At 57.4% G+C, this 46920-nt stretch carries 40 protein-coding genes and 2 tRNA genes (1 of these 42 running past the window's edge); 16 read left to right on the top strand and 26 right to left on the bottom strand.

Going from position 1 to position 46920, the window contains the following annotated elements; genetic code table 11:
• Nucleotides 1-178 precede the first annotated feature (178 nt).
• The 9 genes from msrQ to mrcB form a co-directional block, all read right to left on the bottom strand.
• Nucleotides 179-793, bottom strand: a complete 615-nt coding sequence (gene msrQ / locus GHO25_RS08655; protein WP_153327514.1) for a protein-methionine-sulfoxide reductase heme-binding subunit MsrQ — start codon at nt 791-793, stop codon at nt 179-181.
• On the bottom strand, nt 793-1806 hold the full coding sequence (gene msrP / locus GHO25_RS08650) for a protein-methionine-sulfoxide reductase catalytic subunit MsrP (RefSeq protein WP_048391514.1): 1014 nt from the start codon (nt 1804-1806) through the stop codon (nt 793-795). The genes msrQ and msrP overlap by 1 nt, the downstream gene beginning before the upstream one ends.
• Before the next feature lie 63 nt (nt 1807-1869).
• Nucleotides 1870-2727: a CDP-diacylglycerol--serine O-phosphatidyltransferase gene (pssA, locus tag GHO25_RS08645; protein WP_048373337.1), complete on the bottom strand. Its 858-nt coding sequence runs from the start codon at nt 2725-2727 to the stop codon at nt 1870-1872.
• A 145-nt stretch (nt 2728-2872) separates the two neighbouring features.
• On the bottom strand, nt 2873-3889 hold the full coding sequence (gene ilvC / locus GHO25_RS08640) for a ketol-acid reductoisomerase (RefSeq protein WP_048373335.1): 1017 nt from the start codon (nt 3887-3889) through the stop codon (nt 2873-2875).
• A gap of 50 nt (nt 3890-3939) precedes the next feature.
• Nucleotides 3940-4431, bottom strand: coding sequence for an acetolactate synthase small subunit (gene ilvN, locus GHO25_RS08635; protein WP_153390589.1), 492 nt, complete (start codon nt 4429-4431; stop codon nt 3940-3942).
• Between the two features lie 2 nt (nt 4432-4433).
• On the bottom strand, nt 4434-6158 hold the full coding sequence (locus GHO25_RS08630; protein ID WP_048373343.1) for an acetolactate synthase 3 large subunit: 1725 nt from the start codon (nt 6156-6158) through the stop codon (nt 4434-4436).
• 431 nt (nt 6159-6589) lie between these two features.
• Nucleotides 6590-6919, bottom strand: a complete 330-nt coding sequence (locus tag GHO25_RS08625) for a YqcC family protein (RefSeq protein ID WP_048373331.1) — start codon at nt 6917-6919, stop codon at nt 6590-6592.
• A 7-nt stretch (nt 6920-6926) separates the two neighbouring features.
• The gene (locus tag GHO25_RS08620; protein ID WP_048373329.1) at nt 6927-7652 is read right to left on the bottom strand and encodes a M48 family metallopeptidase; all 726 of its coding nucleotides are present in this window, start codon (nt 7650-7652) and stop codon (nt 6927-6929) included.
• A 16-nt stretch (nt 7653-7668) separates the two neighbouring features.
• Nucleotides 7669-9993 carry a penicillin-binding protein 1B gene (gene mrcB / locus GHO25_RS08615; RefSeq protein ID WP_048373327.1) on the bottom strand — a complete coding sequence of 775 codons (2325 nt, stop codon included), beginning with the start codon at nt 9991-9993 and terminating at the stop codon, nt 7669-7671.
• 116 nt (nt 9994-10109) lie between these two features.
• Here mrcB and GHO25_RS08610 point away from each other — a divergent pair, with 116 nt between their 5' ends.
• The 3 genes from GHO25_RS08610 (at nt 10110) to GHO25_RS08600 (ending at nt 12618) form a co-directional block, all read left to right on the top strand.
• A complete protein-coding gene (locus GHO25_RS08610) occupies nt 10110-11666 on the top strand; it encodes a bifunctional aminoglycoside phosphotransferase/ATP-binding protein (RefSeq protein ID WP_048373324.1) in 1557 nt (518 codons plus the stop codon).
• Nucleotides 11667-11756: 90 nt separating this feature from the next.
• Nucleotides 11757-12098 (top strand): pentapeptide repeat-containing protein, encoded by a 342-nt coding sequence (locus GHO25_RS08605; protein ID WP_048373322.1) that lies wholly within the window; start codon nt 11757-11759, stop codon nt 12096-12098.
• A gap of 247 nt (nt 12099-12345) precedes the next feature.
• On the top strand, nt 12346-12618 hold the full coding sequence (locus GHO25_RS08600; protein WP_048373320.1) for a TfoX/Sxy family protein: 273 nt from the start codon (nt 12346-12348) through the stop codon (nt 12616-12618).
• A 329-nt stretch (nt 12619-12947) separates the two neighbouring features.
• On the opposite strand, the gene GHO25_RS08595 is transcribed toward GHO25_RS08600, so the two are convergent.
• Genes GHO25_RS08595 through GHO25_RS08585 form a run of 3 tightly spaced genes read right to left on the bottom strand, consistent with a single transcriptional unit; the run spans nt 12948 to nt 15624 of the window.
• A complete protein-coding gene (locus GHO25_RS08595) occupies nt 12948-13715 on the bottom strand; it encodes a heme ABC transporter ATP-binding protein (protein ID WP_153327509.1) in 768 nt (255 codons plus the stop codon).
• The gene (locus tag GHO25_RS08590) at nt 13715-14698 is read right to left on the bottom strand and encodes an iron ABC transporter permease (protein WP_178110034.1); all 984 of its coding nucleotides are present in this window, start codon (nt 14696-14698) and stop codon (nt 13715-13717) included. Before GHO25_RS08590 ends, GHO25_RS08595 begins: the two co-directional genes overlap by 1 nt.
• 50 nt (nt 14699-14748) lie before the next feature.
• The gene (locus tag GHO25_RS08585; RefSeq protein ID WP_153327506.1) at nt 14749-15624 is read right to left on the bottom strand and encodes a hemin ABC transporter substrate-binding protein; all 876 of its coding nucleotides are present in this window, start codon (nt 15622-15624) and stop codon (nt 14749-14751) included.
• A gap of 173 nt (nt 15625-15797) precedes the next feature.
• Here GHO25_RS08585 and GHO25_RS08580 point away from each other — a divergent pair, with 173 nt between their 5' ends.
• On the top strand, nt 15798-16136 hold the full coding sequence (locus GHO25_RS08580) for a Rieske 2Fe-2S domain-containing protein (RefSeq protein ID WP_153350513.1): 339 nt from the start codon (nt 15798-15800) through the stop codon (nt 16134-16136).
• Here the strand turns inward: GHO25_RS08580 and sfsA are convergent.
• Both sfsA and GHO25_RS08570 read right to left on the bottom strand, forming a co-directional pair.
• The gene (gene sfsA, locus GHO25_RS08575) at nt 16119-16826 is read right to left on the bottom strand and encodes a DNA/RNA nuclease SfsA (protein WP_048373309.1); all 708 of its coding nucleotides are present in this window, start codon (nt 16824-16826) and stop codon (nt 16119-16121) included. The two genes, GHO25_RS08580 and sfsA, sit on opposite strands and share 18 nt — an antisense overlap.
• Complete coding sequence (locus GHO25_RS08570) at nt 16826-17998, bottom strand: pyridoxal phosphate-dependent aminotransferase (RefSeq protein WP_153390587.1); 1173 nt, start codon at nt 17996-17998, stop codon at nt 16826-16828. Before GHO25_RS08570 ends, sfsA begins: the two co-directional genes overlap by 1 nt.
• A 320-nt stretch (nt 17999-18318) precedes the next feature.
• Between GHO25_RS08570 and dksA the strand changes: the two genes are divergently transcribed.
• From dksA to GHO25_RS08505, 12 genes are all read left to right on the top strand, one after another.
• On the top strand, nt 18319-18762 hold the full coding sequence (dksA, locus tag GHO25_RS08565; protein ID WP_048373305.1) for an RNA polymerase-binding protein DksA: 444 nt from the start codon (nt 18319-18321) through the stop codon (nt 18760-18762).
• Nucleotides 18763-18938: 176 nt separating this feature from the next.
• Nucleotides 18939-19835: a tRNA glutamyl-Q(34) synthetase GluQRS gene (gene gluQRS / locus GHO25_RS08560; protein ID WP_048373303.1), complete on the top strand. Its 897-nt coding sequence runs from the start codon at nt 18939-18941 to the stop codon at nt 19833-19835.
• A 239-nt stretch (nt 19836-20074) separates the two neighbouring features.
• A complete protein-coding gene (locus GHO25_RS08550; protein WP_162208453.1) occupies nt 20075-23029 on the top strand; it encodes a sensor histidine kinase in 2955 nt (984 codons plus the stop codon).
• Between the two features lie 22 nt (nt 23030-23051).
• On the top strand, nt 23052-24491 hold the full coding sequence (locus tag GHO25_RS08545; protein ID WP_048385642.1) for a sigma-54 dependent transcriptional regulator: 1440 nt from the start codon (nt 23052-23054) through the stop codon (nt 24489-24491).
• A gap of 755 nt (nt 24492-25246) precedes the next feature.
• Nucleotides 25247-26638: a polynucleotide adenylyltransferase PcnB gene (locus GHO25_RS08540; protein ID WP_048385644.1), complete on the top strand. Its 1392-nt coding sequence runs from the start codon at nt 25247-25249 to the stop codon at nt 26636-26638.
• 3 nt (nt 26639-26641) lie between these two features.
• Nucleotides 26642-27142, top strand: a complete 501-nt coding sequence (folK, locus tag GHO25_RS08535) for a 2-amino-4-hydroxy-6-hydroxymethyldihydropteridine diphosphokinase (protein WP_153390585.1) — start codon at nt 26642-26644, stop codon at nt 27140-27142.
• Between the two features lie 206 nt (nt 27143-27348).
• Entirely contained in the window at nt 27349-28149 is an 801-nt protein-coding gene (gene panB, locus GHO25_RS08530) for a 3-methyl-2-oxobutanoate hydroxymethyltransferase (RefSeq protein ID WP_153390583.1), read from the top strand.
• Nucleotides 28146-29006, top strand: a complete 861-nt coding sequence (panC, locus tag GHO25_RS08525; RefSeq protein ID WP_048385648.1) for a pantoate--beta-alanine ligase — start codon at nt 28146-28148, stop codon at nt 29004-29006. Before panB ends, panC begins: the two co-directional genes overlap by 4 nt.
• A gap of 267 nt (nt 29007-29273) precedes the next feature.
• Nucleotides 29274-30938, top strand: a complete 1665-nt coding sequence (gene pgi, locus GHO25_RS08520) for a glucose-6-phosphate isomerase (protein WP_048373288.1) — start codon at nt 29274-29276, stop codon at nt 30936-30938.
• A 47-nt stretch (nt 30939-30985) separates the two neighbouring features.
• Entirely contained in the window at nt 30986-31855 is an 870-nt protein-coding gene (locus tag GHO25_RS08515) for an oxygenase MpaB family protein (RefSeq protein WP_048373286.1), read from the top strand.
• Nucleotides 31856-31929: 74 nt separating this feature from the next.
• Nucleotides 31930-32943, top strand: a complete 1014-nt coding sequence (locus tag GHO25_RS08510) for a class I SAM-dependent rRNA methyltransferase (protein ID WP_153390581.1) — start codon at nt 31930-31932, stop codon at nt 32941-32943.
• A 108-nt stretch (nt 32944-33051) separates the two neighbouring features.
• On the top strand, nt 33052-35976 hold the full coding sequence (locus GHO25_RS08505) for a DUF748 domain-containing protein (RefSeq protein ID WP_153390579.1): 2925 nt from the start codon (nt 33052-33054) through the stop codon (nt 35974-35976).
• A 417-nt stretch (nt 35977-36393) separates the two neighbouring features.
• Here the strand turns inward: GHO25_RS08505 and GHO25_RS08500 are convergent, their stop codons facing one another.
• The 12 genes from GHO25_RS08500 to tpiA all read right to left on the bottom strand — a co-directional run.
• Nucleotides 36394-36747, bottom strand: a complete 354-nt coding sequence (locus GHO25_RS08500) for a BON domain-containing protein (RefSeq protein WP_048373282.1) — start codon at nt 36745-36747, stop codon at nt 36394-36396.
• A 280-nt stretch (nt 36748-37027) separates the two neighbouring features.
• Nucleotides 37028-39133: a polyribonucleotide nucleotidyltransferase gene (pnp, locus tag GHO25_RS08495; protein ID WP_178110033.1), complete on the bottom strand. Its 2106-nt coding sequence runs from the start codon at nt 39131-39133 to the stop codon at nt 37028-37030.
• Nucleotides 39134-39358: 225 nt separating this feature from the next.
• On the bottom strand, nt 39359-39628 hold the full coding sequence (rpsO, locus tag GHO25_RS08490) for a 30S ribosomal protein S15 (RefSeq protein WP_048373279.1): 270 nt from the start codon (nt 39626-39628) through the stop codon (nt 39359-39361).
• Nucleotides 39629-39790: 162 nt separating this feature from the next.
• Nucleotides 39791-40708: a tRNA pseudouridine(55) synthase TruB gene (gene truB / locus GHO25_RS08485; RefSeq protein WP_048385660.1), complete on the bottom strand. Its 918-nt coding sequence runs from the start codon at nt 40706-40708 to the stop codon at nt 39791-39793.
• A gap of 3 nt (nt 40709-40711) precedes the next feature.
• On the bottom strand, nt 40712-41110 hold the full coding sequence (rbfA, locus tag GHO25_RS08480) for a 30S ribosome-binding factor RbfA (RefSeq protein WP_048373275.1): 399 nt from the start codon (nt 41108-41110) through the stop codon (nt 40712-40714).
• A gap of 158 nt (nt 41111-41268) precedes the next feature.
• The gene (gene infB, locus GHO25_RS08475; RefSeq protein WP_048385662.1) at nt 41269-43782 is read right to left on the bottom strand and encodes a translation initiation factor IF-2; all 2514 of its coding nucleotides are present in this window, start codon (nt 43780-43782) and stop codon (nt 41269-41271) included.
• A 27-nt stretch (nt 43783-43809) separates the two neighbouring features.
• A complete protein-coding gene (gene nusA, locus GHO25_RS08470; protein WP_153334004.1) occupies nt 43810-45291 on the bottom strand; it encodes a transcription termination factor NusA in 1482 nt (493 codons plus the stop codon).
• Between the two features lie 47 nt (nt 45292-45338).
• Nucleotides 45339-45797 (bottom strand): ribosome maturation factor RimP, encoded by a 459-nt coding sequence (gene rimP / locus GHO25_RS08465; protein ID WP_048385666.1) that lies wholly within the window; start codon nt 45795-45797, stop codon nt 45339-45341.
• A gap of 142 nt (nt 45798-45939) precedes the next feature.
• Nucleotides 45940-46016: transfer RNA gene (locus GHO25_RS08460), tRNA-Met, on the bottom strand.
• 97 nt (nt 46017-46113) lie between these two features.
• Nucleotides 46114-46199 (bottom strand) — tRNA-Leu (locus GHO25_RS08455).
• 29 nt (nt 46200-46228) lie between these two features.
• On the bottom strand, nt 46229-46612 hold the full coding sequence (gene secG, locus GHO25_RS08450) for a preprotein translocase subunit SecG (RefSeq protein ID WP_048373267.1): 384 nt from the start codon (nt 46610-46612) through the stop codon (nt 46229-46231).
• 4 nt (nt 46613-46616) lie between these two features.
• Nucleotides 46617-46920, bottom strand: partial view of a triose-phosphate isomerase gene (gene tpiA / locus GHO25_RS08445; RefSeq protein ID WP_153390577.1) — the 3' end only. It continues 452 nt past the right edge of the window; only the last 304 of its 756 coding nucleotides appear in the window; the start codon falls outside the window, past its right edge — the gene reads right to left on this strand; it ends in the stop codon at nt 46617-46619.

Below are 46920 nucleotides of genomic sequence, written 5' to 3'. Positions count from 1 at the left end.
GCGAATTCTACAGCGTTACACGCTGCTGTCAACACCTCATTTCCTGCTTCGATGAATTGAAGCTGGCACCGTCAAAATCATCCAACTCATTGATATTCAAGGAGTTTTCCGTTTCGACTGCGCCGGAAGTGGTGCGAATTATAGGCCGCTAGAATTCTGAGTCAAGCCTTAATTTGAATTAAGTAGCCACTACTGGTTTCTTCTTATATAGACGAGGGATCCGACGCATCACCGGCGGGATGCGCAGCAGTAAAAGGCACGCCCCTATAAAGGCATAGATCGACCACTCTTTCAGGTCTGCACGCACAATCCACAACATATGCAAAAGACCCAACCCTACAACCACGTATACCAAGCGATGCAACTTCTTCCAGCTCGCTCCCATCCGCCTTTGACTGTAACGATTGGAGGTCACCGCCAGCGCCAACAAACATAGAGCGCCCAAGCTGCCGACAATAATGTAAGGCCGCTTGCTGAGCTCAACACCCAACTGGGACCAGTCGAGCCCAAGTACAAAGAACAAGTAGGCGCACAGGTGCAACACCACATAGGCAAAACACCACAACCCGATCTGACGGCGGACCGCAATCCACCCCGGCCAGCCCGTCAGTTTTTGCATGGGCGTCATGCATAAGGTCACCAGCAACAGAACCAGAGTCCCGAGCCCCAGCCGATCAACCAACACCTTTCCGGGATCCGGCCCCAAGGCAAAGCTCCACGCCTCATAGAGCCAATACAAAGGCCAGATGGCAGCCGCTATAAATACGCCGATACGCCACAGTGCAAACTTCATCAGTAATTCTTCCGCAGATCCAGGCCGGTATATAAAGAAGCGACTTCATCCGCATAGCCATTGAACATTTGCGTATCCCGCACATTAGGGCTAAACAAACTGCTCGGCAGGCGTCGCTCCCTCGCTTGCGTCCAGCGAGGGTGATCGACTTGCGGGTTCACATTGGCATAGAAGCCATATTCATTGGCCGCAATACTCTGCCAGGTGGTTTTCGGCTGCTCCTCAACCAGGCTGATTCGCACAATCGACTTCACACTCTTGAAGCCATACTTCCACGGCACAACCAAACGAAGTGGCGCGCCGTTCTGATTAGGCAACTCGCGGCCATACATCCCCACCGCCAATATGGCCAACGGGTTCATCGCCTCATCCAGACGCAAGCCTTCTACATAGGGCCAATCAATCAACGCAAAGTCAGAGCGCTGGCCCGGCATGACTTTCGGGTCCTTCAAGGTTTCAAAGCGTATGAACTTAGCTTTCGAAGTGGGCTCAACCTGCTTAAGCAACGCTGACAGGGGGAATCCCATCCAGGGAATGACCATTGACCACGCTTCTACACAGCGCAACCGATAGATCCGCTCCTCCAACTGGTAAGGCTTCATGAAGTCCTCAAGGGCATAACGCCCAGGCTTACCCACCTCGCCATCCACGACCACCGTCCATGGCTCGGTTTTCAAAGCACCCGCGTATTGCGCCGGATCGCCTTTGTCAGTACCAAACTCATAGAAGTTGTTGTAGTGAGTAGCGTCTTTGAAAGGCGTAATGGCCTCCCCTTTGACTGTCACTGCCTGCCACTGGGTCTGCGGGAGTTTCTCGGCAAACCAGCCCGGCGCCTTGCCCGGTTCAACATCAGCGTAGCGCGAAGCATCAGTGGCATTTGCCCAACGCGGCAGTGCGCTCACGGCTAATCCTGCAAGCGAGCTACCCAGCAATGCACGGCGAGATAAATAGAAGGACTCAGGGGTTACGTCCGACTCTTTGCAGTCGGACGCTTTAGGCAACTTGATTAGCATGACAACTCCGCAGTATTGGAGGGCTGATGCACCAATAGACTACGGAGTTTGGGGGAAATTACATCACTCGCCGGTTTTGTTACGGCGCAGATGCAATAAATATTGAATCGGGCCCGAAGCGGCATACACCAGGAAAGCCAGCAGCAGAATACGCGGCGGATCGCTGAACACCACAGCGAACACCAACACCACCGCCAGGATCGCCACAAACGGCACGCGCCCTTTCAAATCCAGCTGCTTGAAGCTGTTGTATTTGATGTTGCTGACCATCAGCATGCCCGCCGCAGCCACCAACAAGGCCACCAGGAAGGACATTTTCGATCCCTGGATCCCGTAATCGCTGAACGCCCAAACAATACCGGCTACGACACCTGCCGCAGCCGGGCTGGCCAGACCGATGAAATAACGCTTGTCTGCTGTACCGACCTGCGTATTGAAGCGAGCCAGACGCAACGCCGCGCCTGCTACATAAATGAAGGCCACCATCCAGCCGACCTTGCCCATGTCGCCCAGCGCCCAACCAAACGCCAGCAGCGCTGGCGCCACGCCAAAAGCAACCATGTCAGACAAGGAATCATACTCGGCGCCAAAGGCACTTTCGGTATGAGTCATACGAGCGACCCGGCCATCAAGGCCGTCCAGCACCATGGCGACAAAAATCGCGATGGCGGCAAATGCAAAATACTTGCTTGCGCCCGCAGCATCACCAGCGCTCATTGCGCTTTGCGCACTCATTGAACTGATGATGGAGTAGAAACCGGCAAACAGGTTTGCCGTTGTAAAAAGATTGGGCAGCAGATAGATACCACGATGCCGGACCTTACGGCCTTCAGCGTCATGCCCTTCTTCGACATGCTCATCGATAGGCAGCAGGCTATCGGCGTCAGAAGCCTGTTTTGGCTCTTCGGGACGTTCGCTCATGGACATTACCTTGCAACGATATGGAAAGTTTCAATAGAAGCTTGCAGACCAACTTTCACCCGCAAACGTTCCTGCTTTATACCAGAAGCTGCCGCTTAAACGAAAAAACGCGGCCAGGGCCGCGTTTTTTCAAGATCGTACTGACTTAGTTTTTAGCTTTGTCGACGATTTTGTTAGCACCGATCCAAGGCATCATCGAGCGCAGTTGCTCGCCGATCACTTCGATACCGTGTGCAGCGTTGTTACGACGCTTGGCAGTCATCGAAGGGTAGCCAGTAGCGCCTTCGCTGATGAACATCTTCGCGTATTCACCGTCTTGAATGCGCTTCAGAGCGTTACGCATTGCTTGACGGGATTCAGCGTTGATCACTTCTGGGCCGGTCACGTACTCGCCGTATTCAGCGTTGTTGGAGATCGAGTAGTTCATGTTGGCGATACCGCCTTCGTACATGAGGTCAACGATCAACTTCAGCTCGTGCAAGCACTCGAAGTAAGCCATTTCTGGCGCGTAGCCTGCTTCAACCAGTGTTTCGAAGCCGGCTTTAACCAGTTCAACAGTACCGCCACACAGAACGGCTTGTTCGCCGAACAGGTCGGTTTCGGTTTCGTCTTTGAACGTGGTTTCGATGATACCGGTACGACCACCGCCCACGCCCGAAGCGTAAGACAGTGCAACGTTTTTGGCGTTGCCCGAAGCGTCCTGGTAGATCGCGATCAGGTCAGGAATACCGCCGCCACGAACGAATTCGGAACGTACAGTGTGGCCCGGCGCTTTTGGCGCGATCATGATGACGTCGAGGTCAGCACGCGGAACAACCTGGTTGTAGTGAATCGCAAAACCGTGGGAGAAGGCCAGGGTAGCGCCCTTCTTGATGTTCGGCTCGATTTCGTTCTTGTACAGAGACGACTGGAACTCGTCCGGGGTCAGAATCATGACCAGGTCAGCAGCGGCAACAGCGCTGGCAACGTCAGTTACTTTCAGACCATGAGCTTCAGCTTTAGCGACAGTGGCCGAACCTTTGCGCAGACCAACAGTAACGTCTACACCGGAGTCTTTCAGGTTGCACGCTTGAGCGTGACCCTGGGAGCCGTAACCGATAATGGCTACTTTTTTGCCCTGGATGATCGAAAGGTCGCAGTCTTTGTCGTAATAAACTTTCATGATTTTCCTTTATGTATCCAGGCCATTCAGGCCGTTAGCACTTGTAAGTTTTAGATGCTGAGTACTTTGTCGCCACGGGCAATACCCGTCACGCCACTGCGAACTGTTTCCAGGATCGAGGCGGTACCAATCGACTGGATGAAACTGTCGAGCTTATCGCTAGTGCCCGCCAACTGTACGGTATAAACGCTGCTACTGACGTCGACAATTTGCCCACGAAATATGTCTGTAGTGCGTTTGATTTCTGCCCGCTGGGCACCGGTTGCCTTGACTTTGACCAGCATCAGCTCACGCTCGATGTGAGCGCTCTCTGACAGATCCACCAGCTTGACCACTTCGATCAGCTTGTTCAGGTTCTTGGTGATCTGCTCAATCACTTCGTCGTGGCCCACCGTGGTCAGCGTCAGACGCGACAAAGTCGGGTCTTCCGTTGGTGCCACCGTCAGGCTTTCGATGTTGTAGTTACGTTGCGAGAAAAGCCCAACAACGCGAGACAGAGCACCGGGTTCGTTTTCAAGAAGCAAAGAAATAATGTGCCGCATGATTAAGTACGCTCCGTCTTGCTCAGCCACATGTCGCGCATGGAGCCATCTTTGATCTGCATCGGGTAAACGTGCTCACTGGTATCCACCTGAATATCCAGGAATACCAAGCGATCTTTCATGGCAAAGGCTTCTTCCATTTTCGGCTTCAAGTCTTTGAGATCGGTAATCCGGATACCCACATGCCCATAGGCCTCAGCCAGCTTGACGAAGTCAGGCAGCGATTCCATATAAGAGTGCGAGTGACGGCTGCCGTAGTTCATGTCCTGCCACTGACGAACCATCCCCAGAACACCGTTGTTCAAGTTGATGATTTTGACCGGCAGACCGTACTGCAGGCACGTCGACAATTCCTGAATGTTCATCTGGATGCTGCCCTCGCCTGTTACACACGCGACGTCATCATCAGGGAAACTCAGTTTCACACCCATTGCTGCCGGGAAACCGAAGCCCATCGTGCCCAGACCGCCAGAGTTGATCCAGCGATTAGGCTTGTTGAAGCGATAGTACTGAGCCGCAAACATCTGATGCTGGCCCACGTCGGACGTGACATACGCATCGCCCTTGGTCACTTCGCAGAGCATTTCGATCACAGCTTGTGGCTTGATCTTGCTGCCGTCGCCCTTGTCGTAAGGGAACAATCCGCGATCGCCGCGCCACTCATCAATCTGCTTCCACCAGGTGGCAACCGCTTCAGGGTTTGGCTTCTCGCCAATGTCCTTGAGGATCGCAACCATTTCGGTCAGCACGCTGTCGACCGGGCCGACAATTGGCACGTCTGCCTTGATGGTTTTGGAGATGGACGCCGGGTCGATATCAACATGGATGATCTTGGCGTTAGGGCAGAACTTGGAAGCACCGTTGATAACACGGTCATCAAAGCGCGCACCCACCGCCAGAATCACGTCCGCGTTGTGCATGGTCATGTTGGCAGTGAAGCTGCCGTGCATGCCGAGCATGCCAATGAACTGACGGTCTGTGCCAGGGTAGGCACCCAAGCCCATCAGCGTATTGGTCACGGGGACGTTGAGCATTTTCGCCAGTTCGGTCAACGGTGCAGCACCGCCACCCAAAATAACGCCGCCGCCTGCGTAAAGAACCGGACGCTTGGCCGCCAAGAGCATTTCTACTGCTTTGCGGATTTGCCCCGAGTGCCCACGTACAGCCGGGCTGTAAGAACGCAGTTTGGCTTTTTTAGGGAAAACGTATTCGAACTTTTCAGCCGGGTTGGTCATGTCTTTCGGGATATCGACCACGACCGGACCAGGACGACCGGATTGCGCGAGGTAGAACGCCTTTTTCATGACTTCCGGGATTTCCGACGCGTGCTTGATCATGAAGCTGTGCTTCACGATAGGACGCGAGATACCGATCATGTCGGTTTCCTGGAAGGCATCGGTCCCGACCATAGTGCTAGGCACCTGGCCAGAAATGATCACCATCGGAATGGAGTCCATGTAGGCAGTAGCAATACCGGTGATAGCGTTGGTAGCACCCGGCCCGGAAGTCACCAGTACCACACCGGCTTTACCGGTGGCACGGGCGTAACCGTCAGCCATATGGGTAGCAGCTTGTTCGTGACGAACCAGGATGTGGGTAACTTCCGGTTCTTTGAACAGTGCGTCGTAGACATGCAGGAGAGCACCACCAGGGTACCCGTAGATATAGTTGACACCTTCGTCGCGCAAAAAGCGGACGAGCATCTCACCGCCAGATAAAAGCTCCACGTTGTTCACCTCTAAAACGCCAGAATTCCGCTCACAAAATACGAACGGGTCTTAATAGGTTTACTTCTCAGCAGAGCATGAGCGACGGTGGTCGCCGACTACGTCAGCACTGACTGAGCAAGTATTGGGAGCGCCCCAAATATTGCGGGGTTTTCCCACCCAGCGCGAGGTAACGCGTTGCGGGTGTAACAGGTCGGCGCGGGTATGCGCCTCATGATCTGCTGAGAGGGTCTGCTTCTGGCAGTCCCTGTACAGCGGTGTCTGGATTCTTGTGTTTCAGCCCCTCCAAGTCAAGCAATAATTGCGCTTTTCTCCAACTAAGCGCATGTGAACGTAGAAGAAAGGGGCTTGAGAAGGGATAAAACTCGCCTAGATGGCGCAAAGCGGTAGAAATATGCGCAAGACTGCCGGAAAAACCGGCAGCCAGGCAATTAACCAGCGTCAGTGATCAGTTGGTCGAACTTTTTCAGCTCAGCCCGCAACCCAAGGCTCTCTTGAGGGCGCTCGGCATACACCATCTCGGCCATCTCCAGAATGCCCGAGACCTTGGGCAGAGGAAGATCCTGTTCAAGGATCTGCTTCATCCGCACCAGGAAAATCCATTGCAGCCACTGGTGAAAGTCCAGCGTGTCGACCGAAAAAGGCTCAACACTGCTCAGCGCCTCAGCACTGGGAGACACATCGTCCCACCAGCCCTGTACGCGCAGTTCACGTTCAATCAGCAATAATTGTTCGGCAATCGCCGCAAAACGAGCATCCATCAGAAACTTACCTGGCTTTTTGACGGGCCAATGCAGCGCCAGCCGCATCACCTTGTTTATCACGCGCTTGAGCAATCAAGCCCCACAAGCTCGCCTGCAAGTCCGGACGACCGCTCGCGAAGGTCAAACCACGGCGGGCAAACTGCTCAGCCTGAGCCGCATCCCCTTGCGCCATACGCACTTCTGCCAGACGGTAGAGCACTTGCGGCTCGCGTGGTGCCACGCGCTGTGCCCGCTCAAGGCTCGACGAGGCGCCATTCAGGTCGCCACTCGCCTGCTGCTGTTGAGCAGTGGTCAGCAGCGCCAACACCGGCCCATCCAGTTGCTCATCTGCTGCCAAGCCGCCACTGCTGGACGGAATGCCACTCGGCGTAATCGGCGCCGGCGCGGTGTAAGTCGTTGTCGGCGCATAGCTGCCGGTGCTGATCGGCGCCGCCGGGCCAGGGGTAATCGGCCCCGGCGTGATCGGCTGGGTCTGAATCGGCGTCGAAACCGCCGCTCCACCACCCGGCACCATCACCACCACACCTGAATCCTGAGGGATTGCCTGAGTCTGAGCAGCACGCGGCGCAGTGGCCTGTGGATAATTACGGGTCGTACGCTGCGCCGAAACACGCTCGCTGTTCGACACCCGAACACCGGAGTCGACAACAGGGATCGAGCCCTGCGGTACGCTCGCACAACCATTGAGCAAAGCCAGGGCTGAAACAGCCGGAATCCACCACTTGTTCACGTCACACCCTCTTTGCTTAATTCAACCAGCCCTTGACCCAATCCATCACCGCTTCACCTGTCGCGGGTGCTTGCGCACCACAACCGGCTCCAGCAGGCGGTTCACTGCCGCGAATATACGGCATCTGCACAGCGCCCGGGCAGCTCGCATCAGACCCTTGCCCGGTATGCGGATCAATCCAGGCTTTAACAATGTTGTCCGGCTGCGGCATATCCAGCGGCAATGGATCGGCTTTACTCATAAAGCTGGTCCACACCTGCAAGGCGCCGCTCGCACCGGTAAACGGGGTTTTACCGTTGTCATCACGCCCCAGCCACACCACCGCCAGCAGATCCTGGCTGAAGCCTGCGAACCAGCTATCACGCGAGTCGTTACTGGTACCGGTTTTACCCGCCAGCGTGAGGCTTTTCGGCAATACGTTATAGACCGAACGCCCAGTACCTTCGCGCATCACATGCTGCATTGCCGTCTGGATCAGGTAAATGGAGGCCGGATCGAAGCGCTGCTGGATCTGGAACGGGTAACGTTTCAGCGGCTCGCCTTCAGCCGTCAGCACACTGCGAATGCCGCGCATCGGTGTATTGAAGCCGCCATTGGCCAGCGTCTGATACATCGTTGCCACTTCCATCGGGCTCAGCGCACCAGCGCCCAGCAACATGGACGGGAAGGCCGGAAATTCACGCTCTACCCCCAACCGCGCCAGCGTCTTGAGCACGTTAGGCACGCCGACCTGCTGCCCGAGCCGCACAGTCCCCAGGTTGAAAGAGTTCATCATCGACTGATAAAGGAAAATCGTGCCGTGAGAGCGACGGTCATAGTTCTGCGGCGTCCAGACCTGGCCATCTGCCCCTTTGATCGATATCGGCTCATCCGACAACCAACTGGTCAGCGTGAACTGGCTTGGGCGCTCAAGTGCGGTCAAATACACCGCAGGCTTGACCAGGGAACCAATCGGGCGCACCGCATCCAGCGCACGGTTAAAGCCTGCATAGCCCGGCAGACGGCTGCCAATCAACGCCTGAACCTCACCGGTTTCAGGGTTGGTAACCACCATCGCCGCTTCAACTTCGTCTGCGCCTTTGCGTCCAGCCAGACGCTTGAAGGTGTCACCCACCGCCGCTTCAGACTTCATCTGCAAGATCGGGTCGAAACTGGTGAAGATCCGCAGCCCCTCTTCGGTCAAGTCTTCGTCGCGATAGTCTTCACGCAATTGACGTTTAACCAGATCCAGGAAGCCCGGGAATGAGCTGTCTGCAAGGCTGCCTCGCTTGGTCACGCCCAGCGGCATCTTTTTAGCCGCAGCGACTTGCTCGGCCGTCGCCACGCCTTGCTGCTCCAGCAAATCGAGCACCAGGTTACGCCGCTCAAGCGCACGCTCAGGGTAACGACGCGGGTTATACGCCGACGGCCCTTTAACCATGCCCACCAGCAACGCCACCTGATGCAGCTTGAGCTCGGACAACGGCTGGCTAAAGAAGAACTGACTGGCCAAACCAAAGCCATGCACCGCACGCTGGCCGTCCTGCCCCACAAACACTTCGTTGAGGTAAGCCTCAAGGATCTCGCGCTTGTCGTAATGCATTTCAAGCAGCAGCGCCATCATCGCTTCAGTCAGCTTGCGGCTGAGGCTGCGCTCGTTGGTCAGGAAGAAGTTCTTGACCAATTGTTGAGTCAACGTACTGCCGCCCTGACGCATTTGCCCGGACGAGGTATTGACCCACAGGGCACGGACGATCGACTTGGGCGATACGCCAAAGTGATGATAAAAATCGCGGTCTTCTACCGTTACCAGCGTATCGAGCAGGTACGGCGGTACCTGATCAATGTTGATCAGAATCCGGTCTTCGAGGTTTTTCGGATAAAGGCCGCCAATCAGCAACGGCTCAAGCCGCACCACGGGCAACTTGGCGCCGTTGGTCGAGGTCAGTTCCGACACATAATCGCCAGAAAAACGTACCCGTACTGGCTGCGCTTTCTCAGCACCTTCATAAAACTGGAAACCACGGGTGTTCAGGTCAACCGTGTTGCCATTCACCGAGGCTGCACCGGGGCCATTGGCCACACTTTCGCGGCGATAGCCGAGTGCATCGAGTTCAGTCAAAAAGTCGTTCTTGCTGAGTTTCTGGCCGACGAACAGCTCCAGCGGCCGGGCATACACCTTGGCCGGGATAGTCCAGCGCTTGCCAGAAAACTTCTCTTGCACGATGGCATCGAGGTAAACAGCAAAACCTGCCAGCACCACCAGGCCGACGAGGCTGAGCTTAAGGGCCCAACCCAGCCAGGGCCGCAGGCCACCAGAAGGACGTTTGGAACGGGAGCGGGGGGATCGAGTTCGAGTCATGGCGCGGGATTATACGCACTTTGCTCATGTTCATCATGCGCGTCCGGCGGTTTGCACGACCGCTGTCAACAGCCATAATGGCGCATTGAATTTTCCCGCCTTTAGAAGGACCGACCGTGAGCCAGAACCTGATTACCGCGCTACAAAATCCGAGCTTATACCCGCATGAAGTCGACGGGTTTCAGGTTATCGAGACCCACATTTCCTGGGTTATCCTCACCGGGCCCTACGCCTACAAAATCAAAAAACCGGTTAACTTCGGCTTTCTTGATTTCACCGAACTCAGTGGCCGCGAATTCTTCTGCAATGAAGAACTGCGCCTCAACCAGCGCCTGACCGAAGGCCTGTACCTGGACGTACTGCCGATCACCGGCAGTGCCGACGCGCCTCAACTCGGCGGCGAAGGCCCGGCTATCGAGTACGTGCTGAAAATGCGCCAATTCCCGCAAAGCCAGCTGCTGAGCACGCTGCAGGCCAATGGCGAACTGACTGCTGCGCACATCGACGAAATGGCCCAGCAAATTGCCCATTTCCACACACACGCCCCGCATGTCCCGCTGGAACATCACCAAGGCACCCCTGAAGCCGTCATGGAGCCCGTGCGTCAGAACTTCGAGCAGATCCGCCCTTTCCTGTCCGACAAGGCTGACCTGCTGCAACTCGATGCCCTTCAAGCCTGGGCCGAAGCCAGCTTCACCCGTCTCCAGCCACTGCTCGAACAACGCAAGGCCCAAGGGTTTATCCGCGAATGCCATGGTGACATCCACCTGGGCAACGCCACCATGATCGACGGCAAAGTGGTGATTTTCGACTGCATCGAATTCAACGAGCCGTTCCGTTTTACCGACGTGTACGCCGACACCGCCTTTCTGGCCATGGACCTTGAAGATCGCGGCCTCAAGTGCCTGGCGCGCCGCTTTGTCAGCCAGTACCTGGAGTTGACCGGCGACTATCAAGGGCTTGAGCTGCTCAACTTCTACAAAGCCTATCGCGCCCTGGTTCGTGCCAAAGTCAGCCTGTTCAGCATGCCGGCAGAAGCCAGCGCAGTGCAACGCGCGGCCACCCTGCGCCAGTACCGCAACTACGCCAACCTGGCCGAAAGCTACAGCACCATCCCTTCACGCTTCCTGACCATCACCCACGGCGTTTCAGCCGTCGGTAAAAGCTCTGTTGCGATGCGTTTGGTTGAGTCCCTGGGTGCCATTCGTTTGCGCTCCGATGTCGTTCGCAAGCAATTGTTTGGCGAGCAAACCGGCGACAACACCGTTGGCCATGGCATTTATAGCGCTGACGCCAGTGCCGCGACCTACGACAAACTGCATGAACTGGCCGGCATCGTGCTGCGCGCGGGCTTCCCGGTGGTCATTGATGCCACCTACCTCAAACGCGAACAACGCGACGCTGCCGCCAAAGTTGCCGAAGCAACGGGCGTACCGTGCCTGATCCTCGACTGCACCGCACCCGACGCCGTAATCGAAGGCTGGCTGGCTCATCGCAATAGCCTTGGCAACGACCCGTCTGACGCGACCATGGACGTTGTCCGAGCGCAACAAGCCAGCCGGGAGCCACTCGGGGCAGATGAAGTCCTGCGCAGCAAACCGGTTGAAACCAACAACAGCAAAAGCCTGGACACCCTGATCAGCGATATCCGTCAACGCCTGCCAGGGCTGTAAGTGCTTGCCCGTGCCGCGAAACTGCAAGGGTTTCGCGGCACGCCAATAGTGGCACTATAATATTGGTGTACATCCATCAGGAGACGCCCCATGAGCCGCCCAGCCTTGCTTCAATCGGCGCTCTACACGTTACTGCATGAAGACAACATCAGCGGGTTTAACCAACAGCGTCCATCCGGACACATTGATATGCGAGGCGGCGACTTTCGCGGGCTGGATTTGCGTGAGTTAAATGCGGACAGCGTGGACTTTACCGACGCCTATTTCCGTTCTGCCGATCTACGTGGCCTGGACTTGCGTAACGCCTGTATCGAAGGCGCCAGCCTGGCCCATGCGCAAATTTCAGGCGCCTACTTTCCGGTCGAACTGACCGCGGATGAAATCCTGATGTCGGTCAACTTCGGCACACGCTTGCGCTACCGCACCAAATAAACCAAATACGACATTCGCCCCAACGCCCGCCCGGCGTTGGCGACTGTTGCCTGCAATTTGAGGCAAGCGCTCTGGCTCGGGCCTTTGCATCAATCCCTCTAACAGCCCTAACGCCATCTCCTGCACTTTTTGCGGCTGCTTGTTCCAAAAACGACTAACGGACGGCGGCTTTCTTATCAGCCGCTACACTTCAGCTCACCTGTCTTGACTCATAAGCGCTGAGCTCACGCCGTCGCAAGGAGAGCTGATGCAAGATGAACTCCAGCATCTAAAAAACCTTGGGAAAACCTCGGCGCAATGGTTGCACGCTGTCGGTATCCACAGCGCTTCGGATTTAAGGCGCCGCGGGGCGGTCGAGGCTTACCGGGCCGTCAAGGCCAGAGGCTTTCGGGCCTCCAAAGTGCTGCTTTATGCCATTGAGGGCGCGCTGCTGGACGTTCACTGGAACGACATCCCCCCGCACAGAAAGGCGTTTTTGAATGAGCAAGTAGAAGATTTGTTCAAGCTGAAAAAAGGCTAACCCGCACCGTTTATCGGTGGCGCAAAAAAAGCTGAAAAACAGCTGTTGACATGAAAATGAGAATTGTTATTATTACGCCATCTGGTCGCGAGGCCAGTCGATCTTCTGGAAGGCCCTTGGTTCGGACTCTCAGAAAATCTCCTCATCAGGCTAATCACGGTTATTTGACCCGGCTCTTGCCGGGTCTTTTTTTGCCTGTAAAAAACCCGATTACTCCGCCGCCTCCTGTAGGAGCTGCCGAAGGCTGCGATCTTTTGACTTTCACGATCAAAAGATCGCAGCCTTCGGCAGCTCCTACTCGGCGATATCTCGTCAGCCCGCTTAAGTTGTTAGCGCGCAATAATTACCGGGTGCCCTAATTCCGGATGTGGCTGCACCAACACATCCAGCCCGAACACGTCTTTGAGCGACTGCGGCTGCAACACCACTTGCGGGCTGTCCAAGGCGCGCGGGTAGCCGTCTTCAAGCAACAACAGACGATCGCAGTAACGCGCGGCGAGGTTCAGGTCATGCAGGATGATCAATACCGCAGCACCACGATCAGCAAAGGCACGAATGGCTTTCAAGGTTGTGTGCTGATGCAAAGGGTCAAGCATCGAGGTCGGTTCATCGAGCAGCAACGTCTGCCCATTTTGCCCCGGCCACAACTGCGCCAGCACCCGTGCCAGGTGAACCCGCTGTCGCTCGCCGCCGGACAACGCCAGGTAACTGCGCCCCGCCAAATGCCCGACATCAGCCGCCTCCAGCGCCGCACAGATAATCTCGGCATCGCGCACGGTGCCGGTCTGATGGGGCAAACGCCCCATACCGACCACCTCTTCAACACGAAAGGCAAAATCGAGGGTCGATGTCTGTGGCAACACGGCAAGACGCTGCGCCCGCTCAGCGCCCTTCCACTGGCTCAATGCATCCTCATCCAGCAAGACTTGCCCTTCGGTTGGCGCCAACTCCCCGCACAGCGCCGCCAGCAAGGTGCTTTTACCGGCACCGTTGGGCCCCAGAACTCCCAGCACTTCACCCGGCCGCACCTCAAGGGTAATGTCAGTCAGCACCCTTTTAGGGCCACGACGAATCTGCAGGTTTTCTGTACGCAGCATCAGTGGCGGCCTCGCAACAGCAAGTAAAGGAAGAATGGCGCGCCCAAAAATGCGGTCACGATACCAATCGGCATTTCAGCAGGAGCCAAGGCCAAGCGCGCAATCAGGTCGGCAAACAGCAGCAAAGCAGCGCCCGCCAGTACCGACGCGGGCAACAACACCCGATGATCCGGCCCGGCCAGCAGCCGCACCAAATGCGGCACCACCAAACCGACGAAGCCGATCATGCCCGCCGCAGCCACTGCCGCCCCAACGCCCAGCGCGGTGCAGAACACCAACTCGCGCTTGAGCCCTTCTACATTGATGCCCAGGTGATTAGCTTCGGACTCGCCCAGCAACAAAGCGTTAAGCGCGCTGGCCCGGCGTGGCAACCATAGGGATACCGCCACGGTCACAAACAGCAGAGGCCACAATCGGGCATAACTGGCGCCGTTCAAGCTGCCCAGGTTCCAGAACGTCAGGGTGCGCAACGTCGCGTCATCGGCCAGGTACGTGAACAACCCCACCGTCGAGCCGGCCAGCGCCGTGAGGGCGATACCCGCCAGCAGCATCACTGCCACGCTGGTTTGCCCGTTACGGCGGCCAAGCCGGTAAACCAGTGCCGTCACCCCCAACCCACCGAGAAACGCACAGATCGACAGTAAATAAGGGCCAAACGCGTCGGGCAAACCGCCAAAGGCTGAGCCGCCGACAATCGCAATCGCCGCGCCCAGTGACGCACCACTGGACACCCCCACCAGGCCGGGGTCAGCCAGAGGGTTACGAAACAAGCCCTGCATAGCCACACCGGACAACGCCAGTACACCGCCCACGGCCAAACCGAGTAACGTGCGGGGCAAGCGAATCTGCCCCAAGATCAACTCAGCCTGTTCCAGCCCGTCGCCATTTATCGGCACGCCGATCAAGCGCAAGGCCGCACGCAAGGTGTCGAGCAACGGCAAACTCACCGGCCCCAACGCCAACGACAACCAGATGGCTATCAGACACAGCGCACTCAGCCCGATAAACAACGGGCGAGGCTTAACCAATGTCCTCATGGGTTAGCCGGAGCCGCTGGGTAAAATTCAGCCGTCAGTTGCTTCAAGCTATCCGGCAAGCGCGGGCCCAGGCCGCCTACCAGTAGCGTTGGGTCCAGCTCATAAATACGCCCGTCTTTGGCCGCCTTGAGCGAGGCCAGAATCGGGTTTTCCTTCATCAGTGCTTTGCGCGCCTCGTCGCCAGTCAGGCTACGGTCTGCAAACACCAGCACGTCAGGGTTCAAACCTGCCAGCGCTTCTACGGAAAAGGTTTTATAGCCCGTGTGCGTGGCCAGGTTGTGACCACCGGCCTGTGTCAGCAACCAGTCTGCCGCCGTGTCTTTGCCCGCAACCAGTGGCTTGCCGCCTGCATGCCCCAACAGCAGCAGCACGCCCGGCGATGTGTGCTGGGCTTGTGCCTGTTTGACCTGCTGTTGCAGCGCTTCCAGTTGCTGCTGATACGCCTTGAACACTTGCGCCGCTTTAGCCTCATCCCCCAGCAGGCGCCCCAAGTGCGCGAGAGTACCCTCAAGGGTGGGCAGATCAGCTTCGGCCGAGAACATTTCAACCGGCACACCGGCGTTACGAATCTGCGCCAGCACCGGCGGTGGCCCCATTTCCTCGGTGCCGATCAAGACATCCGGCTTGAGGCTCAAAATCCCCTCTGCCGACAGTTGCCGCTGATACCCGATGCTGGGCAGCGACTTAAGTGATTCTGGATGTTGGCTGGTGGTATCGACCCCAACCAATTTAGACTCCGCGCCTAAAGCGCTGACCCACTCCGAAAGCGCGCCCCCGGCACTGACCCAGCGTTGGGGCAACTCGTCAGCCAGGCTGACATGACTGATCATAAAGCCTGCACAAAGCATTATCAGGCGGGTACTCAGGCGCATACGGGGGCGTTCCTTGATAAGTGGGCTCAACGGAGCAACGGCAGTGCCGCCAGTCAAAACAGCACATCACAGAGCAGCCCGCCATTTGATAATTGTTTGCATTTGCACGTCAACCTCTTAACGTGCGCCATCACGCGGATCGATTCATACATCAGGGTAGGTTAAGGATTGTAATGAAATATGTGTGCCCCTCAGCGTCACTGACCGAAGGTGCCAGCCTGGGCTTTGAACAGGACGGTATCCGCCTGTTTGTCGTGCGCCGGGCCGGTCAGGTCTACGCCTATAAAAATCGCTGCCCGCATCGCGGTGTGCCGCTGGAATGGCAGCCCAACCAATTCCTCGACCCCAGCGCCAGCCTGATCCAGTGCGCGACCCACGCTGCGTTGTTTTTGATTGAGAGCGGGGAATGCGTTGCCGGGCCTTGCGCCGGGCAATTTTTGACCGCCCTTGGCTGCCATGAAGACAACCAAGGGATCTGGCTGACACACGATGAGTCAGAGGATGACGTCTAACCGGCGATCAACCACCACCGCGTCAGACGTCAGGCTGACACCATAGGCCAGTACTTGCACACCTGCCGCCACCGCTTCACGCAAAGCCGCCGCGTAGCCCGGATCGATTTCTTGCGCCGGGCGTACCGCGTCGATCCCGGTCAGGTTGACGCAATACAATTGCACCGCCCGCACGCCTTCACGGGCCAGGCTGGCCAGCTCACGCAAATGCTTGGCGCCGCGCTGAGTGACCGCATCCGGAAACGCCGCCACACGGGTGTCGTCAAAACCCAAGGTGACACTTTTGACTTCGACAAAGGCAAAGCCCTCCGGGTACTCCAGGCGGAAATCAATCCGGCTGTTTTCCTGCCCGTAAGCCACTTCACGCTTGAGCGCGGTAAAACCATTGAGCTCGGTGATCACCCCGGCCAACAGCGCTTCTTCGACCAAACGATTGGCACGCCCGGTGTTCACACACGCCAGCCGCCCTTGCGGAGTTTCGCTGATCTCCCAGGTGCCCGGCAGTTTGCGCTTGGGGTCATTGGAGCGGCTGAACCAGACTTGCCCGCCTTCGACCATGCAATTAAGCATCGAACCGGTATTGGGACAGTGAATGGTTAGCAGCTCGCCGGTGACGGTTTCGATGTCGGCCAAAAAACGCTTGTAACGCTTTATCAGGCGCCCTTCTTCTAAGGCTGGAGAGAACTGCATCAGTTTTTCCAGCTCTGCAGGCCACGGGCAATTCGCTCAACCGCTTCCTGTAGGCGCGGCAAACTCTGGGTGTAGGCAAAGCGCACGTGATGCCCGGCCTGATGACGTCCAAAATCCAGGCCCGGCGTAAAGGCAACGTGCTCGGTTTCGAGGAAGTGACGGCAAAAAGCGAAGGCATCATCGCCGAACGCGCTGATATCGGCGTACAAATAAAACGCACCTTCAGGCTCCACGGCAATGCCGAATCCCAACGCTCGCAACGCGGGCAGCAAAAAGTCGCGACGGCGTCCAAACTCGGCGCGGCGCTCTTCCAAAATGGCCAGCGTTTGTGGCTCAAAACACGCCAGCGCCGCATATTGGGCCATGCTCGGAGCGCTGATGTAGAGGTTCTGCGCGAGCTTTTCCAGGTCAGCGACGGCCTCCGGCGGCGCCACCAGCCAGCCCAAGCGCCAGCCGGTCATGCCGAAATACTTGGAGAAGCTGTTGAGCACAAAGGCGCTGTCGTCCACCTCAAGCACGCTGGCAGCCTCACAGCCGTAAGTAAGGCCGTGATAGATCTCGTCCACCACCAAATGCCCACCACGCGCCTTGACCGCGGCCGACAAGGCGGCCAGCTCATCACGGCTCAAGAGTGTCCCGGTCGGGTTCGCCGGGGACGCGACCAGCGCGCCCACACTGTCTTGATCCCAGTGGCGTTCAACCAGGTCGGCCGTCAACTGGTAGCGAACATCAGGGCCGACCGGCACCAACTGCGCGGCCCCTTCAACCAAGCGTAAGAAATGCCGGTTACAGGGGTAGCCCGGATCTGCAAGCAACCAGTGTTTTCCCGGATCAACCAGCAGGCTGCTGGCTAAAAGCAAAGCACCAGAGCCGCCTGGGGTGATCAGAATGCGCGAAGGGTCGATGCTCAAGCCGTAACGCTGTTGATAAAACCCGGAAATCGCTTCACGCAACTCCGGCAAGCCGCGGGCTGCGGTGTAACGGGTTTTACCCGCGGCCAGGGCAGCCTGGCCCGCCGCGATAATCGGCTCGGCCGTGGTGAAATCGGGCTCGCCAATCTCCAGGTGAATCACATCGTGCCCCGCCGCCTGCAACTCGTTGGCACGCGCCAACAACGCCATGACGTGGAATGGTTCGATCGCGCGGCTGCGCGCACTGTAAGACTGAGCCATGAGCCTGCCTTCCTGGGTAAGCAAAAGTCCGATTCTACCCAAGCACTGTCACAAGGGAGAGCGAAATAGAGTCTTAGACTGCCCGTGCGTAGAACCAAACGGCGCAAGCCCCGGTCATAGCTCGGCTAAAATATTAATTTGCCACTAATCTTAAGTACGACAGGCTTTGTACACGATCGCTGACAACAGGCTAGACAACCGGGAGTAGCGCGGCCCGAATTGATCTGGTAAGTTCGCCCGCTTGCAGCCGCAGGGCCGGCAGGTGTCGGTGATGTTGCAATCCTGCGCAATGGATTAGAAGAACAGAGGCGGTCCATTTCATGCCCACACAAGCACAGCAACAGAATACTCAATCGCTTAGCGGCTTCGAGCCCTACGTTGAAAAGCCGGGTGAAGAGTACATGGGCGAGCCTATGCGCAAGCACTTCACCAAGATTCTGCAAAAGTGGAAACAGGACTTGATGCAGGAAGTCGACCGCACCGTTGATCATATGAAAGACGAAGCGGCCAACTTTCCTGACCCAGCTGATCGCGCCAGCCAGGAAGAAGAATTCAGCCTGGAACTGCGAGCCCGCGACCGTGAGCGCAAGCTCATCAAGAAAATTGACAAGACCCTGCAACTGATCGAAGACGAAGAGTACGGTTGGTGCGAGTCTTGCGGCGTCGAAATCGGTATTCGCCGACTCGAAGCCCGCCCGACGGCGGACATGTGCGTAGACTGCAAAACCTTGGCTGAAATCAAGGAAAAACAAGTCGGCAAGTAATCGCCGGCCTGACCAAATGGGGCGTGCGAACGCCCCATTTTTGTTTCTGGATTTACACATTGACGTGGCCCCCTGTGGGAGCGGGCTTGCTCGCGATGCAGACGCCATGACAGGCCTGAATGACCGCGCCGAAACCCTCGCGAGCAAGCCCGCTCCCACAAAAAATGCATGCCCCCATGACAGCCTCTCCAAACCCCTCCTATATCGGGCGCTTCGCCCCGACGCCCAGCGGTCATTTGCACTTCGGCTCGCTGGTGGCCGCCCTCGCCTCGTACCTTGACGCACGCTCCGTAGGCGGGCGCTGGTTGTTGCGTATGGAAGATCTCGACCCACCACGTGAAATGCCCGGCGCTCAAGCCGCCATACTCGACGCTCTACAACGCTATGGGTTTGAGTGGGACGGTGAACTGGTCCGCCAAAGCGAGCGCCATGACGCCTACGCACAGGTTGTGGACCGCTTGTTTAGCCAGGGTCTGGCCTATGCCTGTACCTGCTCGCGCAAACAACTCGAAGGCTATAACGGGATTTACCCCGGGCTGTGCCGTAACGCTGGCCATTCAATGGAAAACGCCGCCATTCGCCTGCGCGTGCCTGAACTTGAATACGCCGTTGAAGACCGCGTACAAGGCACCTTCCGCCAGCATTTGGGCCGTGACGCAGGGGACTTTGTCATCCGCCGCCGCGATGGCCTGTACGCCTACCAACTGGCGGTGGTGCTCGATGATGCCTGGCAAGGGGTCACCGATATCGTGCGCGGCGCCGACCTGCTCGACTCCACACCGCGTCAGCTATACCTACAAGAGTTGCTCGGGTTATCACAGCCTCGCTACCTGCACGTGCCGCTGATCGTTCAACCCGACGGCCACAAGCTGGGCAAATCGTACCGCTCGCCGCCGCTGACACCCGATCAAGCCTCGCCCCTGCTGCTTCGCGCCCTGCGAGCACTGGGCCAGGCTCCGGACGAAAGCCTTGATGGCGCCAGCCCGCGTGAGATCCTCGATTGGGGCATTGCGCACTGGAATGCCGGGCTGATCCCGCGCACGCTCACCCTGGCCGAAGCGCAATTACGCTGACAGCCCTTGCAGGTTGCCAGCCATCCGTTACCATCGCCGCACGTTTTTAGGGCATGCGGCCAGCAAAAGTGAGGGCAGGATGTATATCTATCGATTGGTCCTGTTGCTGGTTGTCGGGATCTACCTGTTTTCCCCCGCCATCATGGATTGGTGGATTGACGCGACGGGGGCCTGGTACAGGCCGTATCTGCTTTGGCTGATTCTGATCGTTGTGACCTTTATTCTTCAGAGCCAAAAAGATGCCGATGAGCTTTAGCCTGACCCAGATGGTGCTGGTCAGCGCCGCGTATTTGCTGGTGCTGTTTGCGGTGGCGTGGATCAGTGAGCGCGGCATGATCCCGCGCGCGATCATCCGCCACCCGCTGACTTACACCTTGTCACTGGGTGTTTACGCCAGCGCCTGGGCGTTCTACGGCACCGTGGGCCTGGCGTACGAATACGGTTACGGCTTTTTATCCAGCTACCTCGGGGTGTCCGGCGCGTTCTTACTGGCGCCCGTGTTGCTCTACCCCATCTTAAAAATCACCCGCACCTACCAGTTATCTTCACTGGCAGACCTTTTTGCGTTTCGCTTTCGCAGTTCATGGGCGGGCGCGCTGACCACGATTTTCATGCTGATCGGCGTGTTACCGCTGCTGGCCCTGCAAATTCAGGCCGTGGCCGACTCCATCAGCATCCTGACCCGAGAACCGGTGCAACACCGCGTAGCCCTGAGTTTCTGCGCGATGATTACCCTGTTCACGATTTTCTTCGGTTCACGGCACATCGCCACGCGTGAGAAGCACGAAGGGCTGGTGTTCGCCATTGCCTTTGAATCGGTGATCAAGCTGGTCGCCATCGGCGGTGTTGGCCTTTATGCGCTGTACGGCGTGTTTGGTGGCCCGCAGCAACTGGAAGTCTGGCTGCTGCAAAACCAGACCGCCCTCGCCGCCCTGCACACCCCGCTGCAAGAAGGCCCTTGGCGCACCTTGCTGCTGGTGTTTTTTGCTTCGGCCATTGTGATGCCGCACATGTATCACATGACCTTCACCGAAAACCTCAACCCGCGCGGGCTAGTCAGCGCCAGCTGGGGTTTGCCCCTGTTCCTGCTGCTGATGAGCCTGGCCGTGCCGCTGATTCTCTGGGCCGGGCTCAAGCTGGGCGTCACCACCAACCCCGAGTACTTCACCCTAGGGATTGGCATCACAGCCAACAGCAAAGCCCTGGCGTTACTGGCCTATGTCGGCGGGCTTTCGGCGTCCAGCGGGTTGATCATCGTCACCACCCTGGCGCTGTCGGGCATGGCGCTCAACCACCTGGTGCTGCCGCTGTATCAACCGCCCGCAGAAGGCAATATCTACCGCTGGCTGAAGTGGACCCGCCGCGCACTGATTGTGGCCATCATCATGGCCGGCTACGGGTTTTACCTGCTGCTGGGCGCCGAGCAAGACCTCGCCAACCTGGGTATCGTCGCCTTTGTCGCCACCTTGCAGTTCCTGCCGGGCGTGCTCTCGGTCCTATACTGGCCAACGGCAAACCGACGCGGCTTTATCGCCGGGCTACTGGCCGGGATCGTGGTGTGGATGGGCAGCATGCTGTTCCCTCTGATCGGTAACTTCCAGGGCTTCTACATCCCGTGGCTCGACATGATCTACGTGCTGGACGATACCAGCTGGCACATGGCAGCCATCGCCTCGCTCGCCGCCAACGTTCTGATGTTCACCCTGATCTCCTTGTTCACCAACGCCAGCCCCGAAGAAGCCAGCGCCGCCGAAGCCTGTGCGGTAGACAACGTGCGTCGCCCGCAACGTCGCGAACTGCATGCCGCCTCCCCGCAAGAATTTGCTACCCAACTGGCCAAACCTCTGGGCGCCAAGGCCGCGCAAAAGGAAGTCGAGCAAGCCTTGCGCGACCTGTACTTGCCCTTCGACGAGCGGCGGCCGTACGCCTTGCGGCGCTTGCGTGACCGGATCGAAGCCAACCTGTCGGGCCTGATGGGCCCCAGCGTTGCCCAAGACATGGTTGAAACCTTTCTGCCTTACAAATCAGGCGGCGAGAACTACGTCACCGAAGACATTCACTTCATCGAAAGTCGGCTTGAGGACTACCACTCGCGCCTGACCGGCCTGGCCGCCGAACTCGATGCCTTGCGCCGCTATCACCGCCAAACGTTGCAAGAGCTGCCCATGGGCGTGTGCTCGCTGGCCAAGGACCAAGAGATCCTGATGTGGAACAAAGCCATGGAAGAACTGACCAGCATTCCCGCCCAGCGGGTGGTCGGTTCACGCCTGAACACCCTGGGCAACCCGTGGCGCGAATTGCTGCAGGGCTTTATCGACCTGCCCGACGAGCACTTGCACAAACAGCATCTGGCCCTCGACGGCCAAACTCGCTGGTTGAACCTGCACAAAGCGGCCATTGATGAACCGCTGGCACCGGGTAACAGTGGCCTGGTGTTACTGGTCGAAGACTTGACCGAAACACAGATGCTCGAAGACAAACTGGTGCACTCCGAGCGGCTGGCCAGCATTGGGCGACTGGCCGCGGGCGTAGCCCATGAAATCGGTAACCCGGTAACCGGCATCGCTTGCCTGGCGCAAAACCTGCGCGAAGAGCGCGAGGACGACGGCGAACTGACCGAAATCAGCAGCCAGATCCTTGAGCAGACCAAGCGCATCTCGCGCATTGTGCAGTCGCTGATGAGTTTCGCCCACGCGGGTAGCCATCAGCACAATGACGAGCCCGTCTGTCTGGCCGAAGTGGCGCAGGATGCCATTGGTCTGCTGGCCTTGAACCGGCGCAACTTTGAGGTGCAGTTTTACAACCTGTGCGACCCCGATCACTGGGTCGACGGTGACCCGCAGCGCTTGGCGCAAGTGTTGATCAACCTGCTCTCAAACGCCCGCGACGCCTCGCCTGCCGGCAGCGCCGTGCGGGTCAAGAGCGAAGCCAGCGAGCACACGGTCGACCTGATCGTTGAAGACGAAGGCAGCGGAATTCCGAAGAACATCATGGACCGATTGTTCGAACCTTTCTTCACCACCAAGGACCCTGGCGAAGGCACCGGCTTGGGCCTTGCACTGGTCTATTCCATCGTTGAAGAGCATTATGGACAAATCACCATCGACAGCCCGGCTGACATTCAGAGCCAACGCGGAACCCGTATTCGGGTGACACTACCGCGTCATGTCGAAGCGACGTCCGCTGTGAACTGAGACCGTCGAGAGAACTGAATCAATGCCGCATATTTTGATCGTCGAAGACGAAACAATCATCCGCTCCGCGTTGCGCCGCCTGTTAGAGCGTAATCAGTACCAGGTCAGCGAAGCTGGCTCGGTACAGGAAGCGCAAGAGCGTTTCAGCATTCCCTCGTTCGACTTGATAGTCAGCGACTTGCGTCTGCCCGGTGCGCCCGGCACCGAGCTGATCAAGCTGGGCCAAGGCAAGCCGGTACTGATCATGACCAGCTACGCCAGCCTGCGCTCAGCCGTCGACTCAATGAAAATGGGCGCGGTTGACTACATCGCCAAGCCGTTTGATCACGACGAAATGCTCCAGGCTGTGGCGCGCATCCTGCGCGATCGGCAAAACAGCCAGACGGTGGCCGCCGCTGACCGCCCGGCCGCCAAGCCCGGTAACACCGACAAAAACACGGTGGACAACAGCAACGGTGAAATCGGCATCATTGGCTCATGCCCACCGATGCTCGACATGTACAGCAAGATCCGCAAAGTCGCGCCCACAGATTCCAATGTGCTGATTCAAGGTGAGTCGGGCACGGGTAAAGAACTGGTTGCCCGCGCCCTGCACAACCTGTCCAAACGCGCCAAGGCCCCGATGATCTCGGTCAACTGTGCGGCCATTCCTGAATCCCTGATCGAATCCGAACTGTTCGGCCACGAAAAAGGCGCGTTTACCGGCGCCAGCGCCGGGCGTGCCGGGCTGGTCGAAGCCGCCGACGGCGGCACACTGTTCCTCGACGAAATCGGTGAGCTGCCCCTGGAAGCCCAGGCGCGCTTGCTGCGCGTGCTGCAAGAAGGCGAGATCCGCCGCGTGGGCTCGGTGCAGTCGCAAAAAGTCGATGTGCGCCTGATCGCTGCGACCCACAGAGACCTCAAGAACCTGGCCAAGGTTGGCCAGTTCCGTGAAGACTTGTACTACCGCTTGCACGTTATCGCGCTCAAATTGCCGCCTTTACGCGAACGCGGCGCTGACGTTATCGAAATCGCCCGCGCTTTCCTCGCCCGTCAAAGCGCCCGTATTGGCCGTACCGACCTCAAGTTCGCCCCTGACGCAGAGCGCGCCATCAGCCATTATTCATGGCCGGGTAACGTTCGCGAGCTGGAGAACGCCGTAGAGCGCGCCGTGATCCTGTGCGAAAGCCCGGAAATCTCGGCCGACCTGCTGGGTATCGACATCGAACTGAGCGACTTGCAAGACGACGATTTTATCGGCCTGGCCCCGCAACAGAGCATCAGCAGCGGTAACACCAGCCTGGACCCGACCGAAGACCTGTCACTGGAAGACTACTTCCAGCACTTCGTTCTGGAGCATCAAGACCACATGACCGAGACCGAACTGGCCCGCAAGCTGGGGGTGAGTCGTAAATGCCTGTGGGAACGTCGCCAACGCCTGGGCATTCCGCGCAGAAAAACCGGTGTCGCCAGCGAAAACTGAAACGGGTAACGCTGCAGGTAACACCTCACACCGAGAGAAAACTGTTACCGCTGATTAATCACGTAACAAAAGCCGGGGTTTACGGTAACGAAACCCCGGCTTTTTTTGGCCTGCCAAAAAGTGAAAAGCCAGAAAACCCCTTATTTTGCTGGCCCGCGCAAAAGTTGGCACGACCCCTGCTATATGTATTCGTACAAGAACAATAAGAATCACAGCAACACACAATAAAAATAAGACGTATCGGCTCACGCATAACAAAAACAACACGGCGGAGGCGCAGCTAACTGATTGTTTTGGAGAGGCGTTGTACATGGGGCTTGCCCCACGGCTAGGCAGAGAACAACAAAAACTGCACTTAAAGCAGAGCCTGAACTAGTTGGATCATTGATCACATCAACACAGCGACCAAAGCAATCCGTTTGCTCTTATCTCTCAATTTGAGAGGGTTACACAGGCTAAAACCTGGTAACCAGGGCACTTAACAAAAACAAAAAGCCCGAAACTCATAATAAAAATAGAGCATGCAACTAATTCTGGGGGAGCTTCGGCTCCCCTTGTGCTTGCTGCGATTCAGAAAAAATCGCTTACCGGCTCTAACTCAAGCCTCTGGTAGCTATTTATAGCGTGCCGTTTGTAGCTTCGCGCGCAAGAGCGGCTCAGCTTCCTACACCATCCCCTGACTAAATGCTAGAATCCCCGCCCATCATGCGGTCATTCTTCGTTTTGGCCGAACATTCCTTCAAACAGTGCATCCCATGCTGAAGAAGCTGTTCCAGTCACTCCGTACTCCCAAGCGTCGCACGCAACAACTGCGTAGCACCCCAGAAGTGCTCAACAGCGGCCAACACTCGCTGCAACGCGCTCAATTCAGCCGTTACGCCGTCAACATCGTCGAACGTCTGCAGAACGCCGGTTATGAGGCCTATCTGGTCGGCGGTTGTGTGCGCGACATGCTGCTCAACATCACGCCAAAAGACTTCGACGTTGCCACCAGCGCCACCCCTGAACAGGTGCGTGCAGAGTTTCGCAATGCGCGGATCATTGGCCGCCGGTTCAAGTTGGTTCACATCCACTTTGGCCGTGAAATCATCGAAGTCGCGACCTTCCGCGCCAACCACCCGCAAAATGACGAAGAGGAAGACAGCAACCAGTCCTCGCGTAACGAAAGCGGGCGCATTTTGCGTGACAACGTTTACGGCACCCTTGAAGAAGACGCCCAGCGTCGTGACTTCACGATCAACGCCCTGTACTACGACCCGGTCAGCGAGCGCATTCTCGATTACGCCAATGGCGTACACGACATCCGCAATCACCTGATTCGCCTCATCGGCGACCCTCAGCAGCGCTACCAGGAAGACCCGGTACGCATGCTGCGTGCGGTGCGCTTCGCGGCCAAGCTCGACTTCGGTATCGAAAAACACACCGCCGCACCGATCCAGGCCCTGGCACCGATGCTGCGCGAGATCCCGTCTGCGCGGTTGTTCGAAGAAGTTCTCAAGCTGTTCCTGTCGGGCAACGCGGCAGACACCTTCGAGATGCTGGTTGACCTGCAGTTGTTCGATCAACTGTTCCCGGCCAGTGCCGAAGCTCTTGAGCACAACCCGACGTACACCCACACCCTGATCAGCGAAGCCTTGCGCAACACTGACCTGCGGATCAAACAAGGCAAACCGGTCACCCCGGCGTTCCTCTTTGCCGCCTTGTTGTGGCCAGCCCTGCCGACACGGGTCATGCAATTGCAAGACCGTGGCATGCCCGCCATCCCGGCCATGCAGGAAGCAGCGCATGACCTGATCGCAGAACAATGCACGCGCATTGCCATCCCCAAGCGTTTCACGCTGCCGATCCGCGAGATCTGGGACATGCAAGAACGCCTGCCGCGCCGCAGTGGCAAACGCGCCGATGCATTACTGGATAACCCGCGCTTCCGTGCCGGCTATGACTTTTTGCTGTTGCGTGAAAGCGCTGGCGAACAGACCCACGGCCTGGGCGAGTGGTGGACCGACTACCAGGACGCCAACGACAGCGGTCGCCGCGAGATGATCCGCGAACTTAGCAATGCCAAGGATGATGGCACCGGCCCTGCCCCGCGCAAACGTCGCCGTACCAGCAGTAGCAAGCGTAAACGTGCAGGCGCAGACGAGTAAGTGATGGAACGTATCTACATCGGCATGGGCAGCAATCTGGCTGAGCCCACAGAGCAATTGCGCAGCGCTGTCCAGGCGCTGGCGCAACTGCCGCAGTCAACTCTGGCCGGTGTTTCGGCGTTCTATCAAAGCGACTCGTTACTGCCCGGCCAGCCGCGCTACACCAATGCTGTGGCGGCCATCGACAGCACCTTGGCACCGCTGGAACTGCTGGATGCCCTGCAAGCCATCGAGCTTGATCAGGGCCGCGAGCGTCACGAACGCTGGGGTCCGCGCACGCTGGATCTGGACATCCTGCTCTTCGGCGATCGCCTGATCGACGAACCTCGCCTTAAAGTCCCGCACTACCATATGCACGCCCGCCCTTTCGTGCTGTACCCGCTGACTGAACTGGCGCCCGCAGCGCTGGTACTCGCTGACGGCCGCCGTCTTGAGCAATTGCTTTCAGACTGCCCATTCGTCGGCCTTGAGCGTATGGCGCCATTCGCTGAAACGAATCAATAACTGCGGTAACACCCACGCGGTAACACCTCTAATTGACTTCCAGTGTCCCCGTCACGACTATAGGCATCCCGCTGCCGTCCATTCGACGGCGCAATGTGAAAAGCAGGCGTTATAAGCACCGTTACTAAAAGGTGTGCCTGCTTCTACGATGAATCACATGCGTGACACGCAGTGGTTATCACACTGCCTGACGAGGATCCTTTTTCATGCCGGCTATTACCCTGACCACCCTGCAAAGCCTTAAGCAAAAAGGTGAAAAAATCACCATGCTGACGTGCTATGACGCCACCTTTTCCCACGTCTGTAATCAGGCGGGTGTGGAAGTGTTACTGGTGGGCGACTCCCTGGGCATGGTTCTGCAAGGGCATGACAGCACTCTGCCAGTTACTACCCGCGACATGGCGTACCACGTGGCCAGCGTCAAACGCGGCAACCAGGACGCACTGATCCTCGCCGACCTGCCCTTCATGGCCAACGCGACCACCGAACAAACCCTGAACAACAGTGCCCAACTGATGCAGGCGGGTGCGCACATGGTCAAAGTGGAAGGTGCCGTGTGGCTTGCCGAGTCGATCCGCTTGCTGGCCGAGCGCGGTATTCCGGTGTGCGCCCACATGGGCCTTACACCGCAAACCGTCAACGTTCTGGGCGGTTATAAAGTCCAGGGCCGCAACGAAAATCAGGCCCGCCAGATGCGCGCCGATGCCATTGCCCTGGAGCAAGCCGGTGCAGCCATGTTGCTGCTCGAATGCGTCCCCAGTGAATTGGCCAAGGAAATCACCCACGCGGTGAAAATCCCGGTGATCGGTATTGGCGCTGGCAGTGACACCGACGGCCAGGTGCTGGTCCTGCACGACATGCTCGGCCTGTCACTGACCGGACGCGTTCCCAAGTTCGTGAAGAACTTCATGACGGGTCAACCCGACATCCAGTCCGCAATCAGCGCTTACGTGGCTGAAGTTAAAGCCGTCAGCTTTCCTGGCACCGAACACGGATTCTCTGCATGAACACAGTCAAAACCGTTCGCGAGTTGCGCGCAGCCGTCGCACGCGCTCGCAGCGAAGGCAAACAAATCGGCCTGGTGCCCACCATGGGCAACCTGCACAGCGGCCATGCGGCTTTGGTCACCACCGCTGCTCAGCAAGCCGATTTCGTGGTGGCGAGCATTTTCGTCAACCCGCTGCAGTTCGGTGCCAATGAAGACCTCGACACCTACCCGCGTACGCTCGCGGCCGACCAGGAAACGCTCCTGCAAGCGGGCTGCAACCTGCTGTTCGCGCCGACCGTAGAAGAAATGTACCCCAACGGCATGACGGGCCTGACCCGCGTGACCGCAGCCCAACTGAGCAATGAACTGTGCGGCAGCCGCCGTCCGGGGCATTTCGACGGCGTCACCACTGTCGTCAGCAAGCTGTTCAATATGGTTCAGCCCGACTTGGCCATTTTTGGCCAAAAGGACTTCCAGCAACTGGCCGTTATCCGCGCCATGGTCCTTGACCTGAACATCCCGGTGCAGATTATTGGCGAGCCGACTGTGCGTGCTGAAGACGGCCTGGCGTTGTCTTCGCGCAATGGCTATTTGACCGAAGAACAGCGCCAGCTCGCGCCAGCGCTGTATCGCCATCTGAACGAAATCGCCCAGGCCATCAAGGCCGGTGAGCGTGATTATGCCGGGCTGGTTCGCCACCACCTGGCGCTGATCGAAGCCAAAGGGTTTCGCCCCGACTACCTGGAGATCCGCCAGGCACAAACTCTGCTGCCAGCCACCGCCGATGATCGCGATCTGGTGATTCTGGTTGCGGCGTTCCTGGGGGCAACACGCCTGATCGACAACATTCACCTGAACCTTGAAGGTTCTTTTTAACAAGCAGATTGCACGGAACAGCAGATCCGCCGCCTAACCCTTCACCTATCACTGAAAACTGTGTAGTACCCGAGTAACATGCTCGTGACAAAAGTTACGCAGCAGTGTCAGACAAAGCCGAGACAGAAGCAGGCGCGAGGTTTACTGTAATCGCCCTGCTTCTGAATGAAGCGCAGAATCAGACCAGCCGAAATCTTGACCTCAGATCGAAGGTTTCGGTGTTTTCAGTGTCCAAAAGGCAGTTCAAGCAAAAGGATATTCGCAGCGATGGCGTACTACCGCACTCCTCACGACGTTACCGCTCTGCCCGCCTGGCAAGCGCTCAAACTTCACCGCGCCGACATGCAACATTTCAGCATGCGCGATGCGTTCAACAGCAACCCCAAGCGCTTTGAGGATTTCACCCTCAGCAGCTGCGGGTTGTTTCTGGATTACTCGAAAAACCTGATCACCGACCAGACCCGCAGCTTGCTGGTCAATCTGGCCAACGAAGCCGATCTTAAAAACGCGATCAAGTCGCTGTTTGAAGGCGACATCGTCAACGCCTCCGAGGGTCGCCCGGCCCTGCACACGGCACTGCGTCGCCCTGTGGCCGACAAACTGTCGGTGAACGGCGTCAACATCATGCCGCAGGTGCACAAAGTCCTGAACCAAATGACCGAGCTGGTCGGCCGGATTCACGACGGTCTGTGGCGTGGTTATACCGAAAAGCCAATCACTGACGTGGTCAACATCGGCATTGGCGGCTCGTTCCTCGGCCCTGAGCTGGTGTCTGAAGCACTGCTGTCCTACGCGCAAAAAGGCGTTCGCTGCCACTATCTGGCGAACATCGACGGCAGCGAGTTCCACGAACTGACCGCAAAACTGCGCGCCGAAACCACGCTGTTTATCGTCTCGTCGAAATCCTTCAACACCCTCGAAACCCTCAAGAACGCTCAAGCAGCGCGGGCCTGGTACTTGGCTCAGGGTGGTTCGGAGGCTGAACTGCATCGCCACTTTATCGCCGTGTCGAGCAATAACGCGGCGGCCGTAGCGTTCGGTATTCGCGAAGAAAACATCTTCCCGATGTGGGACTGGGTAGGCGGTCGTTACTCGCTGTGGTCGGCCATCGGTTTGCCGATTGCACTGGCCATCGGCATGTCCAACTTCAAAGAACTGCTGTCCGGTGCTTACAGCATGGACCAGCACTTCCAGAACGCCCCGTTCGAACAGAACATGCCGGTGCTGATGGCCGCGCTGGGTGTGTGGTACGGCAACTTCTGGGGCGCGCAAAGCCACGCGATCCTGCCGTACGACCACTACCTGCGTAACATCACCAAGCACTTGCAACAGCTGGACATGGAATCCAACGGCAAGAGCGTGCGCCAGGACGGCACACCGGTTTCGACCGACACCGGCCCGGTGATCTGGGGCGGCGTAGGCTGCAACGGTCAGCACGCTTATCACCAGTTGCTGCATCAGGGGACCCTGCTGATTCCGGCCGACTTTATCGTGCCGATTGTCAGCTTCAACCCGGTGTCCGATCACCATCAGTGGTTGTACGCCAACTGCTTGTCGCAAAGCCAGGCGCTGATGCTGGGTAAAACCCGTGCAGAAGCCGAAGCCGAGTTGCGCGACAAGGGCATGAGCGAAGACGAAGTGCAAAAGCTCGCGCCGCACAAGGTCATCCCGGGCAACCGTCCGAGCAATACCTTGGTGGTTGAACGCATCAGCCCGCGCCGTCTGGGTGCGCTGGTGGCGCTGTACGAGCACAAAGTCTTCGTACAAAGCGTTATCTGGGGCATCAACGCGTTCGACCAGTGGGGCGTTGAGCTGGGCAAAGAACTCGGCAAAGGCGTTTACAACCGCCTGACCGGCAACCTCGAAGAGCCAGCTGAAGACGCATCGACCCAAGGTCTGATCAACTACTTCCGCGGCCGTCATCGCGGTTGATTGATAGCCAGCCAGTCTTCCCGACTGGCTGGCTCAACCGAGGCACCATGGAACTTATCCGCCGCCCCATCGAACGCCAGATCATGAGCCTGACCGGGCTTTCACTCGGGCGTCTCGACCTCGAAAACCCTAAAGGCGACCCTGGCCTGTTTGGCCCGGACTCGATCAGTTGGCGTGTGCACGGTGACTTCACCAGCATGCTGATTGGCGGCATCAGCGCCTTGATGCTGCAAGCCTTGCACCCACTGGCCCTGGCCGGGGTATGGGACCACTCCAATTTCCGCCAGGACATGCTGGGCCGGTTGCGTCGCACCGGGCAGTTTATTTCCGGCACCACCTTTGGCTCCACCGCGGACGCCAACTGGTTGATCGACAAAGTACGCACCATTCACCTGCAAGTGACCGGCACCGGGCTTGATGGCCGGCCTTATGCCGCCAGCGACCCTGAACTGCTCACCTGGGTGCATGTGGCCGAAGTCAGCAACTTCCTTGCGGCCCATCTTCGCTACCGTAATCCGCACTTGTCTGGCGAAGATCAAGACCGTTACTACGACGAAATAGCCTTGGTCGCTGAACGCCTGGGCGCTACGCAGGTGCCGCGCTCACGCCAGCAAATCGCCGAGTACCTCGACCGTGTTCGCCCGCAGTTGCTGTGCGATGAACGCAGCCATGAAGTGATTCGCCTGCTGCTCAATGCCCCCGCCCCCAGCCTGCTGGCCAAACCGTTTGGGGCATTGATGATGCAGGCCGGGATAGATTTGCTGCCCGATTGGGCCAGTGATCAACTTGGGCTTGAACAACGTCCTGTCACCCGCCAGCTCGTGCGCACGTGCGTGAACAGCACTGCGCCGATTTTGCGCTGGGCCGTGCGCAATGGCTCGGTGCAACGTGCACGGCGGCGTATGGGGCTTGAATGACTGGCGCCAGGCAGCGGTGACAGTGTCTGTTCTGTTAAACTGCCGCGCCTTATCTGTCCCCCAAGGCGCAACGCATGTCTTCCTTGAATCAGGCGCTGCGCGCCGCCCTCGATAATCGTCACGATCTGCTGGCCGAGCTGCACAGCCAGGGCACTGATTGCTATCGCCTGTTCCACGGCAGCCAGGAAGGCGCTGGCGGTTTAACCATCGACCGCTACGGCCCGCAGTTGCTGGTGCAAAGCTTCCATCAGCGCCTGGAGCGCGATGATCTGCTGCAACTGCATGACGCCATCAACCAACACTTGGGCCTGGAGTTGCTGCTGGTCTACAACGACCGCTCCCAGGGCAACTCGCGCATCGATCGCGAAGACACGGTGTACCGCGCTGAAGACGCTGCGCTGGTTGACATGGTCGGTCACGAATGGGGGCTCAACTACCGCGTACGCGGTCGCCATGCTGGCCAGGACCCGCTGTTGTTTCTCGATCTGCGTAATGCACGCGGCTGGGTCAAACAACACAGCGCCGGTAAAAGCGTCCTCAACCTCTTTGCCTACACCTGCGGTGTGGGCCTGAGCGCAGCCGCGGGCGGGGCCAGTGAAGTCTGCAACCTGGACTTTGCCGAGGGCAACCTGGCGGTAGGCCGTGAAAATGGCCTGCTGAACCCGGAACTGAAAAAAATGAAGTTTGTGCAGTCCGACTACTTCGCCGCGATCCGCCAACTGGCCGGGCTGCCCATCGTACAACGCCGTCACAAACTGCCGGCCTACCCGCGCCTCGATCAGCGTGAATACGACCTGGTGCTGCTCGACCCGCCCGCCTGGGCCAAAAGTGCATTCGGCACCGTCGACCTGCTGCGCGACTATCAAAGCCTGCTCAAGCCTGCGGTACTCACCACCGCCAAGGACGGGGTGCTGATCTGTTGTAACAACCTGGCAAAAGTCAGCATGGACGATTGGCGTGAGCAAGTCTTGCGCTGCGCCGAGAAGGCTGGTCGCCCCGTGCGCGACTGGCAGGTCCTGACACCCGCTGCAGACTTCCCGTCCATGGATAACCAGCCGCCGCTGAAAACACTGATTTTGCAGTTCTAAAACGCGGCACCAAAGGGAAAAGTCCTACCCGAAATAAGGCGCTCATATCGGAACCGGAAACGCGTGCCATACTCAAAGGCACTCCTGAACGTAAAGACGACGCCTCACATGCTCAAAGGATTGTTACGCGCCATTGGCGCAGTGTTAACGGCTATCGCGATTTATAGCGTGCTGGGCTTCTTTATCGTGCCCGGCGTCGGCTTGCGCATCATCAATCAGCAGCTAGCCAACTACGCTACTGTCCCGGCCAAACTCGACCGGTTGGAGTTCAATCCCTTCAGCCTCGAGCTGACGCTGTGGGGCTTTAGAGTGGGCAAACCCGGCAAGGAACAAGTCGGGTTCGACCGCCTTTACACCAACCTGCAAGTCGACAGCCTGTGGACCAAAGCCCTGCACCTGACCGACGTGCAACTGGACAAGCCCAAGACCGAACTACTGTTCAACAAGGACGGCACGTTCAATCTGACCCAGCTGTTCAAGTTGCCAGCCAGCGAGCCAACGCCTGACAACCCCGACAGCAAGCCTTTCCCGGTACGTATCGACACCATCAAACTCGCTGACGGCTACCTGCATTTTATTGATCAGCGGCCCAGCGAGCCGATCGAGTTTCTGTATGACTCGATGAACCTTGAACTGAAAAACCTCAGCACCCTGCCCGAAGACAACGCCAACATGACGCTGGTGGCGAACGGTCCAGCGGGTGGGCGCATAGACTGGACCGGCACACTGAGTCTGGTCCCGATTGCCTCCAGCGGCAAGCTCAGCGTCACCGATAGCCAAATGAAAGCCTGGTGGCCGTATGTGCGCGATGCACTGCCCTTGGTGCTTGAAAACGGCGTGCTGAACTTCAGCACGGACTACACGCTGAACCTGGCCAAAGACACCGAACTGGTCCTGAACAACCTCACGGCCAGCATTGCGCCATTTAAGGTCAATGCCCCGGATGGTCGTCCGCTGGCGCGCCTGGAACGTTTGACGGTCAGCGACACTACTGTCGATTTGGCCAAACAGCAGGTGGTGGTCGGCAAAATCCAGAGTAACAACCTGGAAACTTGGGCCGCTCGCGAAAAAGATGGTCAGCTCGATTGGCAAAAGCTGTTTGCCAGCCAACCGGCCAAACCGGCACCAAAAACCGATGAAGTCGTCACCGTTGAAGCTCCAAAGCCGGCACCGGTAGCGCCCAGCAAACCCTGGCAAGTGCTGCTCAAGGATGTTGAGTTGCGCGACTACCGTGTGCACCTGGCCGACAAAGAGCCCAAAACACCCGTCGCGCTGGATGTTGGCCCGCTTAACCTCAACCTGAAGAATTTTGACAGCCTTAATCGCTCGCCCTTCTCGGTCGCACTCGACACCGGAGTGGGTAAACAAGGCAAGTTGACGGCCAGCGGCGACGTCAACTTGAGCCCGATCAGCGCGAAACTCAAAGTCACCACCAAAGACATCGACCTGCGGGTCGCCCAAGCCTACATCGACCCGTTTCTGCGCCTGGAACTGCGCAGCGGCATGCTCGGCAGTGATCTGGCGGTGGACCTCAAAGGCACCGAACCGCTGGCCTTTACCGTAGAAGGCCGTGCCCAGGTCGATCAGTTGCACACGCTGGACACGATGAAAAACCGTGATTTCCTGAAGTGGCAGCGCCTGGTACTCGAAAACCTCAAGTACCAGCACGACGACAGCCTGTCGATTGCCAAGGTCAACCTGACACAGCCCTACGTGCGCTTCATGATCAATGATGACCGCACCACCAACATTGACGACTTGTTAATCCCGCAAGCCCCGAATAAGGACGCGAAAAGCGCGACAAAACCGGCAGCAAGCGCGAGCAGGCCTTTGGCCATTCATGTGGGCGGCATTGCGATCAATGACGGCTCGGCCAACTTTGCCGACTTCACCCTGACACCGTTTTTTGCCACGGCCATTCAACAGCTCAACGGTGAGATTGGCACCATTGACAGCCGTCAGGCCAAACCGGCCAGTGTGAATGTGGCGGGCAAGGTTGACCGCTACGCGCCGGTCACGATCAAGGGTAACGTCAATCCTTTTGACCCGATGGCCAGCCTCGATATCGCCACCAGCTTCAAACGCGTCGAACTGACCACGCTGACGCCCTATTCAGGCAAATTCGCCGGTTATCGCATTCGCAAGGGCCGACTGAGCCTGGACCTTCACTACCTGATTACCAAAGGCCAGCTTAAGGCTGAGAACAAGGTGGTGATTGAGCAGTTGCAACTGGGTGAGAAGGTCGATAGCCCCGACGCCGTCAATCTGCCGCTGAAACTGGCGGTGGCCTTGCTTAAAGATACCGACGGGACGATTTCGATCGAATTGCCGGTAACAGGCGACCTGAACAACCCGCAGTTCAGTGTGATGCCGATTGTTTGGCAAACCTTGCGCAACTTGGTCCTGCGTGCCGCCCAAGCGCCGTTCAAGTTTATTGGCGGGCTGATCACCGGCGGCGGCTCTGAAGACCTTGGCACAGTGTCATTCGCGCCAGGCTCGAGCGAACTGAGCCCGGAAGCGCAAAAGGCCCTGAACACATTGGCGCAAGCCTTGAAACAACGCCCGGCACTGCGTTTGGAGATTGAAGGCACGGCTGCCCGCAGCAGCGACGGCCCGCTGATTGCCCAAGAACGTCTGGAGCGTGAGTACCAGTACAACTACTACAAGATCCTCCAGCGCCGTGGCGACAAAGTGCCTGCTCAGGCATCGTTGCTGAAGGTCCCTGAGGATGAAAAAGGCCCCTTGCTGGAAGGCATCTACCGGGCACGTCTCAAGCAGCAACCCCCTGCGGAGTGGGCCAAGCTGAGTCGCGATGAACGCGCTGCCAAGATGAGTGCCGCGTTGATCGACTTCTGGAGTAAAAGCGACGTGCTACTGCGCCAACTGGGCCAGGAGCGGGCAAGCAGCATCAAAGACTACCTCGTCGACAAAGGCGGTTTGGCTGATGAGCGCGTGTACTTCATCGACGCCACCCTGGGCGAAGCCGAAAGCGATGGCCGGGTGATTTCACCGCTGCATTTGGACAGCGAGTAAAGGCCAGAAACCTTCGTACCTCGACAGTCATCACACAAAAAATAAGCGATTGATTCTGAGCGCTCTGTAGGAGCGAGCTTGTCTCGCGATCTGTTGATCTGGCTTTTGATCTAAAAGCCCCCTCACCCTAGCCCTCTCCCGCAGGAGAGGGAACCGATTGGGGGATGCTGACGATTATCGGTGTCCTGTTTGCTGCGCGACAGCTCGGCTAACCACCCGGCCTGTAGGAGCTGCCGCAGGCTGCGATCTTTTGATCTTGGGCGTTGGCCCGCAAAATAGAACAGCCCCCGGCGCAGTACGCCGGGGGCTGTAATGACCACATCCGTGTGGCCGTCGCATGAACCTATTCTGAAAGCTGCAGGCGTAACGCTTAAATCACCTGCTCCTGCTTTCCCCCGGCTCTACGAATTAGCGGGATTACTCTGCTTTCAGGCCGTCAGCCGAAACAGCTTTAACGCCTTTGATCTTCTTGGTGATGTCGACCGCGATCTTTTTCTGGGCTTCGGTGATCGCGACTGTCGAGGACAGGGACACCACGCCTTTGTTGGTTTCAACTTTGATGTCCGAACCTGGAATGCCCTTTTCGGTCAGCAGGTCAGATTTAACTTTGGTCGTGATCCAAGTATCAGAAGTAGCTTCCTTGGCTTTGGTGACTTCACCCGCGGCAACAACCATTGGCGCTTGAGTCGTTGCTTGAGCTGCGAACGCAGCGTTGGCCAGAGTCATGGTCAGAGCGGTGGCAGTTGCGGCAGCAATAGCGAACTTCTTCATACAAGTAACTCCTGTCTTCTTAAAAATCTGCGCCGTCTCACAGCAGCAGGGTTACCAGTACTATTGCAGGGCCTGTGCCAACTTTTTAAAACAATAAAATCCTTTATTATCAACGAGTTACTTATCGATCAGTTTTAGCCTGTCGTGCAGATTGCATGACGCCATTCAAATCAGCATGCAAGTTGCGGGTTTTCGATCATGGCCTTTTGCACTGTTTTTTGTGCAGGCATAAAAAAAGGATCCCGAAGGATCCTTTTTTCAAAGTAGGCGTTCGCAGCGATTAAGCTTGCGACGCCTTGGCAGCTGCTACGTCTTTGATCGACAGCTTGATACGGCCGCGGTTGTCCACGTCCAGTACCAGTACTTCCACTTCCTGACCTTCTTTCAGAATGTCAGTCACTTTCTCAACACGAGCATCGCTCAGCATCGAGATGTGAACCAGGCCGTCTTTGCCTGGCAAGATGTTGACGAATGCGCCGAAGTCGACGATGCGCTCAACCTTACCGATGTAAATTTTGCCGATTTCAGCTTCAGCGGTGATGCTCAGAACGCGCTGACGAGCCGCTTCTGCTGCTTCTTTGGACTCGCCGAAGATCTTGATCGAACCGTCGTCTTCGATGTCGATCGAAGCCTTGGTTTCTTCACAGATTGCACGGATAGTCGCGCCGCCTTTACCGATAACATCACGGATTTTGTCGGTGTCGATTTTCATCGCGATCATGGTCGGCGCGTTAGCCGACAGTTCGTTACGCGACTGACCGATGATCTGGTTCATCTGGCCCAAGATGTTCAGGCGAGCTTCCAGGGCTTGGCCCAGGGCGATCTCCATGATTTCTTCGGTGATGCCTTTGATCTTGATGTCCATCTGCAGCGCGGTAACACCTTTGGAGGTACCGGCTACTTTGAAGTCCATGTCGCCCAGGTGGTCTTCGTCACCCAGGATGTCGGTCAGAACTGCGAACTTCTCGCCTTCCTTAACCAGGCCCATGGCGATACCGGCAACCGGTGCCTTCATCGGAACACCAGCGTCCATCAGTGCCAGGGATGCACCACAGACCGAAGCCATGGAGCTGGAACCGTTGGATTCAGTGATTTCCGATACCACACGGATGGTGTACGGGAACACGTCAGCAGCAGGCAGCATGGCCTGAACCGAACGGCGCGCCAGACGGCCGTGACCGATTTCGCGACGACCTGCGCCACCCATACGACCACACTCACCTACCGAGAACGGAGGGAAGTTGTAGTGCAGCATGAACGGGTCTTTTTTCTCGCCTTCCAGGGTATCCAGCAGTTGTGCATCACGGGCAGTACCCAGCGTTGCAACCACCAGCGCCTGAGTTTCACCACGGGTGAACAGTGCCGAACCGTGAGTTTTTGGCAGAACGCCAACTTCGATGTTCAGAGGACGAACAGTCTTGGTGTCACGGCCATCGATACGCGGTTTGCCGTTTACGATGTTTTCGCGAACGGTGCGGTATTCGATTTCGCCGAATGCAGCTTTAACTTCGCTGGCAGAAGGCTGGCCTTCTTCACCGGACAGCTTGGCAACCACTTGGTCTTTCAGTTCGCCCAGACGAGCGTAACGGTCGGCCTTGATGGTGATGGTGTAAGCCTGGGAGATCGCCTCGCCGAACTCGGCACGGATCGCGCCCAGCAGTGCGGTGGCTTCTGGGGCAGCAGCCCAGTCCCACGTTGGCTTGGCAGCTTCAGCAGCCAGCTCTTTAACGGCCTGGATAACAACCTGGAACTCGTCGTGAGCGAACAGTACCGCGCCCAGCATCTGGTCTTCGGTCAGCTCTTTGGCTTCCGATTCAACCATCAACACGGCTTCCGACGTACCGGCAACAACCATGTCCAGGCTCGAAGCGGCCAGTTGCTCGTAAGTCGGGTTCAGCAGGTAGCCGGTGCTTTCGTGGTAAGCAACGCGGGCAGCGCCGATTGGACCATCAAAAGGAATACCGGAAATGGCCAGGGCAGCCGAGGTACCGATCATCGCAGCGACGTCCGGATCGGTCTTCTTGCTGGTGGACAGAACGGTGCAGACAACCTGCACTTCGTTCATGAAGCCTTCCGGGAACAGCGGGCGGATCGGACGGTCGATCAGACGCGAGGTCAGGGTTTCTTTCTCGGAAGGGCGACCTTCACGCTTGAAGAAACCGCCCGGGATTTTACCCGCGGCGTAGGTTTTTTCTTGGTAGTGAACAGACAGAGGGAAGAAGCCCTTGCCTGCATCAGCTTGTTTGGCACCGACAACGGTCACCAACACGCTGACGTCGTCGTCAACGGTGACCAATACTGCGCCGGAAGCCTGACGGGCGATACGGCCAGTCTCGAGGGTGACGGTCGACTGACCGAACTGGAATTTTTTGATAACCGGGTTCACGGTGTCCTACCTTCTCTTTGTGACTCTTGGGGAACGGGTTTCTTGCGAAAAACGTGTGCACCGCCGGGACGTGCCCGACTCAAGATGCTTACGAAAGCAGCCGTTAGGGTGAGCTTTCGTAAGAATCCGTCTGGTCCAGATAAAACTTGAGGCTGGAAGCCTGCCGCACGCCCGTGGGAACCCCACAGGCGCGCAACAAACAACCAGCCTCTAGCAACATCGCTATTAGCGACGCAGACCCAGGCGAGCGATCAGCGCAGCGTAACGGCTGATGTCCTTGCCTTTCAGGTAGTCCAGCAGCTTACGACGCTGGTTTACCATGCGGATCAGACCACGACGGGAGTGGTGATCTTTACCGTTGGCCTTGAAGTGACCTTGCAGCGTGTTGATGTTAAAGGTCAGCAGTGCAACTTGCACTTCTGGAGAACCAGTATCACCTGGAGCTTGCTGGTAGTCTTTTACGATTTCTGCTTTGTGTTCAACTGTCAGTGCCATGAGGCATTTCCTTTCTTTAGGGCTCTGCTTGCAAGCAAGACAGATCCAATAGGCCGAGGACAAATCCTCGTATTAAAAAAGTGAGATGTGACCGTGCCTAATAACAGCCACCCTCTATCAGTTCGGCCCGCGACCGTTAAGCCTCGAACCGAGCTGCTCCGGTCATTCTGACCGAATCAGTCGACGCGGCGCGATACGCCCGTCTTCGCTCACTTCACCGATACCGATAAAGCGACCGTTGTGATCTTGTACCCGCACCATACCGAACTTGGGTGCATCGGGAGCACGTACCGGCTGGCCATTGAGCCAATAGAACGCGCTGGCCTCCGAAAAGTGCAGCAGCGGCCAGTCGAGCAAGCCACTGTCCGATGGCATCAGGAAGCGATCAACCGCTTCGTTGCCGCCCTCGGCGTGTACGGCTTCCAGCTCTTCCAGCGTCACAGTCTGCGCGAGGCTGAAAGGTCCGGCTTGTGTGCGTCGCAACTCTGCAACATATGCACCACAGCCCAGTTCTTCACCGATATCTTCCACGAGGGTACGGATATAGGTGCCTTTGGTGCAGTCAACCGACAAGCGCGCGGTGTCGCCTTCGCTGGCCAGTAATTCGAGGCGGGTAATAGTAACAGAACGCGGTTCACGCTCCACCACTTCACCCGCACGCGCCAACTTGTAAAGTGGCTGGCCATCGCGCTTGAGCGCCGAGTACATCGGCGGTATCTGACTGATTTGCCCACGAAATTTAGGCAAAACCGCTTCGATATCGGCGCGACCAACGGTCACTGGGCGCGTTTGCAAAACTTCACCTTCCGCATCGGCGGTGGTGGTGGTCTTGCCCAATTGCATCAGGGTTTCATAACCCTTGTCGGAATCGAGCAAGTATTGCGAAAACTTGGTGGCTTCGCCAAAGCACAACGGCAATACGCCGCTGGCCAATGGATCGAGGCTACCGGTGTGCCCTGCCTTCTCGGCATTGAGCAGCCAGCGAACTTTCTGCAAGGCCGCGTTGGAGGTGAATCCAAGCGGCTTGTCGAGCAGGATGATGCCGCTGACGTTACGACGGATACGCTTGACCTGAGCCACCGCTTACTCCTTGGTGTCTTCAGGAGCAGAGGCGTCGTGCTGGTTGTCCTCAGCCACTGCGCGCTCGATCAAAGCGGACAGGTGAGCACCACGTGCGACGCTTTCGTCGTAGTGGAAGTGCAATTGAGGAACGCTGCGCAGCTTCATTTCACGTGCCAGTTGCATACGCAGGAAGCCCGCCGCAGCGTTCAGCACCTTGATGGTCTGAGCGATGTCTTGCGAGTTGTCCTGGCCCATGACGGTGATGAAGATTTTGGCGTGACCGACGTCACGGCTCACTTCCACCGCCGTAATGGTGACCAGACCTACGCGCGGGTCTTTGACTTCGCGACGGATCAGCTGGGCCAGCTCGCGCTGCATCTGATCGCCGATACGTTGGGTACGGCTGTATTCTTTTGCCATGTCTTGTTACCTGTTACTCACCCATGGGAAACCCATGCGTTCTGAAAGCGGCAAACGCCCGGCCAGACAGAAGCCGGACCGGGCGTTGCGTTTAGAGTCCGGACCGAGCACAACGCATGGGCATGCGATGGCTCGTCCTTGCTCTTGAAGCTCGCGATTTAGAGGCTGCGAGCAACCTGGACCTTCTCGAACACTTCGATCTTGTCACCGACTTTGACGTCATTGTAGCTCTTGACGCCGATACCGCATTCCATGCCGGCACGTACTTCAGACGCGTCATCCTTGAAGCGGCGCAGGGATTCCAGCTCGCCTTCGAAGATAACGATGTCGTCGCGCAGTACACGGATTGGACGGTTACGGTGAACAACACCTTCCACAACCATACAACCGGCGATTGCACCGAACTTAGGCGAACGGAACACGTCGCGGACTTCAGCAATACCCAGGATGTTCTCCCGAACGTCGCTGCCAAGCATGCCGGTAAGGGCTTTCTTGACGTCTTCGATGATGTCGTAGATGACGTTGTAGTAACGCATGTCCAGGCCTTCTTGCTCGACGATCTTGCGAGCGCCGGCATCGGCACGCACGTTGAAGCCGAACAATACAGCGTTGGAGGCCAGTGCCAGGTTAGCGTCGCTCTCGGTGATACCACCGACACCGCCGCCCACTACGCGCACTTGCACTTCATCGTTACCCAGGCCGCTCAGAGCGCCCTGCAGAGCTTCCAACGAACCACGGACGTCAGATTTGAGGACGATATTAAGCGTCTTCTTCTCTTCCTGGCCCATGTTCTCGAAGATGTTTTCCAGCTTGCCTGCGTGAGCACGCGCCAGTTTCACTTCGCGGAACTTGCCTTGACGGAACAGGGCAACTTCACGTGCCTTCTTCTCGTCAGTCATTACGCTCATCTCGTCGCCAGCGTCTGGCGTACCGTCCAGGCCGAGGATCTCGACTGGGATGGATGGACCGGCTTCCTTGATGGCCTTGCCGTTCTCATCAAGCATGGCGCGGATGCGGCCGTAGTTGGAACCGACCAGTACCATGTCGCCTTGGCGCAGGGTACCGTCTTGAACCAGAACAGTCGCAACAGGACCACGGCCTTTGTCCAGACGGGACTCAACCACTACGCCACGGCCAGGAGCCGATGGAGTGGCCTTGAGTTCCAGAACTTCAGCTTGCAGCAAGACAGCTTCAAGCAGCTCGTCAACGCCGGTACCCATTTTCGCCGAGACCGGAACAAACGGAGTGTCACCACCCCACTCTTCCGAGGTCACGCCGTGAACGGACAGTTCGCTACGGATGCGATCGAGGTCAGAACCTGGCTTGTCGATTTTGTTCACTGCAACCACCAGCGGCACGCCAGCCGCTTTCGCGTGCTGAACAGCTTCGATGGTTTGCGGCATCACGCCGTCGTCTGCAGCCACAACCAGAATCACGATGTCAGTGGCCTTGGCACCACGTGCACGCATTGCGGTAAACGCAGCGTGACCCGGGGTGTCGAGGAACGTGACCATGCCGCGTTCGGTTTCAACGTGGTATGCACCGATGTGCTGAGTAATACCACCGGCTTCGCCAGCAGCAACCTTGGCACGACGGATGTAGTCGAGCAGGGACGTTTTACCGTGGTCAACGTGACCCATTACGGTCACAACCGGTGCACGGGAGAACGACTCGCCTTCAAACTTCAGGGACTCGGCCAGAGAATCTTCCAGGGCGTTGTCGCTGACCAGAGTGACTTTGTGGCCCAGTTCTTCAGCAACCAGTTGGGCAGTTTCCTGATCCAGTACCTGGTTGATGGTGGCTGGAGTACCCAGCTTGAACATGAACTTGATCACTTCGGCAGCTTTGACCGACATCTGTGCAGCCAAATCGCCGACAGTGATGGTTTCGCCAATCTGTACGTCACGAACCACAGGGCCGGTTGGGCTCTGGAAACCGTGAGCGTTGCGCTTCTTCAGCTTGCTCTTGCCACGACCACCGCGACGGAAGCCATCGCTTTCTTCTTCGGAAGTGCGAGGAGCAACGCGTGGAGTAGGCGCTTTTTCTTTAACAGAAGCACGATGCGGAGCGTTTTTGCGCTCGCCATCACCGCCGCCACCGCGACGATTGTTGTCGTCAGCACGTGGTTTGTCCGGACGGCGCTGTTCATCACGCTTGCGTGCATCGGCTGCAGGAGCTGGCGCAGGCGCTGCTGCCGGTGCAGCTTGCACAGGTGCAGGGGCGGCAGCAGGAGCAGGTGCAGGAGCCGAAACAGCCGCAGGCTGACGACGCGCTTCTTCTTCGGCGCGACGCTTGGACTCTTCTTCAGCCTTTTGACGTGCAGCATTTTCTACTGCGCGGCGTTCATCCAGCTCGCGCTTGCGCTCGGCTTCGATTTCTTCCGGGCTTTGCTGTACGAAGACTTTCTTCTTACGTACTTCAACGCTGATGCTTTTGCTTCCAGCAACACGCAGGGTACTGGTGGTTTTACGCTGCAAAGTGATTTTGCGCGGTTCTTCCACTTTCGCCTTGTGGCTGCTTTTCAGGTGAGTCAGCAGAGCTTGCTTCTCACTGTCGGTCACATTCTGCTCGGCGGCGGTGTGCGGCAGACCTGCCTCACGCATCTGCTGCAACAGGCGCTCAACCGGTGTTTTGACCTCATCGGCCAGTTGTTTCACCGTGACTTGCGTCATGCATTTCTCTCCTCAGGCCGCGCCTAATTACTCGAACCAATGGGCTCGGGCGGCCATGATCAACTTGCCGGCACGATCATCGTCAATGCCGTCGATGTCGAGCAGGTCGTCAATAGACTGCTCGGCCAGGTCTTCGCGGGTAATTACGCCGCGCACCGCCAGTTCCATCGCCAAATCCTTGTCCATACCCTCAAGCGAGAGCAGGTCTTCGGCCGGATGGGCGTCTGCCAGCTTTTCCTCAGTAGCGATGGCTTTAGTCAACAAACGATCCTTGGCCCGAGCGCGAAGCTCGTTGACGATATCTTCGTCAAAGCCGTCGATGTTGAGCATTTCTTCCACCGGTACGTAGGCAATCTCTTCCAGGCTGGTGAAGCCTTCATCAACCAGCACCTGCGCCAACTCTTCATCAACTTCCAACTCTTCGATGAAGTTGCGCAGGATGTCGCCGGTTTCTGCTTGCTGCTTAGCCTGGATGTCCGATTCGGTCATCACGTTCAGGGTCCAGCCAGTCAACTGGCTAGCCAAACGTACGTTCTGACCGCCGCGACCAATCGCCTGGGCCAGATTGTCTGCGCCAACGGCGATGTCCATTGCATGGGCATCTTCGTCGACAATAATTGCCGCTACTTCTGCTGGCGACATCGCGTTGATCACGAACTGCGCCGGGTTGTCATCCCACAGGACGATATCCACTCGCTCTCCGCCCAATTCGCCGGACACTGCCTGAACGCGTGAACCACGCATACCAATGCAGGCACCTTGCGGATCGATGCGTTTGTCTTTGGAGCGAACGGCAATTTTAGCGCGTGATCCAGGATCGCGGGAGGCCGCCATCACTTCGATCAGGCCCTCGGAGATCTCTGGAACTTCGATACGGAACAGCTCGATCAACATCTCTGGCGCAGTACGCGACAGAATCAGTTGAGGACCGCGGTTCTCGGTGCGAATTTCTTTCAGCAATGCGCGAAGGCGTACGCCAACACGGAAAGTTTCACGCGAGATGATGTCTTCACGGGCCAGCAACGCTTCAGCGTTGTTACCCAGATCGACGATCACATTGTCACGTGTCACTTTTTTAACGGTGCCAGAAATGATCTCGCCCAAACGCTCGCGATAAGCATCGACTACTTGAGCACGCTCAGCTTCGCGGACTTTTTGCACAATGACCTGTTTGGCCGTTTGTGCAGCAATCCGACCGAATTCGATGGAATCGATTTTCTCTTCGATAACATCGCCGGCTACAGCGCCTGGCCGTTTTGCCTGGGCCTGGTCTACAGCCAACTCGATTGCTGGATCATCCAGATCTTCGTCTTCGACCACAGTCCAGCGACGGAAAGTCTCATAGTTACCGGTGTGGCGGTTGATTTCCACACGCAGATCGACTTCGTCCTCAAAACGCTTTTTGGTAGCGGTGGCCAGAGCCAGCTCCAGCGCTTCAAAAATTACGTTTGCCGGTACGCCCTTTTCATTGGACACCGACTCAACAACCAGCAGTACTTCTTTGCTCATCGTACGCCTCGCCTTTCGCAAGCCATTGGATCCGCGGGATCCGCGTCTCAGTCAAAACTGGGAATAATGTTGGCCTTGTCGATCATATCGATCGGCAACAAGAACTCGTGGTCATCCACTTGCACCACAACGTCCTGTTCCTCTACGCCGCGTAGAAGGCCCTGAAAGTTGCGTCGCCCTTCAAAGGGTGAGCGCAGCTTGATCTTTACTTGCTCACCGACAAACTGGGCAAACTGTTCAAGTGTGAACAGAGGGCGTTCCATGCCAGGAGAGGAAACTTCAAGGGTGTATTCAACAGCGATAGGATCTTCGACATCCAGAACGCCACTGATTTGACGACTGACAATTGCGCAGTCATCCACCAATACGCCGCCTTCTTTGTCGATATACACACGCAACATTGAATGGCGGCCCTGAGCCGAAAATTCAATACCCCAGCATTCATAGCCAAGGGCCACGACCACCGGGGCCAACAAGGCCTGCAACTCTTCTAGCTTGCTCGACACCTGAACCCCCTAGTGCATGTTTGTGCATGCTGTGCAAAATAAAAAAATGGGCGAATCGCCCATCTCTGAAACGTCGCTGAATATCGACGCTATAAAGTGTCCAGTTAACAAAAAGCCCCTGAAAAAGGGGCTCCGCTAAAACTGGTTGCGGGAGCCGGATTTGAACCGACGACCTTCGGGTTATGAGCCCGACGAGCTACCAGACTGCTCCATCCCGCGACAAAGCTGGAGCGGAAGTATACGGCTGATCCTTTGCAGGGTCAATTCCAGCCTTCCACATACAAGAAAGCCCGCAACTGCGGGCATTCTTGATAATTGGTACCGAGAAGGGGACTCGAACCCCTACACCCTATGGGCACAACCACCTCAAGGTTGCGTGTCTACCAATTCCACCACCTCGGCAATACTACAGTTACATCATGAAACCCGTTTTACTTTTGCTCTTGAGCTGGAGGTACGTCAGTCGCTGGAGTAGCCGACTTTTGCTCATTAAGCACCGGCACATCATCTGAAGCCGGTTTTTGCTTTGGTGCTTCCAACACTGCTGGATCTGGCAAACCTACTTGAGTCAGCTCATGAGCTTTCTCTTTAGCAAAGTAACCTAACCCTAAGCTGGTTATGAAAAAACCTGCGGCAAGTATAGCAGTAAACTTACTAAGAAAGGTAGAGGAACCTTGGCTTCCGAACACAGTATTTGATGCACCTGCTCCGAAAGATGCTCCAGCATCCGCACCTTTACCCTGTTGCAGCAATACCAGGGTAATTACACCCAATGCAGCCAACAGATGAAAAACCACTACGACTGTTTCCAGCATTTTCTCAGTTTCCCGCGGCGCGACAAATCGCACCGAACTCATCTGCATTCAGGGAAGCCCCACCAATGAGCCCCCCATCGATATCCGGCATGCTGAACAGTTCGACCGCATTGGCCGCCTTCACGCTGCCGCCGTATAGAAGCCGCACACCTTGTGCCACCTCAGGATTCTTCTGCGCCAGCTGTGCGCGAATGGCCGCATGCACATCTTGCGCTTGCTGCGGTGTTGCAGTCAGCCCGGTACCAATAGCCCAGACCGGCTCGTATGCAATCACTGCGCTTGCAAAGACATCAATACCGAACTCATCA

The organism is Pseudomonas sp. FSL R10-1350 (assembly GCF_009600525.1).
Taxonomy (GTDB): Bacteria; Pseudomonadota; Gammaproteobacteria; order Pseudomonadales; family Pseudomonadaceae; genus Aquipseudomonas; species Aquipseudomonas helleri.
The sequence above is the reverse complement of the archived record's forward strand: the minus strand, read 5'-3'. Positions and strand labels throughout refer to the sequence as shown.

Bases quoted from the DNA above. Each gene is read 5' to 3' on its own strand.
- msrQ (WP_153327514.1), bottom strand. From the start codon at position 793: ATGAAGTTTGCACTGTGGCGTATCGGCGTATTTATAGCGGCTGCCATC.
- msrP (WP_048391514.1), bottom strand. From the start codon at position 1,806: ATGCTAATCAAGTTGCCTAAAGCGTCCGACTGCAAAGAGTCGGACGTA.
- pssA (WP_048373337.1), bottom strand. From the start codon at position 2,727: ATGAGCGAACGTCCCGAAGAGCCAAAACAGGCTTCTGACGCCGATAGC.
- ilvC (WP_048373335.1), bottom strand. From the start codon at position 3,889: ATGAAAGTTTATTACGACAAAGACTGCGACCTTTCGATCATCCAGGGC.
- ilvN (WP_153390589.1), bottom strand. From the start codon at position 4,431: ATGCGGCACATTATTTCTTTGCTTCTTGAAAACGAACCCGGTGCTCTG.
- GHO25_RS08625 (WP_048373331.1), bottom strand. From the start codon at position 6,919: ATGGATGCTCGTTTTGCGGCGATTGCCGAACAATTATTGCTGATTGAA.
- mrcB (WP_048373327.1), bottom strand. From the start codon at position 9,993: ATGACTCGAACTCGATCCCCCCGCTCCCGTTCCAAACGTCCTTCTGGT.
- GHO25_RS08605 (WP_048373322.1), top strand. From the start codon at position 11,757: ATGAGCCGCCCAGCCTTGCTTCAATCGGCGCTCTACACGTTACTGCAT.
- GHO25_RS08600 (WP_048373320.1), top strand. From the start codon at position 12,346: ATGCAAGATGAACTCCAGCATCTAAAAAACCTTGGGAAAACCTCGGCG.
- GHO25_RS08595 (WP_153327509.1), bottom strand. From the start codon at position 13,715: ATGCTGCGTACAGAAAACCTGCAGATTCGTCGTGGCCCTAAAAGGGTG.
- GHO25_RS08585 (WP_153327506.1), bottom strand. From the start codon at position 15,624: ATGCGCCTGAGTACCCGCCTGATAATGCTTTGTGCAGGCTTTATGATC.
- GHO25_RS08580 (WP_153350513.1), top strand. From the start codon at position 15,798: ATGAAATATGTGTGCCCCTCAGCGTCACTGACCGAAGGTGCCAGCCTG.
- sfsA (WP_048373309.1), bottom strand. From the start codon at position 16,826: ATGCAGTTCTCTCCAGCCTTAGAAGAAGGGCGCCTGATAAAGCGTTAC.
- GHO25_RS08570 (WP_153390587.1), bottom strand. From the start codon at position 17,998: ATGGCTCAGTCTTACAGTGCGCGCAGCCGCGCGATCGAACCATTCCAC.
- dksA (WP_048373305.1), top strand. From the start codon at position 18,319: ATGCCCACACAAGCACAGCAACAGAATACTCAATCGCTTAGCGGCTTC.
- gluQRS (WP_048373303.1), top strand. From the start codon at position 18,939: ATGACAGCCTCTCCAAACCCCTCCTATATCGGGCGCTTCGCCCCGACG.
- GHO25_RS08550 (WP_162208453.1), top strand. From the start codon at position 20,075: ATGCCGATGAGCTTTAGCCTGACCCAGATGGTGCTGGTCAGCGCCGCG.
- GHO25_RS08545 (WP_048385642.1), top strand. From the start codon at position 23,052: ATGCCGCATATTTTGATCGTCGAAGACGAAACAATCATCCGCTCCGCG.
- GHO25_RS08540 (WP_048385644.1), top strand. From the start codon at position 25,247: ATGCTGAAGAAGCTGTTCCAGTCACTCCGTACTCCCAAGCGTCGCACG.
- folK (WP_153390585.1), top strand. From the start codon at position 26,642: ATGGAACGTATCTACATCGGCATGGGCAGCAATCTGGCTGAGCCCACA.
- panB (WP_153390583.1), top strand. From the start codon at position 27,349: ATGCCGGCTATTACCCTGACCACCCTGCAAAGCCTTAAGCAAAAAGGT.
- panC (WP_048385648.1), top strand. From the start codon at position 28,146: ATGAACACAGTCAAAACCGTTCGCGAGTTGCGCGCAGCCGTCGCACGC.
- pgi (WP_048373288.1), top strand. From the start codon at position 29,274: ATGGCGTACTACCGCACTCCTCACGACGTTACCGCTCTGCCCGCCTGG.
- GHO25_RS08515 (WP_048373286.1), top strand. From the start codon at position 30,986: ATGGAACTTATCCGCCGCCCCATCGAACGCCAGATCATGAGCCTGACC.
- GHO25_RS08510 (WP_153390581.1), top strand. From the start codon at position 31,930: ATGTCTTCCTTGAATCAGGCGCTGCGCGCCGCCCTCGATAATCGTCAC.
- GHO25_RS08505 (WP_153390579.1), top strand. From the start codon at position 33,052: ATGCTCAAAGGATTGTTACGCGCCATTGGCGCAGTGTTAACGGCTATC.
- GHO25_RS08500 (WP_048373282.1), bottom strand. From the start codon at position 36,747: ATGAAGAAGTTCGCTATTGCTGCCGCAACTGCCACCGCTCTGACCATG.
- rpsO (WP_048373279.1), bottom strand. From the start codon at position 39,628: ATGGCACTGACAGTTGAACACAAAGCAGAAATCGTAAAAGACTACCAG.
- rbfA (WP_048373275.1), bottom strand. From the start codon at position 41,110: ATGGCAAAAGAATACAGCCGTACCCAACGTATCGGCGATCAGATGCAG.
- infB (WP_048385662.1), bottom strand. From the start codon at position 43,782: ATGACGCAAGTCACGGTGAAACAACTGGCCGATGAGGTCAAAACACCG.
- nusA (WP_153334004.1), bottom strand. From the start codon at position 45,291: ATGAGCAAAGAAGTACTGCTGGTTGTTGAGTCGGTGTCCAATGAAAAG.
- secG (WP_048373267.1), bottom strand. From the start codon at position 46,612: ATGCTGGAAACAGTCGTAGTGGTTTTTCATCTGTTGGCTGCATTGGGT.